Below are 57,671 nucleotides of genomic sequence, written 5' to 3'. Positions count from 1 at the left end.
TGACCACTGATATTCCGTTTTTTTCCGAAAATCATACCGATATATTTGGTTTGCATATTTTTTGCAACAAAACATGCGTTTCAAACATAAGAATTAAAAAATTAAATTTCAGCTGCTCCTTTAATTTATTCATGAGAAGTTTTTCGGTTTGCAGATCGATCTACAAAACCCTATATTAGGCTAATTAATCTGTAAAAATGAAACGAATATTGTCACTATTACCAATGCTGCTATTGGCATTCTTGTCCAATGCACAAGTCCAAAAAGACGCATTTAATGCAAAAAACATTGCAATTAATTGGCAAATAATAGAAAATAGTCATGCTGGTGCAGGACAATTTCTCTCTGTTCTGAACATTCAAAACAATAGCCCGATTCCTTTAATGAACAAAAACTGGAAGTTATATTTCAATTTTGCCAGAAGGATTATCACAAAAACTGTCAGCCCTGAAGTAGATATTGTACACGTAAATGGTGATCTATATTATATCCGACCTACGGATAAATTCGTTCCGATCAGCAATGGTGCCTCCCTGAATATTGAGTTTGCTTCTAGTGACTGGGCGGTAAATCGTACTGATGCTCCTGAGGGTTTCTACCTCATATTAGACCAAGATCCACTAAAACCTATTCCAATAAACAATGTGAAGGCTATTCCTTCTACCAGTCCTGCACAATTTGCCAGAAACAAACAGGATCGCGTCCCTGCCATTACCCCACAACTCATTTATGAAGAGAACAATAGCATTGTTAACCTTCCAGAAAAAGAACTGCAAAAAGTTTTCCCTACTCCTGTTGCCTATGAAAAGAAACCAGGCACATTTATTCTTGACAGGACAGTTAAAATATCGGCAGATCCATTATTCCCTACCGAAGCTGCTTTTCTAAACGAAAAATTAGGAAATTTACTCCTTCCGAAGAAAGCGGGAATGGCTGTTCCTGCAACAGCCAAATCTATCCATTTAAAACTGGATAAGTCACTGGCTCATGAGGAGTATCAGCTGGAAATCAATTCAAATCAGCTGATGATTAGTGCTGCAGACCCTACAGGTATATTTTATGGAATTCAATCCCTACTCAGTATTTTACCCCCACAAAAAAGAGGAACTAAAGTACCCGCTGTCACTATTCAGAATGCATTAATTAAAGATCGTCCACGTTTCCCTTTCCGTGGCTTAATGATTGATGTGGCCAGAAATTTCCAGAGCAAAGAAGAAATCATCAAGTTACTGGACCTAATGGGCATGTATAAATTAAATGTCCTTCACTTTCATTTAATTGATGACGAGGGCTGGCGACTGGAGATCAAGGGACTGCCTGAGTTAACTGAGATCGGTTCAAGAAGAGGACATCCTTTGGACAGCAATGCCAGGCACCTGATTCCATCATTTGGTTCGGGTCCATTTATCAGTAATCCTTATGGTACTGGTCACTATAGTACGACTGATTTTATCGATATTTTAAAACATGCCAATGCCCGTCATATCAGGGTAATTCCAGAGATTGAAGCACCTGGACATGCCAGAGCTTCCATTCGTGCTATGGAGGCACGTTACCATAAATTTATGAAAGCCGGCCAGCCGGAAGCAGCAAAAGAATACCTTTTACAAGATCTGAACGACCGATCTACTTACCGTTCCGTTCAGAACTGGAACGACAATGTAATGGATCCTTCACTCCCTTCGGTCTATAATTTCATGGAAAAAGTGAGTGATGAGATTATAGCCATGTATAAGGCCGCAAATGCGCCTTTACAAACCATACACTTTGGTGGAGATGAAGTACCTGATGGCGCCTGGGAGGGTTCTCCCTCGAGTTTAGCTTTTGTAAAAACACATCCCGAATTAAAAGATGTAAATGGATTATGGGCCTATTTTTACACCAAACTTGATCACATGTTAAAGCAAAGAAATTTGTATTTATCTGGCTGGGAAGAAGTAGGAATGCAACCTGTAGTGACTGCTGGAAAAAAATCATATGTCATCAACCCAGCGTTAGCCGATAAAAACATCCATTTGAATGTATGGAACAATATTATCGGCTGGGGAGCTGAAGATCTGGCTTACCGACTGGCAAATGTAGGTTATAAAGTGATATTAGGTGGTGTAAGTAATTTCTACTTTGACATGGCCTATAAAAAATCATTTGACGAGCCTGGTTATTATTGGGGCGAATATGCAGACATCGACAAGGCCTTCAATTTTATCCCCTTCAATTCTTTCCTAAATACGAATAAGGACAAATTTGGTAATACTTTAAAAGAAGGCTTTTATGATTCTAAAGAGCGTTTAACCGAAAAAGGAAAAGCAAATATCATTGGTTTACAAGGCTTATTGTGGAGTGAAACTATCAAAGGAGCTAAAGATCTGGAATATATGATCATGCCTAAATTACTGGGATTAGCTGAAAGAGCCTGGGCTACTGATCCAGTATGGGCAAACGAACCCGATTCTGTCAAAAGAAAAAAGCTGTACAACCGTGCCTGGTCTGAATTTGTAAATGTAGTGGGTAAGAAAGAATTGCCAAGAATTGATGCAGCGTTTGATTCCATGAATTACAGACTGCCACCTGCTGGTGCAATTGTTAAAGATGGCCTCCTATACCTGAACATTCAGTTTCCTGGATTAACAGTTAGATATACTACAGACCATACGGAACCCAAAGCTGACAGTCCGGTTTACACGAAACCTATTCCAATAAAAGGATTGATCAGGTTCCGCACATTTGACAGCAAAGGAAGAGGCGGAAAAACAAGCGATATCCTTCCTGATGAGCATTGGACAACAAGTCCGAAACAATTACAGTAAGCATAAAATTGTTTTTTTTTTATAATTAAGACGTATTATTGTAATTATATCATCAGTAATGACTACCGACCAACAACCTGCTCCATTAACAAAAGCACAGCGTAAGCAGCTTATTGTTAAAGAAATCAACATCCATACCCGCGCTACATTTGAACATTTGGCATTGATCGTTAATGTCTCAGAAGACACCATTCGAAGAGACATTAATGAGCTGGAAAAAGAGAATTTAGTGATTAAAGTAAAAGGTGGAGCAATGGCCAGTGCATATCACCATACTTCAGAGCAAAAAGCTTACTCGCAGGACGATAAAATTACCATTGCCCAGAAGCTCCTACCCTTACTAAAGAAAGATATGTTGCTGCTGCTTGGTGGAGGTACCACCATCCGAGAATTCATTAAACTGATTCCTGGGAATCTCAGAATCACGATTCTAACTGCCAGTGTTTTATCAGCGGTAGAATTACTGGATAAACCTAATGTAAGGACAATTATGCTTGGAGGTCAGATTTCTACCTATAGTCAAATGTGTTTTAGCGGAGATGTATTCAATCAGCTTTCACACCTTAAAACGGATCTTTGTATTCTTGGTACAAATGCACTGGATATTGAAGGTGGATTTTCAGACTCCGACTGGGATACGGTACAGGTAAAAAAGGCGATGTTAGCTTCTTCTGACAAGGTAGCCATCGTATCCATATCCGAGAAACTGAATTCTACAATGAAAATCAAAATTGCCAACTTATCAGAAGTAGATTATATAGTAACGGAGCTTCAACCCGACGCTCCGTTACTTGATCCATATAAAAGATCAAATCCAAATCTGACTTTTCTATAGGCTAGATAGAAATCTTCTTATCTCTGGCTTTAATTCTCCAGCTTTTTTCAATCTGATGATCATTTACCACCTGTGCTTCCTCATATAGGGCACAGGAAGGACACACATGGTAAGGGAGACCATAAATACGGTCTCCAACCTTATATTCTCTTGGACCAATATGCTTCAATGTCAGGTGTTCCTCCGAATGCCCAATTGGGCTTAGGTCTAAATTCCATGGAAAGACCACTCGTTTATCTATAGGGTTTTCCGAAGAAACCGATTTATACCCCAAATCAACACAGATGAGACCTGGTGCTGGTAAGGATATTACACTACACACGAGTACCGCAGCATTTTTAAAGTCCAATTCTGGCAATAACCTGGTATAGTTTTCATCCCAAAACACAAAAGTCCCCGGGCTACACTCCAATCTTTCGATTCCGGAGTAATAAGTAAAAGTATTAGAACCTCCGGCTATGATGCTCAGGTCCTGAAAACCCTGCCTGATGAGTTCATCTGCATCGTCCAACACCTTATCCATTGCAGGTTTGGCACGCGCCGCCCGGACTGCCGGGTCAGGATCATGAATATGGCCATCATAAATGTGTAAACCCATAAATTTTAAGCCATCAACAGCTTTTAAAGCAGCTACAAACTGAACTACATTTTCTGTAATTGGAAAACCAGTTCTATTCATACCTGTATTGAGATCCAGATATACCTTTATTTCCTGTAATTTTTTGAAAGCTGGCCCCTGATGATTTTCTTCAGCATTTGCTTTCCCTTTTGCCACATCAGCAATTGCTCTTGCATTTTCCAAATTGTCTACCAGACAGGAAAATGTACAATTCGGAAAAGCACTGATCAGGTTCATCATTCTATGGATTTTAAATCCCACTGGCTGATAAGCAATCATCACATCCCTCATCCCATTTAAAGCGGCTAATTCTGCTTCGGCAATGGTAGCGCATTTAACTTTATCAATTCCGTAATGGGAAAAAAGCCCGAGTATTTCCCCCATTTTATGGGTTTTAATATGAGGTCTGAACCTGGAAACATTTCCAGAAAGCAAGGCAATTGCTTTTTCAATATTCTGCTTTATACGGTCTTCATATACCACAAATAATGGGGTATCATACTGATCCAGATTAGAGATTTCCTGCCATTTTTCCATATATAAATTTTTCTTATTGTCTTTATTGGCACCCTAAGGCTCAATGCAATAACTTCAAACAAAACCTGCTTTTTTACAGGTAATTATATAAAAATAAAATTCCAACAAAACAGCTGTCGCCTTCATGATACTTAAATTCACTTAAACCAATTCAAATAATGCTTCTATTTCTACAGGAATATGGTCAGGCAAAGAGCCCATCCCTACAGCACTTCTTACACCAATTCCATTTTCAGCACCCCATACGGATTCAAAGAGTTCACTACAACCATTGATCACATAAGGATGGCTGCCGAAATCCGGCGTACAACCTACCATTCCCAGCACTTTGATCACGCGTTTTATAGAGTTAAGACTTCCAAGATTGGTCACAATCGTGGATAACATTGTTAATCCAACCTGTCGGGCAGCTAATTTTCCCTGATCTTTATCCATATCGTCGCCAACACGTCCAATAATTAAAGTGCCATCATCCTGAACGGGTCCATGCCCGGAAAGGTAGAGGTATTTACCATCTATGAGATAAGGTTTATAGATTCCCAATGGTTTTGGTGCAGGTGGCAATGATAAGCCTAAATTTAAAAAGCGATCCTGAGCAGATGTCTTCATGTGATTTTGATTAGAGTATACTAATTTATCAAATATATCAATCCAACACCAATCTGCATAAATTTTGCAAAAATAAGCCCATTGAATTTGAAGAACTCCAAATCTCGGCTTTAAAAACAAGCGTTATTATGCAAATATTTTGCACAATAACGCTTAAATATTATTTTATCAAGAACAACAGCAGTTGTAAAATTCGATTTCCCTGCTAAAAACAGCAAGGTTTAAAACCTGTTACCAAACCGGAAAGCATAAACAATCACTTTATAAGGGGATGGAGAACAATGGTATTTCTAACCCTGAGGCCATTACCCTTGTTTTACTGCGATGAACCAATGAAGCCCAGAAACCATATTTATTAGGAATCATGATCAAAAGATCTGCATTGAATGCTTTGATTTCCTTTTCGATTTCCTTAATTACTGCATTAGATTTCACATTTTTATAATAATAACTTACGCCAGCCAGACCATTTCCAATGGCATCCTTTTCAGGTAACTCCCCATCTCCGGATTGTAGTCCTTCAATTGCCTCGTTCACATGAAATACTTCAACTTCTGCATTTAGACTAATGGCCAGATCCTGAATCCTCTTCAAAATCTGTGCAGGCACTCCACGCAACACATCACAAGCGAACAAGATCTTTTTCAATCCTTCAAATTTAGCACCAAGCGGAACGGCTATGACAGGAAACTTCAATTGCTTGATGGCTGCAGTGGTGGTATTTCCCATTAAGTCCTGTTCCAATGTTTTTGCCCCCATTCCAAGAATGAGCAGGTCAGCCTCATACTTTTGGATGAGATCACTCAATTCATCACCTACAAAAGAAAACCGGGTTTCAAAACCTACTTCTATTCCATAGTCTTTTGCAATTGCCAATGCACGTTCCTGCAATCGGTCATTATTCTGATCTATTAATTTTTGTACACTGGCAGCTGGCAAAATGGTGTTGGATGCATGGTGAGGAAGTGCATAGGAATTAAATAAAATCAGTCTTGCTTTACCATGTTTTGCGGCAGCGGCAGCATAAGTTACTGCGTTCTCTGCGACATCTGAAAAATCTGTTGCGACAATGATTGTAATCATAAGATATTATAAATAGGTTAGGCGTAAATTAACCAATAGTTTCTACGAAAACATACCTTAAAACCATTTAAAAAACTAATTTGACAATAAACAAACTGTAAACTTAATTTACAATGACAATCCTGATGTTTTAAGTAAAAGAACGATATTTGAGGCGTTTTAATTGAATATCATGAACAATATAGAAGTCATTGCTTTTGATGCAGACGATACCCTTTGGGTAAATGAGCCGTACTTTTTAGAAGCAGAACAAAAATTCTGCGCCTTATTGGAAGACTATCTACCACACCACAGTGTTTCTCAGGAACTTTTCAAAACAGAAATGCAAAATTTGTCATTATATGGTTATGGGGTAAAGAGTTTTATGCTTTGTATGATAGAAACAGTGCTTCGGGTTACCAATAATACCGCAAACCCGGAGATTCTACATAAAACCATTCAATATGGGCAAGAGTTACTCCAAAAACCAATTGAATTGTTGGATGAGGTGCAACAGGTATTGGAAGCTTTGAAGGGTAAATTCAGATTAGTAGTTGCCACCAAAGGAGATCTTTTAGACCAGGAGCGAAAACTAGAAAAATCTGGCCTGGCCTCTTATTTCCATCATATTGAAATTATGAGTGATAAAAAGGAAAAGGACTATCTGAAACTCTTGAAACACCTGGATTGCAAACCAGAAAACTTCCTCATGCTTGGAAATTCTTTAAAATCTGATGTCATGCCAGTATTGGAGATTGGTGGTCATGCGGTACATATTCCATATCATACCACATGGGCACATGAACAGATCGACCACACTCTGGAGCACGACAACTTTCATCAGGTTGGTTCTTTGGTAGAAATTTTACCAAAACTACTGTAATCATTCCAATTTTAACACAGAAAGCTATGACACAAATATTAGATATAAATACCTGGTCAAGAAAAGACCACTTTCACTTTTTCAGTCAATTTGATGAACCTTTTTTTGGTGTAACCATTAATGTAGATTGTACCATCGCCTATGCCACAGCAAAAGCAAAAGGCATTTCTTTTTTCCTTCATTACTTACATAAATCATTGCAAGCGGCAAATCAAAGCCCATCCTTTCGCTATCGCATTGTAGAAGACCAGGTATGGATCTTTGATCAGGTCGATGCTTCCACTACCGTAGATCGGGCAGATGGCACTTTTGGTTTCTCTCATATTGATTACCATGAAGATTTTTCCAAATTCAAAATCAACGCGGAAAAAGAAATCGAAACGGTAAGAAAAAGCAACTCACTTTTCCCTGAGGTTTCCAGATCATGTGAAGTTCATTATTCAGCGCTTCCATGGATTGATTTCAGCTCCCTATCTCATGCACGAACCTTCAATATTGCAGATAGCAGCCCCAAGATCACCTTTGGTAAAATGACTGAATCTGAAGGAAAAAGAACCATGCCTGTATCGATCCATGTGCATCATGCTTTAATGGATGGCTATCATCTGGGTCAGTATATTGAATGCTTCCAGAAACTATTAAATGAAGCCTAAAGCAGATGGAAGAATTCTGGAAATTTATTAAGCAATATGCAGTAATTTCCACTGCTGCTCAGGAGGCCTGGCAAGGTTTACTCAAAACACAAAAGCTCGCCAAACAAGAGTACCTCCTACAGGAAGGAAGTACCCCTAAGCATGTTTCTTTTGTAGAAAAGGGATTATTATCCTACTATTATACCAACAAAGAAGGAGACACTGTCATTAAAAAATTCTTTCCGGAACAAACACTGGTGGCTTCCACCAGTGCTTTGCTTTTACAGGAACCGAGCAAATTTACCATTCAGGCCTTGGAAGAAACTAACCTCATTAGCTATCCTTTTGAGCAGTTTCGTTTACTAAGCCTGGAATTTCCCGACATCTCCAGGTTTTACATCCAATATCTGGAAAGGCATTGGGTGATTGAAAAAGAAATAGGCGAAATCAGTCTCAAATATGAAACTGCCGGACAACGCTATGCGGATTTCAAAAAAGAACAGCCCCAACTTTTACAGCGTCTAAAATTGCACCACATTGCTTCTTACCTCGGTATCAGCCCTACACAGCTGAGTAGAATAAGAGCAGAATTATAATTTATCAACTTATGTAAAGAGTTCCTGCTTAAAAAAGCGTTTTCTTTGCGTCAGATTTAACATAAAGTCTGATGAGAAACAACGTCATAAAGGGTAGTATATTAGTAGGCTTGGGTTCTGCCAGTTATGGCATGCTCGCTACTTTTGTTAAAATGGCCTATAAACAAGGGTATAGCACAGCTGAAGTGACTACTTCACAATTCACTATAGGCGTTATTGGTTTACTGTTCCTCAGTATGTTTAGTAAAAGACAAAATACCAATATTAAGGCCACAGCAACAAAACCATTAAATCAAAATGCCAGCAATTGGAAAAGTATTTTGAAACTAATCTTCGCCGGAACAGCGATGGGGCTAACCAGTACATTTTATTATCTGTCGGTTCAATACATCCCGGTAAGTGTCGGTATCGTATTGCTCATGCAAACCGTATGGATGGGTGTAATACTTGAAATGATCTTGCATAAAAAGCGCCCAGGAAACCGAAAGATACTATCAGTTTTTATCATCCTTGCCGGAACCATGTTAGCCACCAACCTCATACAATCATCAGTTACCATCGACTGGCGTGGGCTTGCCTGGGGTTTATTAGCTGCAATAGCTTATACCATTACCGTATATGCTTCTAATGAAATAGCCCTTCATCTACCTATAGTCAGAAGAAGTTTGTATTTAGTATTAGGAGGTTTGGTTATCATTATGCTCATCTTCCATTCTGCATTGAACATGGATTATTCCTTTGACATCTTTTGGCGATGGGGAATCGCACTTTCTCTTTTCGGAACCATCCTCCCACCATTGCTCTTTACGATGGGTATGCCCCTAACAGGAGTTGGATTAGGAACCATAATTGCTGCGGTAGAAATACCTGTTTCGGTCCTCATGGCACATTTTCTCTTGAAAGAACCGGTTAATGTTCTTCAGTGGACTGGAATTATCCTGATTCTGGCTGCAGTAGTTTTAATGAATATAGCAAAACCAAAGCGGGCTTAACACCCGCTTTTGATTCCTATTTATTCTTCTTTAATTCATCAAGTCGTGTTTTTTGTTCCTTGATTCTATTTTCCAATCGTGTTTTTTTCTCAGCATCTTCCAATTGCGGATCAGTTGGAGACTGATTGATCCACTCTTCGTATTGTTTTTCCTGATGTATATTATGGGTTTTTAATTTATCTTCCAATGCCACTCGTTTAGCCATTAAATTCGCCAAGGTATTTTCCCATTCGGCTCTTTCTTCAGCTGGCACATCCTTCAGTTTGTTTTCAACCTCTTCAATATCCGATTGTAGTTTATCCAATTCCGTTTTTACAGGAACAAAAACTTTCTCATTCAGGTTAAATCGTTTCAATTCAATACTCAATGGGCCAAGCAGTGCATCCACAGGCGTTTCCCAATTTTCCCATACATGGGCAATCAGCACAGATTTACCATCTGGGATATTTGCAGAAATCTGATCCAGATAATCGGATACGCCCTCTGCTTTTAAGGTTTCACCTGCAGAACCAGCAATCATACCACCTGCCAGACCAACAATAAATCCAAGCGGACCAGCCAGCAATCCAATTAAACCACCAATCACTCCACCAGTTAGGGCACCATTACCTACTGATTCATTTTTTGCGGAACGAATGTTAACTTTTCCATCTTCATCACGTGTTAATATATAGGTTTCACCAACTGAAATGTCGTTTGTCAGGTTAAGTTCCTGCAATGCTTTTAAACCTTTGAATGCCTCAACTTCAGTATTGAATAAGGCTTGAATCATTTTTTCCATGGAAATGCTATTTGTTCTTAATTATGTGATATAAATACAAATCAGCAGATATTTTGTTTTAAGGCTGGGGCCGAATAAGATTAAACTTAGCCCAAGCTAGCGTCCTATGATTTCCAGATATTTTCTATGATCCGCAATCCGTGTGAATATTTTTTTAAAACTCTTACAATTTCTTCCCCTGGTCAGATTTAAACCAAATTATTTTCTACTGATGCGTCTATTTATTTTTGACACAAAACAACATCATTAGGAAAAAAGCAAAAATTAACAAGAGGAAATGGCTGAAGCCAGCCAAAAAGATAAGGTTTTGTAGCCTGAGCAACAATACTTCAAAAAATCTATTATAAAAACACAGGGAATAAAGCTAAAAGCTGCGCATTTATCCTGAAAAACAATGAAAAAAACAGGAGTATATTTTTTTAATGTAAAGGGTAAATATTTTTTTAAAGGATTTTATAAATAGACTGAAAACCATATATTTAAACAAAATAAAGCTAAAAAAACGCCTCAAATGAACATAGATCCGGTAGACAACATTATAAATTACAAAATGGGATTCATCTATTGGAATCCACAAGACTCAAGATTATTTGTACCGAAACGTGAAAGATCCATGGGATACACTCTGAATTTCGCACATAAAATGAACATCCTTATTTTACTGTTGATCAGTGCGCTCTTTATCTGTACCCTTATTTACATTCCAGCACCTCGTGCTGGAAAATAAATAAGGATTATAGGTATTACATTAAGATTTTACTTCTTCAAAAAAATAGAGGATCAACATGATGGCTTTATCCTTTCCTATATTGCTTGGCGTATGAGATAAACGCCCATCAAAAAGTAAGGAATCTCCGGCAGACAACTCAATTTCCTGATTTTCGAAATGGTACTTCACATTTCCGGACAGGATATATTTGTATTCAAAAGCCTCCGTTCTTACCATGGGCCTTGAGGCATTCGGTTCCAGCTCCAATAACACGATATCAACCGTAGAGTTTTTAATAGATTTGGTAAGGATTCGCTGGTAAAGAAAGCCAAGGGCCTGCTCTTTCTCAAATGGCTCATAGTCTGATTTTCTTTTGACTACTACCGGGGCCTTATTTGCACTATCGGAAATGTCTTTAAAAAACTGATTTAAGTCTACATCAAGTGATTTAATGATATCAATTAGCACCATTAAAGAAGGAACCGTACGGTTATTTTCAATTTGGGAGATCAGACCTTTACTTACTCCTGCCCGATCTGCCAACTCCTGAATCGTGATGCCTCTTTCTTTTCTTATTTCTTTTATCCGATAACTGATCTTCAGAATTACATCCTCTTCCATAGTAAATTTATTGTCCAAAAATAATCAAATTCCAGTCGTATCACTAGCGAATGCCTTTAATTCATGGAACGATCAATCTCCTTTTGCTTGGTCAGGTAATACACCGGAATTCCAGCCAGCATGATCAATACCCCCCAACCACAAGTACTCATCTTTGTGATCAGTAAAGACACACAAAAAACTATCGCAAAAATGATGTATAATATCGGTAATACCGGATAACCAAATGCACGGTATGGACGCTCCGCATTAGGCATCTTTCTTCTTAAAATAAAAATACCGAAGATCGTAAGGATGTAAAAAATCATGACAATGATCATCACAAAATCAAGTAGGGCACCATACTTTCCCGTCAGACATAAAGCGGAAGCCCAAAAACACTGAATCCATAATGCCCAGGCAGGTACACTTGCTTTGTTCAGCTGGGCTGCCTTTTTAAAAAAAAGACCATCTTTAGCCATGGTATAATAGACCCTTGCACCAGCCATAATCAGGCCATTGTTACAGGCAAAAGTAGAGATCATGATCATTACGGCGATAATAATCGTTCCCGCATTTCCAAAAATATGTTGAGCCGCAACTACCGCCACCCGATCCGACTTAGCCGTTGCAATTTCATTCATCGGTATTACCGCCACATACATCAGGTTGGCTAAAACATAAATTACACTCACGATAAAAGTTCCCAGAAACAAACTTAGACCTACGTTTCTTTCTGGTTTTTTGATCTCGGCAGCAATAAAGGTAACTCCATTCCATGCATCACTGGAAAATAAAGAACCTACCAATGAAGCAGAGATTGCTGCAAAAAGTACCGAACCACCAATGCTCATCCAGGATCCGGTTTCCACATTTAAGGATTTCAGACTCCAGGCATCAGCCCAATTGGCATTCCAGACTTCTACTTTTGCACCTAGTGTAAAACCAAAAACAATTAAACCAAATAGCGATAAAATTTTAATGATCGTTAAAAAAGTCTGCAAAGTTTTACTATCCTTGACCCCCCTGCTATTCAGATAGGTAAGGAAAACGATGGTGACGATAGAAACCAGCTGAGCAGCACTCAAAGAGAAATATTCTGCAGACCCATCTGCCGCAGTTCCCGTTTGCAGCTGCCAAAGTATATTGGTTTCACTTAAAGGTTCATATAAATATGCGGCAAATTTAGAAAAAGCAACCCCTACAGCTGCGATAGTTCCCGTTTGAATAACGGCGAAAAAGCTCCAACCATATAGAAAAGCAATCAGTTTATTGTAAGCTTCTTTCAGATAAACATATTGTCCACCTGCCTTAGGAAACATCGCACTCAGCTCCCCATAACTCACCGCAGCAATTACAGTGACCAGGCCGGTTAACACCCAGATCACGATAAGCCAACCTGCTGAGCCTACTTGTCGGGCAATATCTGCACTCACAATAAAAATACCAGAGCCAATCATTGATCCTACGACCAGCATAGTCCCATCTAATAATCCAAGTTCTCTTTTGAAAGAGCCATCTTGACTTTCTTTTTCCATTTAGTTAGTTTGTTTTTTTAATGATGGATGTCATTTCCGAAGTATCCATCAGTTTTGGTTGTTGGTTTTCAAAATGCGGGCAAGTGTATTGATCGAATAAAGCAGGCGATTCTATCTTTCTGAACAGATGGATCTAAAGGCATACAATTAATTGTGGTTCAATTTGATGCTTTCATTTTGTTTGGTTAGTTTGTGCTAAGATATTTAAAAAAATAAAAAAACGGAGCTGAAAAGACATTCCAAACATTAAATAGTTTTTTCTAAAAAAAACCTTAACAATCAGTTCCTTAAAAATTTGCTTTTTAAAAGAACACTATTAATTTTACGTAGCTCTATCTGATCTGTGAACGCGGTACTCCCAATTGAAGGAGTAAATCTATACCAAGTGAATCAACTAAATAACCAAATAAACTTAAACTAAGTATGGAGTTCTTACAAAAAAATCTAATTTACTTTATCCCCTTGCTGGGTTTAATTGGCATTATTGTCATGGCCATAAAAAGCGCCTGGGTGAACAAACAAGATGCTGGTGAGGCTAAAATGCAGGAACTTGCAGGTTATATCGCCGACGGAGCCATGGCATTTCTAAAAGCAGAATGGAAGGTCCTCAGTATATTCGTAATATTTACCGCAGCTTTACTCGCCTATTCAGGCAGCATTCACGAGATCAATGGCATGGCCTTACATTCCAGCTGGATCATCGCCGTTGCTTTCATCATCGGTGCTGTTTTTTCCGCCACTGCCGGATATATCGGTATGAAAGCCGCAACTAAAGCCAATGTACGAACCACTCAAGCCGCAAGAACCAGCCTGGCGAAGGCTTTAAAAGTGTCTTTTACAGGTGGTACGGTAATGGGTTTAGGCGTAGCCGGTTTAGCAATTTTAGGTTTAGGAGGTTTATTCATTGTATTCTTACAGGTATTTAATGTAGTAACTGCTAACAGTTCCGAAATGAAAACCGCAATAGAAGTACTCACAGGTTTCTCTTTAGGGGCCGAGTCTATTGCCTTATTTGCCCGTGTTGGTGGAGGTATTTATACGAAAGCGGCTGATGTTGGTGCAGATTTAGTGGGTAAAGTGGAAGCCGGCATTCCGGAAGATGATGTAAGAAATCCCGCTACTATTGCCGATAATGTGGGTGATAATGTTGGAGATGTAGCTGGTATGGGTGCCGATTTGTTTGGCTCTTATGTGGCGACCATTCTTGCCACCATGGTTTTGGGACAGGAGATTGTAGTAGAAAAACTAAACGGGGTTGCCATAGATCAGTTGAATGGCTTTTCACCTGTATTACTTCCAATGGTCATTTGCGGCCTTGGAATTCTATTTTCTATTGTAGGAACCTGGTTTGTGCGTATAAAGGCTGAAGATTCTAATGTCCAAACTGCCTTAAATCTGGGTAACTGGAGCTCTATTGTCTTAACTGCAATTGCATGCTACTTTATTGTGATGTTCATGTTACCACCACATTTACATCTCCGTGGCGTAAGCTTTACTAAACTGGATGTGTATTTTGCCATTTTGGTAGGTCTTGTAGTAGGCACATTAATGAGCATCATTACAGAATATTATACTGCAATGGGTAAAAGACCTGTCAAATCAATCATACAACAGTCTGGAACGGGCCATGCTACAAATATCATCGCCGGATTATCCGTAGGAATGAAATCTACTGTAGCCCCTATTTTGGTACTTGCAGGAGGAATTATTTTCTCTTATGCTTTTGCTGGTTTGTATGGAGTAGCCATTGCTGCTGCTGGTATGATGGCCACCACTGCCATGCAACTTGCAATTGATGCCTTTGGCCCAATTGCAGATAATGCCGGGGGAATTGCAGAAATGAGTCAATTGCCACCAGAAGTCCGCGAGCGTACAGACAACCTCGATGCGGTAGGAAACACCACTGCCGCAACCGGAAAAGGATTTGCCATTGCTTCAGCAGCCCTAACCTCATTAGCCTTATTTGCTGCATTCGTAGGCGTTGCAGGGATTGATGCCATCGATATTTACAAAGCACCGGTGTTGGCAGGCCTGTTTGTTGGTGCAATGATTCCATTTATCTTTTCTGCCTTGTGTATAGCAGCAGTTGGTAAAGCAGCGATGGAAATGGTGCAGGAAGTCCGCCGCCAGTTCCGGGAAATTCCTGGAATTATGGAATACAAAGCCAAACCTGAATATGAAAAATGTGTCGCCATTTCAACCAAAGCCTCTATCCGTGAAATGATGTTACCGGGTGCTATTGCACTCTTGGTACCAATTATTGTAGGATTTGGCTTTAAAGGAGTCTTTCCTTCCGTGAGTTCAGCAGAAATGCTGGGCGGACTATTGGCTGGAGTTACCGTATCTGGCGTACTTATGGGGATTTTCCAAAGCAATGCAGGGGGTGCCTGGGATAATGCCAAGAAATCATTTGAAAAAGGTGTGGACATCAATGGTGAGATGTTTTATAAAAAATCAGATCCTCATAAAGCCTCCGTTACAGGTGATACCGTAGGTGATCCTTTTAAGGATACTTCTGGTCCTTCTATGAATATTTTAATCAAACTCATGTCTATTGTCTCGCTTGTAATCGCACCATACATCGCTATAGGCGTAATTCCTGAAAGCAAGGTCGAAAAGGAGATCAGAAAAGAAATCAGGGTGATGAAAACCATTGATGCCAACGGAGTGGTGCAGATAGATACGGTCAGGAATTTAATAGACACCGTCACAGTCAAACGGTAATATTACGATTGTTATTAATAAAAGGGATTTTGAATAAAAATCCCTTTTATTTTTAAACATCTTTATTTAGGTTTGACAATCTGATTACAAACCAAATAGACTATAACCAACCTTTTACTAAACTTTAAACTATGAATTTTAGAAAGTCGATTGACTTACTTACAAAAGAAGCTTCCGAAAGCGGAGAAGGGGCATTGAAGAGAACCCTGGGTCCTGTGAATCTGGTTGCTTTGGGTATTGGAGCCATTATTGGTGCTGGATTATTTTCCATCACCGGTTCAGCGGCAGCCAATAATGCCGGCCCGGCCATCACCATTTCCTTTATTATTGCAGCAATAGGTTGCGGATTTGCAGGATTATGTTACGCTGAATTTGCATCCATGATTCCTGTTGCGGGAAGTGCATACACCTATTCCTATGCCACCATGGGCGAATTAGTTGCCTGGATCATTGGTTGGGATTTGGTTCTGGAATATGCAGTAGGTGCGGCTACGGTCTCCATTAGCTGGAGCCGATACCTGGTCAAGTTTCTCGAATATTACGATCTTCACCTCCCTGCTCAGGTGGTCATGTCACCATTTGATACCGCTACACTTGCCGATGGCACTGTAGTTAACGGTATGTTCAACCTCCCAGCTGTATTTATCATTGTATTGATGTCTCTGGTACTAATTAGAGGTACAAAAGAATCAGCCATCATCAATGGTATTATTGTAGCTGTTAAAGTGGTAATTGTATTCATTTTTATCTTCTTAGGATGGAAATACATTAACGCAGATAACTATTCTCCATACTTTATCCCTGCAGATAAGCCAGGTCATGCCAGCTTCTTTGAAAATGGATGGGGTGGTGTGATTAGAGCTGCAGGTATCGTATTCTTCGCTTATATTGGTTTTGATGCGGTATCTACTGCTGCACAGGAAGCTAAAAATCCGAAAAAAGACATGCCGATTGGTATCCTTGTTTCCTTATTTATCTGTACGGTTCTTTATATTTTATTTGCACACGTAATGACAGGCGTTGCCAACTACGACATGTTTAAAGGTCAGGATGGTATTGCTCCTGTTGCTGTTGCAATTGACAATATGGGTATTAATGCAGCAGGAGTGGTTACTCCAGCTTATCCATGGTTAAATAAAGCCATTATTCTGGCAATTCTGGGCGGCTATGCTTCTGTAATCCTGGTGATGTTATTAGGACAGTCGAGAGTTTTCTTCTCAATGAGTAAAGACGGTTTATTACCTGGTGTATTCTCTAAAGTTCACCCTAAATTCAGTACACCGGCGAAGAGTAATATCCTGTTCATGCTATTTGTAAGTTTATTTGCAGCCTTTGTTCCGGCAAGAGTTGTAGGTGAAATGACTAGTATCGGTACTTTATTCGCCTTTATCCTGGTTTGTATTGGTATCATTATCCTAAGGAAACGCATGCCTGATCTTCCAAGAGCATTCAAAGTTCCAATGGTACCACTTATCCCGATCCTGGGTGTAGCGGTATGTTTGGGTATGATGGTATTCCTTCCATTAGATACCTGGGTTCGTTTACTGGTATGGATGATTATTGGTGTAAACGTATATTTATTCTATGGAATCAAAAACAGTTTGTTATCTGATAACAACCCGATCACACTTGCAAGAAGCAATAAAGTAGTTTCTTACATCGGTTTGGTTCTGGCTGTATTGTTGATTATTGTGGCGATCATTCATCACCACACAACAAACGGAACTGATACCGGATTGTATTATTTCTCTCTGGTATTTGCCATCGTCCATGTGATCCTTTATATCTATCGGGCATCCACAGCTAAAAACGTGAAAGCCAAACTTTAAGTCTTCATGACCAAAAGATAGCTTATTTTATAAATTGAAAGGCCTGAGGTTCATAAGAACTCAGGCCTTTTTTGTTTGCCTCACTGTCACCTTTCTATTACAAAATAATATACCTTTGCAGCATAAAACAGCTGCTATGGAATTTAATTTCAGTCAAATCCTCTCTTGTTCAATGATCATGTTCGCGATTATTGATATCCTGGGTGCCATCCCTGTCGTGATCGAACTTAGAAAAAAAGCCGGTCATATTCAATCTGAAAAAGCAACTATTGTGGCTACAGCATTGATGATCATCTTTCTTTTCGCAGGAGAGTCCTTATTAAAAGTAATCGGCCTGGATGTGGAATCCTTTGCGATTGCTGGTTCTTTTGTAATTTTCGTAATTGCGATGGAAATGATCCTTGGTCTGACCATCTTCAATGAAGATGTTCCAGAAACGGTGTCTATTGTGCCATTGGCCTTTCCATTAATTGCAGGAGCAGGAACCATGACGACCCTTTTGTCATTAAAGACAGAATATGCAACGCAAAACATCATTGCGGGTATTCTGATCAATATGATGTTTGTCTATTTTGTATTGAAAAACACCAATCGCTTAGAGCGTCTTCTTGGTAAAGCCGGACTAAATGTATTAAGAAAAGCGTTTGGTATTATCCTACTGGCTATTGCCATTAAGCTATTCCGAAACAATACGGGTTTATAGTTGGATGGCATCTTGCCATTTCCAATAAATCATCAAAAAAGAAATGCCCCCAAAAAGTCAGACAGTCCTGACACTTTATGGGGGCATTTCTTTTTGATTTCTGTTTTAAATTTCCTGACGTTAGTTTAAGCTGGTTCCGTTTTAATCAGGCGGGCCACAAACATTGTATCTGCGGCATCCTTATACCCTTTTATCACTTCCATTTTCTCCAATTTCAAAGGAAAGTTTTCTTCCAGAAAACGAACAGCTTCTTCATTCTCCTGTTTAAATACCGAACAGGTAATATAAATCAATGGTTTTCCAACTTTCAGGTATTTGACTACATTACCAGCAATTCCCTTCTGTAAACGACTGTACATACTAATTTTATGTTCATCAAAGTAATACAGCATTTCTGGTGTACGTCCCCAGGTACCAGAGCCTGAACAAGGCGCATCCAGAATGATGCCATCAAATTCATAATCATGCAGATCCTGATCATTATTTTGCAGCAGATCCAGGACCTTTTTTTGATATTTTTTGATTCCTGCTTCATGGAAACGATCATCAAGGTTGTTTAAGCTTGTTTCTCTAACGTCACTCACTACGAGCTGCACCGTAGGCTCAAGATCGTGTAGCAACAGGGATTTGCCCCCAGAAGCCGCACAACAATCCCACCAGCGATCGTAGGTTTTAGGTTCAAAGAATAAACCTGTCTTTTGAGAAGAAAGATCCTGTACCTGATAAAACTTCTGATTCGGAAATATGTTTTCCAGTTTAGTCCCATTTGGTAACATCAGGGTGGTCTCTGAAATCTCTTTTACAGGCACCTCATGTGCTTTCAAATCAGCAAGCAGTGCTTTCAGATGCCCTTTCGTGATCCTCAGAAATAAATCTGGCTGAATAAAAAAGGATTTAAAGAAATCTTCCTTTTCTACAGCTGCACTTAAATTTTGATGGAAAGAGAAAACATCGGCAAGCTGAAATTCGGGAAAAGCAGTTTGAATCAAAGTCAACTTGGCCTCCAATGGTAACTCAATCTGATCGGCAAGACTGGGCAAATGCGTTTCCACGACCAAGCTTGGGCTGAAATTACATAAGAAATCCGCAACGGCTAGGCGCAGCACTTGTTGTTCTTTAATCAGGGCCTTTCCCAATCTAAAAAAACTATAGATATAACGACTGGACCATCTCCTATCCGAGGAGCCCATCTTTTTATTTTGCTTGAAATACAGATGCAAAAACCTATGCAAAGGCAAAAGCCCATCATAGCTTTTAAAAATCTGCTCAAATGCCCGGATCTGGTGTTCTATTCTCATTCTACAATATTTATAGCAAAGTTCTTATAACGTAAAAGCATTAAACTGGTATTGATATAACCCAGTTTATCATCGTGATAAAAATCAAAAGAATTATGTAATCCTTCGTACTTCTCTTTGCTCAGGTATTTTAAATAGTTGGCCCCATGCTCTGAAAATAATTTACCGAAATAAAACCCAATATCAAAGCCTTTAAATGAATACTCGGAAGGCTCAAATTTGAATGCTTCCCTATATTTTTTTATGAATTGAATAACAGCCGGACTGCGATAATTTACATAGTAAGAAGCGGTAATGCTGGTATTTAAAGCTTGTAATTTATCTACATTATAATTTTGCTTGATCCAGTCCGGATGCCCAAATAAATTAAGGTCATAGCCCTTATTTTTAATTTTCAGCAGCTTATCTAAAGTAGGTACCACAAACTTGCGATCGGCGGAAGTAACGATCACTACGTAATTTTTTCCTTTCTGCATTTTTGTTTCCATACTAAAGACTGAAGGATATTCCTGTAGAATAAAAGTCTTTTTATTGGCTTTAAAGTGCTGACGCAAAGGTGCGGCTACGACCTCATCACTACTTGTTTTCGGATTGATCAACACCACTATCGTGTTTTCAGGAACATATTTTTTAGCCACATAGTCTACAATTTTTGCAGCATGCAAGTCAATATTATTCACAACCGAAATCAGATTAGGATTGTTAAACTCCGAAGGATGAGTAGCTGCAAGTGGTGAGACCAGGGGAATATTTCTGGCAATAGAATAAGTAGTCATGTGCTTAATACCCTGAGGAAATATAGGGCCTACCACGAGATTACTATAGGTAAGTGTACCTTTACTCAGCAACGCATCAATTTGTGCATTCGAATCACGGGTATCATAAACGTTCAATTTGAAATTTAAGCCCAAACTTGCTGCCGAATCTATTCCCAGTTTAAAACCCTGGTAAAAGTCTATGGCCATTACCGCTTTATCGACCTCGGCTTTGGTAGCCGTTTTCAGGTTAATTTCATTCAGTCGGAAAGGGATCAGCAAGGAAATATTAGCCTGCGTAAACCGCTCTGCAGGTTTTTCTACTATTTTCTCTTTACCCTGGCCTTCTGGTTTTTGATTTGCAGGCTTTCTTATTTTCGGCGAACAAGCCGAAAATAAGAAAGCAATACAAATGATCAGCCAATATTTATTCCCACTCAATTGTAGCGGGTGGTTTTGAACTGATATCATATACTACGCGGTTTATTCCTTTTACTTTGTTAATAATTTCATTAGAAATTTTGGCGAGTACGTTATATGGAAGATGACACCAATCAGCAGTCATACCGTCTACAGATTCAACTGCACGTAAACAAATGGCGTTCTCGTAAGTACGTTCATCACCCATTACACCTACAGATTGTACCGGAAGGAAGATTGCTCCTGCCTGCCATACTTTATCGTAAAGACCTGCTTCTTTTAAGTTATTGATATAGATCGCATCTGCCTCCTGAAGAATAGCCACCTTCTCTGGAGTAACCTCACCAAGAATTCTGATTGCTAATCCCGGACCTGGGAAAGGGTGACGGCCAATAATGAAATGCTCTAAGCCCAATGAAGTACCTACTCTTCTTACTTCATCTTTAAATAAAGTTTTCAGAGGCTCTACAACTTTCAGTTTCATGAAATCAGGCAATCCACCTACATTATGGTGAGATTTAATGGTTGCAGAAGGACCACCATTTACAGAGATCGACTCAATTACGTCTGGGTAAATGGTACCTTGTGCCAGCCATTTTACGTCTTCAACCAGGTGTGCTTCTGTATCGAAAACTTCGATAAATACACGTCCGATTGCTTTACGCTTTAGCTCCGGATCAGTTACCCCAGCCAATTGACTTAAGAAACGATCCTTAGCATCTACACCTTTGATGTTTAAACCAAGGTGTTTATATTGCTCTAGAACACTTTCAAATTCATCTTTACGAAGTAATCCGTTGTCTACAAAAATACAGTGTAAATTCGTACCGATTGCTTTATGTAGTAAAACGGCAGCAACACTGGAATCTACCCCGCCTGAAAGACCAAGTACAACTTTATCATTGCCTAAAGTCTCTTTTAAATCTGCAATAATGGTTTCTACAAAAGCTTCAGAAGTCCATTCCTGGTGACATCCGCAGATATCAACAAGGAAATTTTCCAACAATTGCTTTCCGTCTGTGCTATGCGTCACTTCCGGGTGGAACTGAATCGCATAAGTTTCACTATCTTTAATCTGATAAGCTGCAACTTTTACGCTGTCTGTACTTGCAATCAGTTCAAAGTTTTCAGGGATCTTAGTGATGGTATCTCCATGAGACATCCATACCTGAGAATCCAGATTGATGTGCTTAAATAATTTATTTCCGCTAGCAACGAAATTCAGGTTAGCCCTGCCGTATTCACGAGTGGATGAAGGCTGAACTTCACCACCAAGTTGTTGCGCCATATATTGCGCACCATAGCAAACGCCCAGTACTGGGAATTTAAGGTGAAATTTAGTCAGGTCAATCTGTGGAGCGTCTGCTTGACGAACTGAGGATGGACTACCTGAAAAGATGATACCTTTTACGTCTGATGTGATTTCAGGAATATTGTTGAATGGATGAATTTCGCAATACACATTTAGTTCGCGTACCCTGCGGGCAATTAGCTGCGTGTATTGGGAACCAAAATCGAGAATAATGATTTTTTCTAGCATGGCCAAAGTTAAGAAAACTTACCTGCTGGTACAAGACAGAATGTCAATTAACCTCGATTTGGTACTTATTTACTTCTACACCGAACCTTCTTAGAAAGTCTACACCTTCATCACTAGGTAATCCTTTGTATTCTGCATAGGAATCCTGATACAAAACCTTCTTGATTCCGGACGACAAGATCAATCTCGCACAGGCGATACAGGGAGAAAGTGTGGTGTACAAAGTAGCACCTTCTATCTTGGCCCCATTCTTTGAAGCATATAATATGGCATTTTCTTCAGCATGAAGTGCAAGAGAACAACTGCCTTTGGAATCTCTATCGCAACCGGTCTCCGGCCATTCTTCATCACAATTGTGCGTTTCTGGTGGTGGCCCGTTATAGCCGATAGAAATTATTCTGGTGTCTTTGGTCAGCACCGCACCAACATGCGCCCTAACACAGTGTGAACGCGCAGCAAGGTCTACTGCCAGGTTCATATAAATATGATCGAAACTCTTTTTACTCATATAGGTATAAATAAAAAGCTTCCCATTAAAGAAATGGGAAGCCTTTCCTGTTTAATATCATTAGTGACCGCCTTCGGCTTCAATATTTTCTACATTAATGCCCTGGCTTTTCAGGATTGCACTTACCCTCCATGCAAAGAAAATCAGGTAAGCAAAGCCAATTGCAGGAACAATGTAAGAGCTATGGATACCAATGGCATCCGCAAGTTCACCCTGGATTGGCGGAATGATCGCACCACCCAGGATCATCATGATCAGGAAGGAAGAACCCTGACTGGTGTATTTGTTTAATCCGGTAATGGATAATGCAAAAATGGATGGCCACATAATCGAGCAGCATAATCCACCACTTACAAAAGCAAAGATCGCCACATGACCAGTGGTCAATAAACCAATCAGCATGGATATCGCGCCTAAAGTCCCGAAAATAGCCAATGTTTTAGCTGGTTTTTCCTGTCCAAGATAAAAGGCCACAATCATGATTGCAATGCAGATTCCATATACATATAAGTTACCTACATCAGTTCCTGTAAAATGATTTACGAATAAAATTACACCAAAAGCAATAAAAGGAACAATAACCGTCAATACATTTCTCATCATTTTTGACATGTTGAAAGCTGAAATTGCACCTGTCCAACGTCCAATCATCATACTTCCCCAATATAGAGAGATGTATTGTTTGATTTCAGACTCTGCCAAACCACCAAATTCCTGCAGGTTCAACAAAGCGCCCAGGTTACTCTGAATGGTTACCTCAGTACCTACGTACATAAAGATGGCCAACATTCCCAGCACCAATTGTGGATATTGCATCGCTCCCCATTTTTCAGGGCGATCCTTTTTCACTGTGTATGCAAAGAATAATGCGGCCAGGATAATGGCCAATGAAGAATAAACAAATACAGAAGCAGAAATTCCGGTAGCCTGAGCCAGAGGACCTGCTGCCGCAACCATTAAGAAACCAAGAATCATCACAACTAACGGTCCGTTAGGTTTTGGACTGGCCTCTACTTTCTCATCACTGGTTACTTTTGGTAATTTAGAAATCCCAAAGAAAATGGCTACTGCGATAAACAGACCTGCAAGAATTAAGTACAGGTTATTAATAGAGCTAATTTCCACGGCTTTAGGAATGGCATCATTTGCAGTGCCAAATAAAACCACACTCACGATTACCGGTCCCATTAAACCACCCAGGTTATTGATTCCACCGGCAAGGTTTAAACGGTGCGTACCACTCTCCGGTGCTCCTAAAGCCACCACAAAAGGGTTAGCTGCAGTTTGCTGAAGGGAGAATCCAAGCGCAATCACAAAAAAGGTAAATAAGATAAAGATAAAAGATCCGGAATGAACTGCAGGAATCATGATCAATGCACCTACTGCGGAGATCAATAGACCGGCAATAATTCCTTTTTTGTAACCGATTTTATTCAGAATATCTACTTTACTGGCTTGAGAGGCGAAATACAACAACAGCGACCCAATAAAGTATCCACCGTAAAATGTAAAGTCAATAAGTTGAGACTCGAATTGAGTCAGATTAAAGTGCGCTTTACAGAATGGAATAAAAATACCATTCGAAGCAGCAACAAAGCCCCAGAAAAAGAACACAGTAATAATTGTGTACAAAGCGGTGCCATAATTTTTTTTAGATTGTTGTTCCATATAATCGTTAGTAACTTATTTTGGTGCGCTAAACATAAATAAAAAAAACTGTTTGCTAAAGTGTAATGTTTACACACTGGCAATTCGGATAGCGGGTGATGGTAAGGGTAATACGGGGACTCTATTAAAATAATAAGGGTGATTTTATTCATAAAATCGCATATTAGCATAATTTTAGAAGTTAGGTGAATGTTTGAAGCAATATTACAGGGGATTGGTGCAGGTATATTATTTTCGTTTTTGACGGGTCCTGTTTTCTTTTCCATGATTAAAACGAGCATTGAGAAAGGCTTCAAAGCCGGTTTTTCTCTTGCTGTAGGCGTGATTTTTAGTGACATTATATTTATCACACTTACCATTTTCAGCGCTCAATTTGTAAACTATAAATCAGAGTATTTTCAATATATAGGCATCATAGGAGGCCTCTTTTTATTTGGCATTGGCTTATACTACCTTTTCAATAAGGTAAAAGTAAGCTATGACGTAGGTGAAATTGCGAAGATCAAAAAGCGTGGTTACATCCTCAAAGGATTTTTAATGTGCCTTTTATCTCCTACTACATTAATGTTCTGGATAATGGTGGGTGGGATTATTTCGGTACAACTCCATTTAACGATGTCTGAAAAAGTCGTATTCTTTATTGTTGCTATGGCTACACAACTGACTGTAGATGGTGTAAAGACCTACTATGCTGCAAAGCTTCGTTACCGGATCAAGGAGAAGACCATACAGAACCTCAACAGAATTGCAGGAGCCGTCATCATCATCTTTGCCATCCGATTATTTATCGAAGTATTGTTAAAACACTATAAATAAAAAATCCCCGTCTGGTCTAAACCGAACGGGGATTGTATTTTATGAAGTCGCTCAATTAATAAGCTCTTTGGTTGTTTCCTTCTTTCCAGTTTACGAAAGCTTTAATCACCACTTTATTTCCACCAGCTGTTGGGTAATTTCCTGAGAAATACCAATCTCCCGTATGATCAGGACAAGCTACGTGTAAATTATCCAAAGTCTGATAAATCACTTCTACTTCTGCATTAATGTTTTCAGGAGTAATGATTTTCGTAATTTGAGCCGAGATCTCTTCCTGCGTAAAAGGTCTGTAAATGTCTTTCACATGGTTCACAATCTCTTCTTTCGGTAACAACAATGAAGCTTTACATTTCTGATAAACTTCTTCGATGATGTGTTCCATACCACGTGCTTTCAACAATTGAATGGCCGCTTCAAAAGCAACGAATTGTCCCATTTTAGACATATCGATACCATAGCAATCCGGGTAACGGATTTGTGGAGCAGAAGAAACAATAATGATCTTCTTAGGATGTAACCTGTCGATGATCTTGATGATACTTTGTTTCAGGGTTGTTCCACGAACGATGGAATCATCAATCGCCACTAAAGTATCAGTACCATTTTTGATCACACCATAGGTCGTATCATAAACATGGGCAACCATATCACTTCTGTCGGCATCCTGCGTAATGAATGTTCTTAGTTTTACATCCTTAATTGCCAGCTTCTCCACTCTTGGGCTAAGCGATAGCAATTCAGTCAGCTCTTCATCGTTCAGTTGTTCTTTACGATTCACCAGAGTATCCAGCTGTACTTTTCTGATGAAGTCATGTAAACCTTCTACCATTCCGTAGAAAGAAACTTCAGCAGTATTAGGGATAAATGAGAATACTGTATTTTTAAGGTCAGCGCCTACTGCTTTCAGAATCTGATCACACAATAATGCACCTAAATGTTTTCTTTCTTTATAGATTTCTGCATCAGAACCTCTTGAGAAATAAATACGTTCAAATGAACATGCTCTTTTTTCCTGAGGCTCTCTGAAAACTTCCTCTGTTACTTTACCATTTTTCTTAACGATTAAGGCATGTCCAGGTTGGATTTCTTTCACATCTTTAAATGGGATGTTGAAAGCAGTCTGAATCGCTGGTCTTTCAGAAGCAGCCACTACGATCTCATCATCTGCATAGTAGAATGCAGGACGAATACCTGAAGGATCACGAAGAATAAAAGCATCACCATTACCAACGATACCAGAGATCGCGTATCCACCATCCCAGTTCTTTGCAGAACGACGAAGGATTTTAGCGATATCTAAACCTTCTGAGATTTTGTGAGTGATTTCTACGTTATCCAGACCTTCCTTTTTATAGGCATCAAAAAGTTCCTGATTTTCATCGTCAAGAAAATGACCGATTTTTTCAAGTACTGTTACCGTATCCGCTTTTTCTTTCGGATGTTGTCCCAGCTCATAAAGTTGTTCTAATAACTCTTCCACATTCGTCATGTTGAAGTTACCTGCAATCACAAGATTACGGGTCATCCAGTTGTTCTGACGTAGGAAGGGGTGACAATTTTCTATGCTATTCTGACCATGGGTACCATAGCGAAGGTGACCTAGTAGAACTTCTCCGATAAAACTAACATTGGTTTTCAACCATTCTGCATCTTGCATCAGCTCTGGCGTTTCATTTTGGATGTCTACAAATTTACTTTGCACATATCCGAAAATATCTGAAACCGCATTTTGAGCCATAGACCTGTACCTGCTGATGTAGCGGTGACCTGGTTTAACATCAAGTTTAATGGTTGCAATACCGGCGCCATCTTGTCCACGGTTGTGTTGCTTTTCCATTAAAAGATAAAGCTTGTTAAGGCCGTAAAGGGTGGTACCGTATTTTTCCTGGTAGTATGAGAGAGGTTTTAAAAGGCGGATAAAGGCAATACCGCATTCGTGCTTGATCGAGTCGCTCATTGATGTGTGATTTGAGCCGCAAATTTACCGTTAATAATTATCAGAACCTAGAAAGAAATAGAATCTTTCATTAAGATTATAATCAGATAGTTAAACCTGGTTTAAAGCATTTAGCAATAGGTACAAAGCAGTCAGATTGCAAAAAAAAACCGCTCTGGAAGGAGCGGTTTCTAATAAAAATGATGGAAATATTTTAGGGTAGTATCTGGTTCATTAGAGCTTTGCAATTACAAGATCCTTAAGATTCAACTTGGAAACGTCATTTTTAACCAGTGAATGGTCTTTTGTTGAACCGCTCAATTTCAGATCTGAAGCACCACTGATATCGGTATAAAGACTTTCCACATTTGCATTTACATTTGCTTTGGCCTCATCTTTCAGGAAGATCTGAAGTACTGCCAAATCAAAATTGCCTTTGGTTTTAACGCTTGCAGTGTTGGCTACATCAATTCTTTGCAAGTCTTTTACGTTTACATAAATTGTGTTTTTATCAGTAGAGTTGATGTACAAAGTATATCCTTTTTGTTTTACGCTATAGTTACTTTCATTCATCTCCTCATAGCTATTTACCTCTTCTCTGTTTCCCTGTACCAGTATCACATTGGCATTTCCGGTAACCACCACTTTATTGAATTTTACAGCAGCAGGCTTGTTGGCCGGTGATTTATCTTTAGCGATCGTTGTAAAGGCTGAAGTAGTTAAAACGATAGCGGTTAAAGTTGAAGCGATTAGTGTTTTGATTGCAGTTTTCATATCTTTTAGTTTTTAAGTTTTTAAGGTTGTTTTGTAATTAAGACGCCCTCAAAGGGGAAACGTTTCAGGCATTTTTGCTGCTTTAGACCACAGCAGTGTAGCCCTCGACGAAAGAGCATAACTTCTCGACCAATCGACGAAAATATTTTCGTCGATTGCTTAAAAACCAACATAAAAAGAATGGAAATGAAAAAGGCGGTCAACTGACCGCCTCGAATAAATGACTTAGCATTTAAGGTGCATCTGCTCCGACTGAACCTCTTCTCCAAAGAAAATATTGGCATGTTGATCAAATGCTTGCCTATCGCCGGAGGTAAAGAACTGGCGCTTCCCCTGCAGGCCCAGCCGGACTACCATTTCGGGATGATTTTCCAGGTATAACTCAAGACTGTTGGCTACTATATCCGCCTGACCTAACAACTCAATCCCTGAAGGTAATATGGCTTGAAGTTTAGGAATCAACAAAGGATAATGTGTACAAGCCAAAAGAATACAATCAATATCAGCATCCTTTTCCAACAATTCATCCAGGTATTTTTGCACGAAATAATCCGCGCCAGGATTGAGGTGCTCATTGTTTTCGATCAGGGGAACCCACATCGGACAAGCTTGTTGTACTACCTTAAGCTCCGGAAAGAACTTATTAATTTCCATAGGATAAGAAAGGGAGTTGACTGTCCCACGGGTTCCCATTACTCCTACAGTCTTCTTATTGGTAAATTGCCCCAGTACTTCCGCCGTAGGCCTGATGACCCCAAGTACACGATGATTAGGATATTTTAGCGGAAGTACCTTCTGCTGAATACTCCGTAACGCCTTAGCGGAGGCAGTATTGCAGGCAAGAATAACCAAAGGACATCCCTGCTCAAATAACCACTCTACGCATTCCAAAGTGTATTGGTAAATGGTTTCAAAAGAATGATCTCCATAAGGAGAACGGGCATTATCGCCCAGATAAATATAATTGTATTGTGGCAGTTGTCTGGCTATAGATTTAAACACAGTCAAACCACCATACCCAGAATCAAAAACGCCTATAGATTGTCCAGTATTCATTGTAAAAAAAAGCGGGATGGAGTTTTATCACCCCATCCCGCAATTTATATATTTTAATTTTAATTATTTCTTTGGTGCTGCAGTTGCAGTAATCCCTAATTTAGCTTTAACTGCATTAGTGATATCATCACCACCATCCCAGTAAACTAAAGCCTGGTTAGCAGTATCAAATACATAAGCATAACCTTTTTCTTTAGAAACAGCTTTGATTGCTGCATCAGCTTTCACCTGAATTGGGTTAAACAATTCTGCATTTTTAGTTTCCATTTCTTGTTGTGCTTTAGCTCTTGCATCTTCGATACGTTTTTGAAGATCTTGTAATTCAGCACCCATAGCTTGTAATTCTTTACCAACAGTTTCTTTGTTGGCTTCGCTCATTGTTTTTTGTTTTGCTTCAGCTGCAGTAAGTTTACCTTGGTATTCAGTAATCATCTTCTCTACATCTGCTTGCTTAGTTTTACCAAACGCTTCTAATTTAGTTCTTGCGTCTTTAACCTCTGGCATAGCTTCAATGATCAATGCCGAGTTCAAATGCGCTAATTTTTGTTGTGCATTTGCTACGTTAGCAGTAAACAATAATCCCGCTGCGATAAAAAATGCGTTAATTGACTTTCTCATTTCTATTTGTCTTAATAAATTGTTTTTACTTGTTTATCTATTTGTGTTGTTTATTTAAGGATGGTACCTGGTTTAAAACCTAGCAACCTGATCACATCATTGCTCACATCATAATTGCTGCTGGCATAAATCATCATGGTAGCCTCACTGCTTTTATCAAAGATAAAATCCAGTTGTTTACCTTTAGCCACTTCAGTAATCGTCCTGGTTACCTTGTCCTGAATCGGACCTAATAACTTCCCACGTTTTTGAAAAAGTTCACCATCCGGTCCGAAAATTCTACGTTGAAAATCTTTGGCTTCTTTCTCCTTTTCGATGATATCGTTCTCTCTTCTCTTACGCATATCTGCAGTAAGCAATACCTGATCCGCCTGATATGCCTTGTACATTTTATCGATCTCTACAAAGTTCTGATCCACTTGTGCCTGCCATTGTTGTGAAGCCACATTCAGTTCATTCAATGAAGACTTGTACTCTGGAAGATGCTTTAAAATATATTCCGTATCTACATAAGCGAACTTCTGTGCAAAAGCTCCCATACAGGTAAAGCTTAAGAAGCATATTAATAGGTATTTTTTCATAGCCTGTTTTTTATTATTCCTAACGTTAATTAAATCCACCTAATTGTTGAGCAATACTAAATGTAAATGATTGCTTTCCTCCATTCTCCACTCCAGGAATCTTATCGAAAGGAATACCATAATCAATACCCAACAATCCAAATATCGGTAAAAATATCTTCGCACCAAAACCTGCAGAACGTCTAACGTTAAAAGGATTGAAGTCTGCGAACTTGTTCCAGGTGTTACCACCCTCAGCAAAAGCCACAAGGAATGCGGTAGCTGAAGAACTTTTAATTACCGGATATCTTACTTCCAACACATATTTAGTAAAAATAGGGCTACCAGATTGCTGTGCAATGGCAACTGCATTTCCCGTAGATCCAACAGGAATCACAGCAGAGTTTGCATAACCACGCATCGCGATCAACTCAGAACCCTGAAGGAAGTCAAATCCCTGCATACCGTCACCACCTAATTTGAAACGCTCAAAAGCAGGATCTCCAACAGCTTTGTTATACGAACCAAGGAAACCAAATTGAGCCTGTGCTTTCACTACAAATTTACCGGCAAGCTTATGGAACCATTGAGATTCAAATTTCCATTTGTGGTACTCAGTGAATTTATAGAATTCCTTATCAGGAGCAGTCGCATAATTCAATTTATTGATCAATGAATAAGGAGGTGTCGCCTGAATGGTAAACTTGAAATAAGAACCACCTTCCGGGAAGATAGGCGAATCACGTGAATCCCTGCTCAGTTCCTGTGCTAAACTGATGTTATAAGAAGTACCTGTACTAAATTTATAACCACCATAATTGTTCAGGATATACTGTTGGAAACTCAAGGCATGACTCAACTGGAAATAGTTGTCCGGGAATTTCAACCTTCTACCTAAACTCACAGTTACCCCGTTCAATCTGATACGTTGCTGGGACTGACCATTACGTACTTCGAATTCTTTTAAGCCGTTAGACTGTAAAGAGGTGAAGGCACTTACCCCAAAACTCACTGGTTTCTTACCACCTAACCATGGCTCGGAGAACGAGAAGCTATAAGACTGGTAATATTTACCATTCGTTTGTCCACGCAAACTAAGTTTCTGACCATCACCTTTTGGCAGAGGTTTATAAGCACTTGGGTTGAAAAGGTTTCTTAAGGAGAAGTTATTGAAAGTTAATCCTAAAGTACCGATGATGTTACCACCACCAAAACCACCAGACAATTCAATCTGATCAGAAGGTTTTTCTTCAACTGCATATTCGATATCTACCGTTCCATCAGCCGGATTTGGCTTAGGTGTAGGTACTGTTTTAGATTCATCAAAATTACCCAACTGACCAATCTGACGAACTGTACGGATCAATAGATCTTTAGAGAATTTATCACCTGGCTTAGTGTGCACCTCACGAAGCACTACCCTATCATTGGTGATCGTGTTACCTTTTACCGTAATGCGATTGTTTGTATACTGAGGACCTTCATAAATGCGGATTTCCACATCTACTGTATCGCCATAGATTTTAGTCTGAACAGGATCAACATTGAAAGTTAAGTAACCATCATTTAGATATAAACTAGAAACATCATCGCTGTTGGCACTACCTCTTAATTTAGTTTCCAATTTCTCTTCACTGAAAACCTCACCTTTTTCGATTCCTAAAATACGTTCCAGGTCTTTTCCTGCATATTTTGCATTTCCTACCCAGCTGATATTCCCGAAATAGTATTTTGGACCTTCAAATAAATCGATCTTAATTCCGATAGATTTGTCATTATATTTGTAAATGCTATCTTTCAAAATTACCGCATCACGGTAACCTTTATCCTGCATTTTAGCAATCAGTGTTTTCTTGTCTTCGTCGTATTTTTCTTTATTGAATTTACCCGAACCGAATACTTTATAGAAAGCCTGTTGCTTCGTTTTCTTTAGGAATTTACGCAGTTTCGCATCAGAAAACACTTTATTTCCTGTAAAGTTAATCTCATGAACTTTTACCTTACGGCCTTTATCCACAATCACTTCCAAAATCACATGGTTATCCTGATTTGGATCCGGTTTAGTCTTATAACTTACCGTCGTAAAGAAATAACCTTTCTCCAACAAGTATTTTTTAATGATACTGGTAGTAGAATTGTATAAGTTCTCGTTGATAATAGATTTTGTAGATTTTGCATTTAATTTCTCCAGAATATCCGTTTTTTGAGATTTACTCACCCCTTGAATATCGAAAGAAGACAATCTTGGACGTTCTACCACTTCAATATCGAAGTAAACAGAATCACCTTCAATTTTAGTAATGTCTAATTGTACATCATCAAATAATCCTTGTTCCCAAAGGATTTTAATTGCGTTTGCTGTGGCTTCACCAGGAAGGACAATGCGTTCCCCTTTAATTAATTTTGAAAGGGTAATGATCACATCTTTGTCTAAGAATTTTGTTCCTGACAGGGTTACATCTGCAATAGTGTATTCCTTAGGGTTAAAATAATCCAGATCCAGGCCATTAACTTTTAATGTAGGAGTTGCAGGATTGGACTGAGGACGGATCTGTGCCATTGTTGGTAAACCAATCAATAACAATAGTATAAGTTGATATATTCTTTTCATTTACAATCTAAAAATCGATGCTAAGTTAATTTAAACACATGTTAAAAAGTGTTAAAAGTAAAATTAGTTCAATTGTTCACTAATTTTACCGAAACGACGTTCGCGCTTTTGGTAGTCTACAATTGCCTCAAAAAGGTCTTCCCTTCTAAAGTCTGGCCAAAGCGTATCGGTAAAATACAGTTCAGTATAAGCCATCTGCCATAAGAGAAAATTACTAACCCTGTGTTCCCCACTGGTTCTGATCATCAGCTCCGGATCAGGAATATCAGTAGTGGTTAGTTCGGCAGAAAAAAGTTCTTCATTAATCGCATCGATTTCAATCTCTTGATCTTTAGCTTTTTGGGCTAATTTTTTCGCTGCTTCCAATATTTCCCATTTCGCGCTGTAGCTCAATGCAAGCGTCAGTGTACAACGGGTATTTTTCGAAGTATTGTCCATCGCACTCTTCAAATCATCAATACATTTTTGAGGCAGAGAAGCAATATCACCAATCGCATTTAAGCGGATATTATTTTTGTTAAGCGTAGCGGTTTCCTGGTTAATGGTAGAGATTAATAACTCCATTAAAGCATTTACTTCTTCAATAGGTCTGTTCCAGTTTTCAGTAGAAAAGGCATATACAGTCAGGTATTTAATACCAATATCGGCACAACCTTCCACTATATCTTTCACCGACAGCACGCCACTTTCGTGACCAAAATGCCTGAATTTGCCTTGATTTTTTGCCCATCTCCCGTTTCCATCCATGATAATTGCGATGTGTTCAGGCAGGCGTGTAACGTCAATTTGTTCTTTAAATCCCATTTATGATTGCAAATATGCTTAAAATGTATAACATTTTTGGGACACAAAGGTATAAGATATGCCAATACCTACAAACATATAAGTATCTCTTTTTCTTAAGTCTCCTCTTTGGGTCCCGTATAGATTACTAACTGATCCTGAAGGGTCAGGACGGAAACCTGAGAGGTATTCACGAACCGGCCTCAGCTCCATTGGATCATTCGCTGTATAATCTGCAGCAGGGTATCTGCCACTCACATCATCCAGCTGATCCGTAAAAGCCGTCCGATAACCAATCTGGGAGAATAAACCCCAGTTGTCCTTTAACCTAACCTTAAATCCTACGCCATAAGGCACAGCAAGTGCCGAATTCCGGTAGGCTTCCTTTTGTCCCTCCGTACGATAAAACCGAAGCTGGTATTCCCGGGCTTCGGTGTCGCTACCAATTTTATATTTTCCTATTGGATTAAACCAGATCCCAGCTACCCCGGCAAATATATAGGGTGTGAAATTCTTTGTTCCTCCACCTGCAAAGTACTCAAAAAAGTTAAAATCCACTTGTAAACTTACCTCATTTAAAGCAGTCTCGAAGTTAAGTCCTCTTTCCCTGAACTGCGCATTACTGGATTTCAAGTCGTCTGCTTTAATCTTTCCGTAGGTATAATGCAGACCAACAGCCCAGTATGGATCGAAATTCAATTTGACATTCGCTCCGGCAGACAAACCGCTTATTTTTAGTGGATTGGTTTGGTTCAGATCTCCCATATACCCGGCAGCTCCTCCAACAACACCTAATTCCAGGTTCTGGGCAAAGGCAGATGTTCCGAGGAAAAGCAGGACAAAAAAACAGAAAATTCGGCTGCGCTGCTGCATTTTAATAATTTCGGGTATCTATCCCCCAAAGTAGTTTATTTCTTAGCGTTTTCAAATAGCTTTCGTCATTTAACCTGATCAGATTGACATGAAAAGCTGCTTTGTTAAGGGTTAACTTCACCGAGCGGTCTACCGTTTCTGTTCTGGAATCACAAGAAACCAGGAATTTCGCACTTCTCGCTTCCACCTCAAAAGTCAGCGTTACATCATCAGGAATGATGACTGGCCTCACATTCAGGTTATGTGGCGCAATAGGTGTAATGACAAAATTCTGTGAGCTTGGGTAAATGATCGGGCCACCGCAGCTTAATGAATAAGCAGTGGAACCCGTAGGTGTTGCTATAATTAAGCCATCTGCCCAATAGGAATTGACAAACTCATCATTCATATAGGCATGGATGATCATCATCGCAGACTTATCTCTTCTATGGATGGTGATGTCATTTAAAGCGAAATTCTCTTCCCCAAACAATTCAAACTTAGAATCCAGGCTAAGCAAGGTTCTTTTATCCAGGGCATAAGCCTGATTGCGTAAAGCTTCAATCGCAACACGGATTTCATCTTTGTTGATACTGGCCAGAAAGCCCAATCTTCCGAAATTGATTCCGATCACTGGAATTCCAGAATCACGGATCAGCGACAAGGTATCTAGTAATGTACCATCGCCACCTAGGCTGATCAGCACATCAGTCTGACCTACCAATTCCATATGTGAACTAAAAGCCACAATGCCTTCTGGCAGCTTTATTTTGTCTTTAATAAAGTCAAGGTAATCTTTGTAAACAAGAATGGGTGTTTTCAACTCCCCCAGCACATTGAATACTTCCTGTACGTATGGTAGAACACTATTATTGAACTCTCTACCGTATATTGCAGTTCTCATTTATGAGGTTTATACGTTTAAATAATTCATGAATGAATTATATCTGTCTTCGGTACCATTATCTGAAATGGTGCTGTTAAACACAGCTTTTACCTGGTAATTATATCGCTCAAAGGAAGCGATAATTCCCGACAACTCAGTTTTATTGATCTTTAAAGTCACCTCTAATCTTGTAGAATCGGGAAAAGATTGCACATAAGAAGAAAGGATCTGCGCATTGTCTGCTTCTACTATTTGTGCCATATGGGAAAGGGAGTTATTGCGGTTACTGATTTCCAGCACAATAATCCCCCCTGGCTCTTTCACTGCGTAAATATCTGCGGTATAATCCAACAGATTATGAATGGAAATGAGCCCCAAATAGTTCTTTTTATAATCCAGCACTGGAATCACTGATAAATGCAACTGATGGAAAAGCCTGATGATATCGTAGATATGTGCATCTTCATACACAAAAGGGTTTAAAATAGACAAAGGCAAACTTCCGATTGCCTGAGTGGTATCCCTTACTTCTATCAACTCTTCCTCTGCGATTAATCCCAGAAACTGTGTTTCATTGACAATGGGTAAATGGTAGAGCTTGAACTCAGTCATCCTTTCCAAAGCTTTCTGAACCGGGTCAGATGTCTTTAGCGGGGGAATAGAATTCGATATGAGTTCAGCTGCAAACATTTTTATTTTAATAATATTCTATTCAAAAACTTCTCCAAATATTCATTAAATACTTCCGGACGTTCCATCATCGGTGCATGTCCACATTTATCTACCCAGTTTAACTCTGAATTCGGCAACAGTTCATGGAACTCTTCTGCCACTTCAGGAGGGGTAATCTTATCCTGTTTCCCCCAGATTAAGGAAACCGGGATCGTAATCCTCGACAGTTCCTTAGCCATGTTATGACGGATTGCAGATTTTGCTAAAGCCAAAATCCTGATCACTCTGGAACGGTCATTTACACTTTTATAAACCTCATCTACCAACTCGTCTGTTGCTGTTGCAGGATCATAAAAAGTAAACTGTACTTTTTCTTTAATATAATCACGGTTCTCTCTTTTCGGGAAAGATCCGCCAAAAGCATTTTCATATAAGCCCGAACTTCCGGTCAATACCAGTGCTTTTACGTATTCCTGATGAGCAGCGGTGAATACCAGCCCAACATGCCCTCCTAAGGAGTTACCGATTAAAACTACCTGACTAAGCTTCTTATATTTTAAAAATTTGTGAATATATTTTGATAAACTTTTTACACCTAAAGTAAGAATAGGCAATTCATAAATTGGCAGAATGGGTACAATAACGTGGTACTTTTCCTTGAAATAATCGATCGCTGGTTCCCAGTTGCTCAACTCTCCCATTAAACCATGAAGTAATACCAGGGGTTCTCCTTTTCCAGCTTCAATATATTTAAACCCGTCTTCTTCTATTACTTCGTATTTCATATTTTGTGTTAATAAGGTAATGCTACTAAGTTAGTGCAGTAAATTAAAATAAATGGATTTTAAGACATTAATTTTGAAAAAAGTTTAAACACATAAAAATCAAGCATAATCTATGCCAATTGCGTTTTAACGATTTCTGCGATCAGTTTACCATCTGCTTTACCTGCAAGTTCTTTATTGGCAAGGCCAATTACTTTACCCATTTCTTTCACTGAAGTCGCACCCGCATCCTTAATGATCTGAGCAATAATACTTTCGATTTCAGCCTGCTCCAATTGCTTAGGTAAAAACTTACTGATCACTTCAATTTCTTCTTCCTCGATCAGACTTAAATCTTCACGACCTTGTGATTTATAAATATCTGAAGACTCCTTGCGTTGTTTAACCAGCTTCTGAAGAATCTTCACTTCAGTTTCTTCTGTAATTTCTTCTGCAGAACCTTTTTCTGTTTTTGCCAATAAGATCGCTGCTTTAATTGCTCTTAAACCTCTTAATGCGGCCTGATCTTTAGCCAACATCGCTTTTTTTATTTCCTGATCTATAGTATTTGATATCATATGCTTGAGTTGAATTTTAATCTCTTTTAATAATGGCTCCTGTTGCCTGTGCGGTTGGCATAATCAACATATCGTTAATATTGACATGAGCCGGTCTGCTCACCACAAACCAGATGGCCTCTGCAATGTCGTTCGCCACTAATGGCTCCAAACCATCGTACACTTTTTTGGCGCGTCCTTCATCCCCTTTGAAACGAACCTTAGAAAACTCCGTTTCTACCATTCCAGGGTTGATGGCTGTTACTTTAATGCCATGAGGTAATAGATCTATGCGCATTCCTTTATTCAGGGCATCTACCGCATGCTTGGTCGCACAATATACGTTTCCATTCGGATAAACTTCTTTTCCTGCAATAGAACCAATATTTATGATGTGTCCGGATTTCCTGACAATCATCCAGTTAGATACAATTTTGGTCACATAAAGCAATCCCTTTACATTCGTATCAATCATGGTATCCCAGTCGGAAATACTTCCTTTATCAATGGGATCCAAACCCTGGCTTAATCCTGCATTATTGATCAATACATCCACCTGTTTCCAGGCAGCGGGCAATGTCTCCAGGGCATAGGAAAGATCGTCATGATTCCTGACATCTGCAACCAGTGTTTTAGTCTCAATTCCATATTTTGCCTCCAGGCGCTTCGCCCCTTCTTTCAACAACTCTTCTCTTCTTGCAACAAGAATCAAATGATAACCTTGTGCAGCAAATAAGTCAGCGCAGGCAGCTCCAATTCCCGAAGTTGCTCCTGTAATTAATGCATTTTTCATTGGTATATTGTTTTTTAATGCTAATAATTAAAAAATGGGTTTCTATTATAGGTCTTGCGCCTTTAAGCGAAGTTCATAGTCAGAACAAAACTAAAAAAAATCTGACAAATCACTCAAAAAACAAACTGAAGGTCACATGACGCAACATCAACTTGTCGATTGGATTGGAAAACACATGAGGCATTTCCCTTTTCATGACACTATCAAAAGAATAAGATAATTTCAATTCTGGCGACATCTTGAAGTATTCGAAATACAAATCCATCCCCAATCCTGCTTCATAAGAAAGGTAGTTTCTTTTGTTGTTCAAAAACATTTCCATGGGATTATCTACCTTGGTATTGTCGCTTTTTTTCCTGGAGGAAATGTCCATAGAATATTTAAGCCCTCCAATCATATAGGCTCTGAAATTGTTTCTTCTGTTCGACTTTATTTTCAGTCCTAAAGGAAATTCGACCAGGGTAGATTGCACTTTCTTTTCGACCTCCAGGAATTCCTGACCAGGACTGACCGGTATATTTTCAAAGCGGTAATTCAGCACCCGATCATTGAACACCAATATCGGTGTTAAACGCAGATCTACATTTTCTAACACCTTTTGATTGACCACAAAGCCAATTCCGAATCCTGGTGTTGGTTTTGCGGCAATAGCACTTAAACCTCTCGGCACATAATCCGGAAGATCTGCAATACCCCCAGGACTTTCCTTCCAATCTGTTTTCTTTAAAAGCTTATATTCAGAAGAAATATATTGAAAAGTAAAACCAAAATGCAGATCGGTATCGTCTATCCCTCCGCCCCAATTCTGCGCATTTGCGATACCCGCAACCAGCATGAAAAGAGAAAAAAGGAAAGATTTAATTTTCATCTGAATTCTTTAATTGGAAGATCGTAATTTTATACACAAGAACCTACGTTCAGGAATCACATTATTTTACACCAGTATAAATGGCACATACTCCAAACGTCAATCGGTTATCCTTTGCCTCTTTAAATCCAACCTTAGTCATCATTTGATTGAAAGCTTCCCCATCTGGAAATGCAGCCACCGATTCCGGCAGGTAGGTATAAGCCTGATTGTCCTTTGAAAAAATCTTTCCAAAAAGCGGAGTAATGTGGTTAAAATAAAAATTATACCCCTGCTTAATAGGGAATTTTCTTGGTTTCGAGAATTCAAGGATCACGATTTTACCTCCTGGTTTTAATACCCGGTACATATCGGCTAATCCTTTTTCCAGATTTTCGTAATTTCTTACACCAAAGGCTACCGTTACTGCATCAAAGTGATTGTCTTCGAAATGTAAACCTTCAGAATCCCCCATCTGAACAGAGAAAATACTGCCCAAATTACGGTCTTTTATCTTTTTTCTGGCTACTTCCAACATGCCATCAGAAATATCTACGCCAATTACTTTTTCTGGTTTAAGAATTTTTATCGACTCAAAAGCAAAATCTCCGGTACCTGTTGCGACATCAAGAATCAGGCGCGGCTGTAGAGCTTTCAGTTCTGCAATCGCCTTTTTACGCCATAGAATGTCAATTCCGAGCGACATAAAGTGATTTAAAAAATCATAAGTTTCAGATATGTTATCAAACATAGAGGCTACTTGTTCCTTTTTAGTAGCGGTTGCAGACTGGTATGGTGTGATCTTTTCGTTCATGGTAAGGCGCAAAGATAAGTATTGTTGAAAACTAATTTTCTACCTTTGTCAAATGATTATAAAATCAGCAACATTTATTTGTAGTAATACAAAGGTTTCAGCTTTGCCTGTAGCCAATATGCCCGAGTATGCATTTATCGGACGTTCCAACGTAGGAAAGTCTTCATTGATCAATATGCTGGTTAACCAGCATGGTTTAGCAAAAACCTCCCAGAAGCCTGGTAAAACCCAGTTAATTAACCACTTTCTCATCAATGAGAAATGGTATATTGTAGATTTACCTGGATATGGTTATGCCAAGGTTTCTAAAAACAGCAGAGAGAGCTGGGAGAAATTCATCCGCAACTACATCACTAAGAGAGAAAGTCTGCAATGTGTTTTCGTTTTGATTGACAGCAGGTTGGAGCCTCAAAAAATCGATCTTGAGTTTTGCTGCTGGATGGGAGAAATACAGATTCCATTTGTATTGGCCTTCACTAAAGCGGATAAACAATCTGCTGGAAAAACAGAGAAGAACGTGGCCGCATTCAAAAAAGCATTAGGTGGATGGTTTGAAGAAATCCCTCCTTATTTCGTGACTTCCTCTGAGAAAAATCAGGGTAGAGAAGAAATTCTGGATTTTATTGAGCAAACCAATCTTGATTTTGCCATGCCAATTTTAACTCCTAAAGAAGATTAAACTGGTATTGCCAATATGAAGAAATACTTTTCCCTGGTCTTGTTTGCCCATTCCGTTTTCGCACTTCCTTTTGCAATGATCGGTTTTTTCCTGGGTGTAACCACGACCTCCAACCCTTTTAACTGGATGTTATTGGTGATGGTATTGCTGTGTATGGTTTTTGCCCGCAATGCGGCAATGGCCTTTAACAGGTACCTGGATAGAAATATTGATGCTAAAAATCCAAGAACACAAATGCGTGATATCCCTGCTGGAAGGGTATCAGCGAATGAAGCATTGATCTTTGTAATCGTCAACTGTATCCTTTTTATAGTGAGCACTGCATTCATCAACCCACTTTGTTTTTACTTATCACCGGTAGCTTTATTTGTGGTATTGTTCTATAGCTATACCAAAAGGTTTACAGCACTTTGCCATATGGTACTTGGTTTAGGGCTTTCATTGGCTCCCATTGGTGCTTATATTGCCGTAACCGGACAATTCGCAGTCATCCCTGTATTGTATTCCTTTGCCGTACTCTTTTGGGTAAGTGGATTTGACATCATTTATGCATTGCAGGATGAAGGTTTCGATCGTGATGAAAAATTACATTCGATTCCGGCGGCTTTGGGAATTAAAAACGCCTTGAAACTTTCCGAAGGACTTCATGTTCTTTCGGCCTTATGTGTCATCACACCAATTGTTTTAGCTCCGGATAACTTTAGCTGGTTTTATTATCTTGGTGTGGCCTTTTTCTGTGCCATGTTGATCTATCAGCATTTACTGGTAAAACCAAACGATATTAGCAAAGTTGACAAAGCTTTCATGACCACCAACGGTTTTGCTTCTGTAATTTTTGCAGCCTGCTTTCTTGCGGATACCTTAATGAGGACCTTGTTCTATTAATTATACCAGATATTTACAAAAGCCTTTTTTCGAGCCTTGCTGGAAAAAAGGCTTTTTTGCTTAAGCTTCTTTTTATCCTGTGTTCAGTATATTTGCCTTAGTAATTTTAAAAAACTATGATCAATCTTAATATACCGGCAAAACAAAGAACTTATATCCCGCAACAACTAGAGATGAAATGGGACAACCTGGCTCCTATTTTAGACGAACTTCTGCAACGTCCAATTGAAAATGTTCAGGAACTTGAAAAATGGTTGAAAGACAAAAGTGAACTGGAAGCTGCATTGGAAGAAGATTTTGCATGGAGATACATTCGCATGAGCTGTGATACCGCAAATGAGCAGCTAGTAGAAGCCTTTCAGTATTTCGCAACAGAAATCGAACCAAAGATCTCTCCAATTGCCAATCAACTGAACCAAAAATTCAATGACAGCCCATTCATCGACGAGCTGGATCAGCAGAAATATTTTGTTTACATCAGGGCGATCAGAAAAGCCATCGAAATCTACCGCGAAGAGAATGTGGAGCTACTGACTAAATTACAGGTTGCTCAACAGCGATATCAGGGAATTACCGGTGCCATGACGGTACAAATCAATGGCCAGGAATACACTTTGGAACAGGCTTCCAACTTCATTAAAGATACAGACAGAGCCATCAGACAGCAAGCATGGGAAACCATTCAGCAACGCCGTTTGGTAGACAAAGATGATTTAAACACCTTGTTCGATGAACTGTTAGTGATGCGCCATCAGGTGGCTTTAAATGCAGGTTTCGAAAATTACAGAGATTACATGTTCCAGGCCCTGGGCAGATTCGACTATACCCCAAAGGATTGCTATCACTTCCATGAAGCGATAGAAAAACAAGTGGTACCTATCTTAAAAGACCAGGCACATCAACGCGCTGAGGCTTTAGGTTTAGCAACCTTAAAACCATGGGATATGGAAGTGAGCACCAGCGGAAAACCGGCATTAAAGCCTTTCAAAAATGGCACTGAACTCATTGATAAAAGCATCGAGTGTTTTAATGCAATTGACCCTAAGCTGGGACAAATGCTCGCCACCATGAAGGCAAATAACCTCTTTGATGTGGAGAGCAGAAAAGGTAAAGCACCAGGGGGATACAATTATCCATTAGCAGAAACTGGCGCACCATTCATTTTCATGAATTCTGCAGGTTCATTAAGAGACCTGACCACTATGGTTCATGAAGGAGGACATGCGATCCATACCTTTATGACCGCCAGACTGGAACTGAATGATTTCAAACATTGCCCTTCTGAAGTTGCGGAATTAGCTTCTATGAGTATGGAGCTGATTTCTATGGATTACTGGAATGTGTATTTCGACAATGAAGAAGATTTATTACGCGCAAAAAAGGAACAACTGGCGGATGTACTGAAAACCCTTCCATGGGTGGCGGTGATCGATCAGTTCCAACATTGGATTTATACCAATCCAGGTCATCATGCAGCAGATAGAGAGGAAACCTTCAAACAGATTTATACACGTTTTGGAGCAGGTTTTGCAAACTGGGAAGGCCAGGAAGCGGAATTTGGTAACCTATGGCAAAAACAATTACATTTATTTGAAGTTCCTTTCTATTACATAGAATATGCAATTGCACAATTGGGTGCCATTGCCATCTGGAAAAATTACAAGGAGAATCCACAAAAAGCATTGGAGCAATATCTCGCTGCATTGTCGCTGGGTTATACCAAACCAATCAACGAAATTTATGAGACTGCAGGCATTAAATTTGATTTCAGTCTGAGCTATATTCAGGAACTGGCTTCCTTTGTAAAAGACGAATTACAGAAATTAGGTTAATTGTTTAGAAGTAATTTATAAGTTTGGATCATACAAACTAAACTAACCACCATTCAATGTTTGAAAAACTCTTCAGAAAGAAGTCAATATCCAAGATATTAGAAGATGCAGCAAAGGGCCATGGCGATCATGGTGATGCCTTGCAAAAAACCTTAGGCGTAAGAGACCTGACGGCCTTTGGGATAGCGGCCATTATCGGCGCTGGTATCTTCAGTACCATTGGTAAAGCAAGTGCGGATGGCGGTCCGGCGGTCATATTTTTATTCATATTCACGGCCATTGCCTGTAGTTTTGCGGCTTTTGCTTATGCCGAATTTGCTTCTATGGTGCCCGTTTCAGGCAGCGCCTATACCTATTCTTATGTTGCCTTTGGCGAATTGGTGGCCTGGATCATCGGCTGGTCGCTGATCATGGAATACTCAATAGGGAACATTACCGTTGCCATTTCCTGGTCTGATTACTTTACAGGACTCCTCTCCTCCATTAATATCCCCGCCCTGGGCATCAAAGGGATTCATGTGCCTGATTGGGCTACTATGGACTACCTTTCCGCTTATAACGGGCATAAACATGCAGAAGCATTGGTTAACGCAGGAAAATCTTTTGCAAACCTGGATGAAGCGACTAAACTCGCCAACAATGCCTGGATTACCGCTCCAAAAATCGGCAATTTTCACATTGTAGCAGACCTTCCGGCATTGGGGATCATCATCCTCATTACCTGGCTGATCTACAGAGGAATGAAAGAATCCAGAAATGCCAGCAACGCCATGGTTGTCGTTAAGCTTGCCGTCATTTTATTGGTGCTTTCCGTAGGTATATTTTATGTAGATACTGCCAACTGGGATCCTTTTGCTCCGAATGGAATATCAGGGGTACTAAAGGGGGTATCGGCAGTATTTTTTGCCTATATCGGTTTTGATGCCATCTCCACAACAGCTGAAGAATGTAAAAACCCGCAGCGGGACCTTCCAAGAGGAATGATGTGGGCCATCATCATCTGTACGATTTTATATGTTGCCATTGCCCTGGTGCTAACCGGAATTGTTAATTACAGTTTGTTAGCAGTTGGAGATCCTCTGGCCTTTGTATTTGACCACATCAACCTGAAGCTCATGAGCGGAATTATTGCGGTAAGTGCGGTATTTGCGATGGCCAGTGTACTCTTGGTTTTTCAAATGGGACAACCTAGAATCTGGATGAGCATGAGTCGTGACGGCTTATTACCTAAATCCTTTTCGAGGATTCATCCGGTTTATAAAACACCATCATTTGCCACAATTGTAGTAGGCTTTGTAGTGGCTATACCTTCCCTGTTTATGAACCTGACCATCGTAACAGATCTTTGTTCGATAGGTACCTTATTTGCGTTTGTACTCGTTTGTGCAGGTGTACTGGTACTCCAGAACAAGCCAAACATTCAGCGTGGTAAATTTAAAACTCCTTATGTCAACTCGAAGTATATTATCCCGCTTGCATTAATCGGCGGATTAATCTTCGGTTTCACGAGCTTTAAAGAGCAAACCAATGCCTTCATTTTCAATACGCCAAAGATCAATGAACCGGTTCAGTTCATCACTTCACTAAATGAAAGGGAGTTAGCCTCTGTAAAAGAACAAATAAAAAATGGCCCCCTTAAAGTGGCTCCAGGAGAAACGCTGGATGCAGCAGCTTACCTTAGCGAATTATCTGAAATCCAATACCAACAATTTGTAAATCAATCTGCGGTAAGTGTAGAGAAAAAGTATGAAGAAGGATGGGCTTTGTTTAAACACAAAATACCAATGTGGATCTTCTTCGCCATTTGCCTGGTGATCACTTATTTCTGTATCACAAAAAACCTATCATTGATTCCTGTTTTAGGACTGATCAGTTGTTTGTATATGATGTGTGAGCTTGGGATCTCCAATTGGATCGGTTTTGGCATTTGGCTTGCCGTTGGATTGGTATTGTACTTCCTTTATGGTTACAGACATAGTAAATTAGGTAAAGAAAGTCAGGTGATTTCTTAACCTTGCCAATTGAAGATATGAAAAAGGCTGCCTTTCCAGGCAGCCTTTTTTTTGACTAAAAAATTGTATCGTAGTAGCGCACTTAACTAATAATTAAGCAGACTGGACTGCGGTTTAACGCTGATTTTTTTTCTTTCCTGTTTTTGTCACCGCTTTGCTAGGCTATTGCTCAAGTGGTACAATAGCAAAATGACTGCATAAGAATAGCAAAACAGGAGCAAAACAGATAGCGAATTCCTGGCCTATTCTGAACAGCCAATGTTGATTGGATCGCATAGAAATCCAGAGGCAAATTGCTAAGCAAAAAAAAATCCTGATTGAATTTCCGCTTTTTTTGCAAAAATCCAATCAGGAAATATTAATTTCCAATATACATAATTATTTCCTTAAAAAATGAAACAGAAAAATATGAATTAATACAGACTCTAGATCTTGTTCACAGATTTCGTTATTTTTATTAAAAATAATTACGTATATTAGTTCAGGTATTTATACCAAATGAACTTGCCCTCCTATAATTATCCCTATAGTTGATTGGTCAGAAGGCCAACACCAAAGGCTCCTCCCCGGAGCCTTTTTTTATTTAAAAACTTTTATAATTCGGTTAATGAAGCCACGATTTTACCTTGTTTGATGACAACAGCAGGTTGATCAAAAGCGTCCAGAGATTTCAATGGATCGGCATTTAGAATCAATAAATCTGCTCTTTTTCCAACGCGCAACAGGCCTCTGTCTTTTAGACCAGTGACTAATGCCCCATTGATTGTGGCCGCTTCGATGACCTGTAATGGAGACAAACCACATTTGTTTTGCAATAATTTCATCTCATCGAGCAAAGGAACACTTTCATTTTTCGTTGGGTAAATCCAATCGGTTCCCGTCACGATTTTGAGCCCCAACTCATTTGCCCGGCGAGTAATCAGTGCGGCATTTGACATCTTATTATTCTCGGCATGAAAAACGGTTGGATCTAGAAACGTACCTCTTTTTTTCATTTCCAGGAGCATTTGATCACGGACATGATCATCCAGTTTCAATCCTTTATACAACTGCGCCCAGGCCGCACCGATTTCTATGGTATCACCTTTGATTTGCTGAAAAACCAGGTCATTGGCATGCGACATACTATTCACGTTAGACTGAGCTACATCCATAGGTTTCGAGGGAAAAATGGCCCCATGTGCCCAGGCCATTAGGCCTTGCTGATGTGCTTCATGAGTAATCTCTGCAATCAGCTCCTTGCTAAGGTCAGCATAAATTTTTATCCCAGTCACCCCAGCTTTCTTCGCATCCGCAATGGCAGGCTTTACATCCGCTTTGCTACTGATCGCCCGATACCAGGCTGTATTTCCCAAATCTACACCAGCATCACGCCCGTTACCCATCATTCTAAAATAACCCGGGCCAGCGAATTGAGCAGCATAGAATATTTCCGGACCAGCCACTTCTCCTTTCTGCACCCTACTTTTACTTTCTGCTAAAAATGGGGAGTTGCCAGCCATGTCTCTTACCGTAGTAATGCCATGGACCAGGAGGTTTCCCATAATACTATCAGTCAGAAGATGTGCAGCCTTAAGATCTTTTAAGTCGCCGGTACCCAAATGCACGTGTGAGTCCATCAAACCCGGAGTGATAAATTTACCGGTACAATCGATCACTTTAGCCTCGGTTCCCAGACTTTTCAGTGGACTATAAACGATGGACTTCAGAAGTCCATTTTCAATCAGTACTGATCCAACACGTGGTTTCACTTTTGAATCTCCGTCAATAATTGTTGCATTTTTCAATAAGATGCGATTCGGATTTTGGGCATATAATGCAGCTTGCCACAACAATAGTGACATCAATAATTTTAATTTATTCATTTGATTTTTTTTATGAATGCCAGTCTTTACTTACTTTATGAATTTTTCCAGTGCTTTTTCTAGTTCAGCACCTCTGAGATGTGTTGCGATGATTTTCCCCTGTGGATCAATGAGAAAATTTGAAGGGATTGCTTTAACTTCATACAAGCCAGCCACATTGCTATTTCTATCGTTTATCACTTGTACCCAGGGCATGCCATCTTCTTTAACGGCTTTTCTCCAGTCCGCCTCCTTCGAATCCAGAGATACACCAAGAACGGTGAATCCTTTGGCCTTATAACCATCATAAGCCTTTACGACATTCGGATTTTCCTTGCGACAAGGGCCACACCAGCTGGCCCAGAAATCAAGCAACAGGTATTTACCTCTAAAATCATTCAGGCTCACAGCTTTTCCATCCAGATCTTTCAACTCAAAATCCGGAGCCTTCTGCCCTATGGCGATAGAGTTCAGGCGGTTAATTTTCTGCTGAATCTGTTTCAGGTAATAGCAGTTTCGGATAGAAGGATCAAACTGTTTCAGGAAAGCTTCCATTACCGGGACATCATCGGTAGAAATCGTATACAGGCTGGCCATCACCGCCACAGGCATACTTTTTGGATGTTTTGGAATGAGCGCCCTGATTTCTTCCTCTTTCTGCCTGAACAACTTGTCCAGTTCTTTACCCGCAGCGGATAATTTTTCCTTATTTTCTGGTGTCTGTGCGACAGTATTATACAAATGAAATGCTTCATTATAAGGCTTAGAGGCTGCTTCGATGGCCATATTTGCTGCCAGACCTTTATACAATTTATCGTATGTTTCATTACATGGGGAGCCTTTGACAGAAGAGATTGACATATTCTTCTCTTTAACCGAAGCCTCAACCTGAACTTGAGTTCCACAAACAAAGAAGGAAATAACCGGAATGTTCATCGATGGGCCTAGTGGGCCCAGAGAAGGAGCATACAAATAATAATAACGCATATCACCAATCTCCATATCGGCAATAATCTTAAATTTCCCCTCCCTGGTCTGCGTCTTTTCAATGACACGCTGATCCACATTCAACAACATCAGCTCCTGATTTCCCAAACCCTTTATCTCTCCCTCTATACTTACCTTTTTAACCTGTGCTTTAGCTGCTACAGCTAAAAGAAGACACAATCCTATCCATAATTTTCTCATAATTTCTCCAGATCAGCAATTTCTACCTGCTGTTTAATGATAATTCCTTGTTTGTTTAATAAGAAAGTGCCAGGCAAACTCTTCACCTGGTAATCGGCTACAAAACGTCCCTTCATGGCATTGTCACTCAGCAATTGTATCCATGGGATTTGATCCGCCTGTACCGCGTTTTTCCAGGCAGTTTGGTTTTCATCCACCGAAATGGAAACAAACTCGATTCCTTTCTTTTTTAATCTTGCATATACCGGAGCAAGTTTGCGGTTGGCCACCCTACAGGGGGTACACCAGGAAGCCCAGACATCAATCAGTAGGTATTCATTTTTTTGTAAAATATCCGCCAATGATACAGAATCGCCCTTTATGGAAGGAAGTGTAAAGCCGGCGGCTTTTTTCCCTGTCATTTGCAGCGCCTTGTGTTCGGCCAGTTTTGCAGCCAATTCCTGATAGGTATGAGAAGCCCAGGTCTGGTTTTGAAAAAGAGAGGTTAAGATTTGTAATGCTTCCGGCGACCAGGCAAAGGCATAACTGCTGGCCATATAGGCACCAGCTGCATTTTTGCTATTTTCTTTTACAAAACGTAATCTTTCCTCAGCAACTTTTTCCGCTATAATCTTAATTCTTTTCTCCAGGAGGATCTTCTTTTCCATATCCGTTTCCTGCCCATATTGATTCCCTAAATCCTGCCACTCTTTTTCATCGGGCGCTAAAGATGCACGGTGCAGTTGTAACATCCTTTCCAATTTCCCAGCCTTGACCGCAACGTTCTCTCCGTTAAAACTGATCGAGGCATCAGCGCCATCCAGTAAAACACTGGTACTCGCATAAGGCTTTCTTGTGCTTAGGGAATAGCTAGCGGGTAAACTATCTGCGATCACCAGTTCTTGTATTCCCTCCTTTAGCCGCAAAGTATCCATCAGTTTTCTTATCGGCCATTCCCTGTAAACGCTCAGTTTAACATTGTTAAACTTTGGGGAAGCATTAATGTATAATTTTGTATGGCCCATCTTACGATGTTGTGCAAGAGAAGGCAGGGCCATGCTGATCAAAAGCATGGCCAAACTTAGTTTCTTCATCATATTATTGTGGTTAATTCATCTCCTTATAAGCAATATCTACGATCGTATCGAAGCCATCATTCCTAGTGGCATACCTTCCTGTCTTTAATGCACCAGTTGCAGATAAATCGAACGTATAAAATATACCTTCGCTTCCTTTATTTACCGCAACTACCAGGCGGTTGTTTACGAATGGATTTTTGGCTTCAGTAAGTGACATTCCTTCCCTAAACATCTGAAATGCGGCAATTTGCTCTCCGGCAGGGAAAGTATAAAGTGCCAGTGAAGATTTATTTTCACCTATTTTATACAAATACAGGGTATTATCTATGACATAATAAAGTAATGGTAATTTCCCTGAAAGGGCATAGAACGAAGGATTTGCGTTTGCAGGGATGTCCAGTTTCAGCATAGCAGTTGCAGGATATACATCCAGTGCATTGTCCAGTTCCATCGTATATAAATGATGTTCGCCTTTGACATTTTTGCCAACTACATAGGTTTTACTACTTGCACCTAAGGCGGCAAATTTAATTTCATCTGTAAAATTGTTCATGTTAAATGGAGCATTTACAGGTTTAGCCTGGAAAGGCAGCAACTGGTTTGTACCGTAAGGCTGATAAATGAATCCTTTAGACAGTTCATCATAGAAAACGGCTGGTACCGGATAGCCGGATCCTACAGGTAGAATGAATTTTGAAGCTTTATAATTCCCTGTCATAGGCAGATCAAAACCGGATGGATAATTCAAATCAGGTTTACCTTCAGACTTATACAGCAATCCCTCATCATCCCACATAAAAAAATTCATGAAATACATATCCGCAGCAAAATGGGTGATTTTTGGACTTAGGCCCGACAAAAAAGCGGTATTTTCATCATTGTGTACCTCAAAAGTATTGCGATCGAGGAACAACAGTTTTGATGGATTTGTTTGAATGACTATAGGCTGATTTTCCGCATTATAAGTACTCAAACAGAATAATTTTTCAGGTCTGTTCGAGATCGGATACTGAGCAGATGGAAGGAGGAAATTCTTCAACACGTCGTTCTCTGAATTCACAATAGAGAGGTTTGCCTTATTGTCTTTCCAGCTCAACAACAACCAGCCTTCAGAGGTCAGTCTCTTTACGGTTAGTTTCATCTTTTTATACCCTTTAACACCCGTTTTAGTATCTGTAGACTCCGCAACCAATATATAGGCGCCTGTGGCCATATCAATCTTAAGTACTAAATCGGCGGTATTACTCACCACTACCCTTCCCGTATCTAAATCCTTATTGGCTCCATAATAATACCACTGGTAACTTAAATCACCATCCCCCTTACTTTGCTCGACCTTGGCACTGAGCTTCAATACATCATCTATATTTACTAAATAACTATCCTTCAGATCGCCATTTATGTTGAGATTGTTTACTTTGCCCGGAGCATAATCCTCCAGGTTTTTCTTTAAGCAGGAACTGAGCACCATCAGCAATAGCAATGCTATGCAATAACTGGTTTTATATATTTTATTCATGTTGAACCTTTTTAAAAAGTGATTAAATTTCCATTCTCATCTTTCAATTTTTCAGGATGAGCTGCATTGTATTTGTTGAGTGCTGTTCTCAACTTTGATCTGTTGCTACTCATTACAGAGGGCTGAAGATTACTTGGAAAGCTTGTTTTAGCCAATACGTCGATAATAAACCGATACCTGACTTCAGTATAAGGACCGAAATATGGAGCGATAAAGGTATCCCAATTGGACTCTTTAATGGCAATATCCTTCGCCAGAAAATTAATAGCAAGCAAACTCATCACTGATTGATTAGAACTGAAACTAGTGGTATCCGCTTTTGGTCCAAGTTCAAAATGTTCATTCGATTTTAAAAGATAACTAAAAGACACTTCCCTTTTTGTCATATTTAGGCTGCGTTTGATCACTAACCGAAGACTTTTTTTATACTCGCCGGCTGGGATCACCGGGTCCTTATCCAACCATTCAAAGTCTACTCCTTCTACACCATTACCTACATTTTCAGTCCGCTCAAAACTGAATGGCCTCGGGCTACTGGAGGCAGGGCCACTTACTTGAAATGTTAAGGCCAGTGTATCTGTTTTCTTACTGCTGTTTTGTGGCAGGTAATCTACCCTTAGGTTTCCAGGGCTTGCCAATGGAAACAGGCTGTAGAATGCTTGTTTTTCTAACCTTAGATAGATTCTTGGCTTTTCAGTATATTGTTGCAGCTGTTCTTTTTTACAGGCTGCAAATAATCCACATACGATTAATATGAATAGTAATTTCTTCATTTTCAATTCAATTAATTATTAAAAATTAACTCATCTTCAGGCACAGGCAATACATATACCTTACTATTGGCCACTACAGTACTCCCTGGGATGCTGGTAAATTTGTTCCTTTTATAGTAATAGAATAGTTGTCCTTCGCTAAAAAACTCTTTTTGATATTCTTTGGTCAAAGCCAATTGTAAATCAGCTTTGTTATTGATGCCAATCAAGGGATCGAGGCCACGGTGACTCAGCACCTCATTGAGCAGGTCTGCTGATTCATTGATATCAGGCGAAGTTTCCGCAGCGATGTAATAGATTTCACTCAGCCGAACGATGGGCACTACATTTTTTGGCCAGACGCAAAAGCCAGGGCGCTCATCCAATTGCAGAAACTTAGTACTGATTAACTTTCCTGCTAATGTTGACCATAGGTATTGTCGCCTGTAATCTGTACTGGAATTTTCAAATAAAGCTTCGATGACCGGGTTGTCATTATTGAGTGAAACCTCTTCATAAGTTGTAGGATTCGAATTAAAATAATCATCCGTATACTTTTTCATGTTATTAATCTGCAGGGCAAACAATTGCTCATTTCTAAACGTCCGATCACGGCAAACTCCATCTTCACTGATATCCTTACTGGTTACAAAGCTGAATTTCCCGGAGCCGATTACTTTTTTCGCGTAAGCATAGGCTTCATTAGGTTGATTATTGTATTGATAAACCCTTGCTAAAGTACCCTGTACCGCCAGATAATTCATTCTAAATTTTCTGTTGGCTACACTAAAATCTGTGTAATCATTAGCTGCTCCGGATACTATGGGATCCTTCTCCAACAAAGACTCCGCTTCCAGAAGATCCTTAATGATCAATTTTACCACTTCATTTGCGGGTAATAAGGGTTGTGCTTCTCTAGTCAGTACGGTACGATAAGGGATGGATTTTGCAGTTGAATTGTCCATCATTGGACCATACATCCGTAATAGATCAAAATGAAGAAAAGCCCTGATTCCTAAAGCTTCCCCTTTAATCAGGTTATAATTATTACCGGTAAATACAGACTTCTTCGCGTCCATGTTGCTGAGTATATTATTGGCATTGGCAATGCCATTATAGGCGGAAAGCCATATGGTACGAATGGTCGTTTTTACAGGCAATGATTTACCATTATCGCTATTATCTGTTTCATAATTATAATGGATCGCATTCCAGTAAGGACTGGTTCTGGTCTCTCCTTTATAGCGCTGGGCCAACAGATCCAAAAATGACATCGTTAAATTATCGCCATAAAGTTCCCTTCTGGCCATCAGGGTATAAACACCCGACAAGGCATCAATAAATCCTCTTTCTTTTTCAAAAAGGAATTCTTCTTTAATTTGTGACTTAGGCCTTACGTCCAGGTATTTTTTACAGGAGTAGCAGCAGCCTATGATCAAGAGAAATAATAGGATATAATGTTTTTTCATGACTTTAAATTGATGGCCTTAAAAGCCGGTTTGAATAGAAAAAGAAAAACTTCTGGCAAAAGGATAATCAATCCCACGTTCCATCTGAATAGAACTTAAACGGAACAAATTGTTCATATAAACACCAAAATTCAGGCTACTCAATTTTAATGATTTCAATTTTGAAGGCTCAATGCGATACAGCAAAGAAAGCGAGGTCATTTCTAAGGTATTGTCGTTTTGTACAAACCTGGACGAAGCTTTGGATTTTGCACCATCACCAGCAATTGCCTTAAAATAAGCGATATCACCCGCTTGTTTCCAACGTTGGGTAAGTACCCGTACATCTGCATTATCCACCAGGTTTACATTTTCAATTCTATCCAGTAAGGTCTGGTTAAATTGCTGTCCACCGAAACGGTAGGAGAAATAAGAAGTCAACTGAAGCCCTTTATATGCCATCGTTGCTCCAAAACTTCCCCGATATTTAGGATTAGATATACCTACAGAAACCATATCCCTTGCATCCCAGATAAAGGTAGAAGAACCATCCTTTTTTCTGAACAACTCTTGCCCTGTAGCAGGATCAATACCAAGGGATGGCACTACCCAGATCGCATCAATAGATTGACCTTCTTCATATCTTTGGAAAGGTGCGGTAGTCAATGTAGAACTTAATAACTTTTCATTCTGTGCTTTCAGCTCATTACTGATCTTTTTAACGGAGGTTTTATTACTACCCACATTCCCCATTAACATTAAGCTAAAATCCTTAAAATTAGCCGCTTTAATCACCTGAAAACTGGCTCTGGCTTCCCAACCCCTGCTCCCTAATGAACCTAAGTTTCCTTTATAGGTTTCGAAACCGGTAGACAAAGGGAGGTTAAAATCAGCAATAAACTTATCGGTATAGTCGTAATAGTAATCTGCATTAATTTGCAGACGGTCTTTAAACAAAGTGATGTCTGTTCCTACATTGTACTTCATCGTACTTTGCCAGGTCAGGTTTTGGTTTCCAATACTGAGTAAACTGGCGCCGATACTGGTTCCATATGCCTCGTTCAGAAAATAATTGTAAGTTCTGTAGGCCATGTAAGGATCAAATTGTTGTGCTCCGGTTAGCCCTACTGAACCTCTTAATTTCAATTGAGAGATCGTACCATTTTCCCTTAACTCCTTTAAAAAAGCTTCATTATGGATGTTCCAGCCTGCACCTACAGACCAGAATGGAGCGAATAATTTATCCGATCCCAATCCTGATGAGCCATCTAAACGATAAGAGAAATCACCGAAATACCGGTTATCATAGCTGTAGTTCACATTTCCTAAAAATCCCAGACTTTTCAGGGTTGACTCTGAGCCGGAAGGGCGGTCGTTCACATATCTCCGTCCATAAAAGATATAATCGGTCAATGCACTTGGTAATCCATTTACCTCCACCATCACATTTTCATTGCTACTCTGGTTTGCTCTGGCACTGAAAGTAGAATAGATTTGATGCTTTCCTATTTTACGATTGTAATTCAGGTCGATATTGGCATCATAAGAAAATAGCTTTCCATAACCGGAAGTATAAGAACCCCGCTCAAAAATATTGGTATTCAAGGCCCTGAAAGTCGTATGATCTGCCGGCAAAAAGATTTCACTATTGTCGTTTTGCGAAGTAAGTGATAATCGCCCTCTTAAGCTTAGGTCTCTGGAAAAGTTATAAGTAGCTGCAGTATTATTGGTAATGTTTCCTGTTTTTCTAAAGTCTTTACCGTTTAGTGTAGTATTATAAACAGGATTATAAATGTCTCCATATACTACCCCCTGAATGCCTGTATTTTTTCGTTGAAGATACAATGTCACATTTCCATTTTCATCATAAGGACTGAAGTAAGGATTCATTGCTACATATTGTGCAAAAGAACCCCATGGGGAGTTGTTGGCATTGGTATATTGCAGACTTAACCTATTACTCAACAAAAACTTATCTCCCCGATAGTTCAGGTAAACTCCTCCATTATAGGAAGTACGGTCTGAACCTTTCATTACCCCGTTGTTGAGGTTATAAGTAAAATCCAATCCATAGGTCATACGCTCAGTACCTCCATCCATAGTTAAACCATGTCTTTGGCTCAGGGTATTTCTTAGGGGTTCTGCTGGCCAATAGGTATCCCTGCCACGCAACATTTCCTTATATCGTTCATTGTATAAAATCTTAAGGTCCTGATCCGTGTTACTGACATTGTAATTGTAAATTCCTGCCAGATTTTCCACCTCCAGTTTTTGGCGGGAGTTGAGGAGTTTATAGTCGTGTAAATCGGGAAGTTCTACAGTCAGATCCAGCTTATAATTGAACCTCAGCTCTCCTCCTTTTGGTTTGATTCTTTCCACTACAATGACACCACTGGCCCCTCTGGAACCATAAATGGCAGTCGCGGAAGCATCCTTTAAAATGGTGATACTTTGAATCATCGTGACATCCAGATCATTGATTTGATTAATAGGTACTTCAAAACCATCCAGTATAAACAATGGAAGATTGGGGTTTACCGTATAGGTATTTTTGATCTCATCAACTCTTTTTCCATAGGCACTATAATAGCTTTTATTATTTCTATCTGTTTTTGTGCTTAAAGGATCTACTACAGTGTTGGTGGGTAAACTAGAGGTTCCACGCAGTTTTATCTGGGAGATTTTATTGGGGTCAGAACCATTTAAAATATCCTGTGGAATCTGAACTGCCGGGTCTAAAACGGACAATATTCCAAGTATATTCTGGTTCCCGACCTTACGGATATCATTGGCAGTAATGGTATTTGCAGATCCTGTATAGGTTTTCGCATTACGCTCAAAGATACCAGTCACCACCACATCATTTAAGGCCATAGCGCTGACTTTCATTCGAATCAGCACCTTAGCGTTCTTTTCTTTGACTGTGTATTCAGCGGGCTCGTAACCGATAAAAGTGACCAGGAGAACATCACCCGGAACTGCTTCAATGGTAAATGCACCATTTTGATCTGTCCGGGCAATTTTCTTTGTGCCTTTCACAACAATTCCTGCACTGGGCATGGGTTGGCCGTTTTCATCTAGAACGCGTCCTTTTACCTCTTCAGCAGCGAGATATTCATACATTTTATCCAACAAGTCTTTTTCCTTTGGTTTAATGGAAATCGCTTTGTCTTCAATAGCGAATGCCAGGCCTTGTTCATCCAGAATTTCATTTAAAACATCCTTTAAAGGAACATTTTTAAAATTAACAGTGACTGGTGTGGTCTGATCCAGCTGTTTGGTTTCGTACAGCACGGTAAAGCCAGTTTGTTTTCTGATCTCAGAAAGGATGTGTTTTAAACTGACACGATCTCCTTTAAGTGTGATGTTCTGAGCATTGGTTTTGGCACTCACTTGTAATAAAAAAACAGTCATTATTACAATGATCAATTTCATAATACGGAGTAATTGGTTAGGTATAACTAAAGGCAAACCATGCCTGATTAGTTGATTAAAATTCATAAATTTGGTTGTTTTGGTTAGTTGCGGAAGCCTCGAAACCTCGAAAATTAACAGGCTCCCGTAATTGTAAAACTTATTATGGTTGGTTCTTTTTTAAGAATTGACAAATCAAAACAGTTTAACCGGGGGTGGTTCCAAGCACCTCCGGTTTTTTCTGATCTGGCCCTTAGCTTAGGTATTCAAAAGACCTGCACAGTTGTTTTTTTTGAGCAAAGTTGGTTGCGTTCTTTGCTTGATTTGTATTCCAATGAATGTAGAATTATTTCATTGCGATGATCCTCCCTTCTTCAATTTTAAAATGAACCCCGCCGGTGAGTTCAAGTTGCCTTAACACTTTTGATACATGATCGAAACGGGAAACGCTTCCCCCGAACAATTTATTTTTATCCAGACCGGGTTCATACACGACCTCCAGCCCGTACCACCTTGCCACTCTTCTCATGATGTGTTCCAAAGGTTCATCATTAAATACAAAGAGCCCATTTTTCCAGGCCAGTACCTCTTCTAAATCTGCTTTATTGATTTTAATTTTTCCCTGAGCCAGCACCAACTGCTGTCCAGGTTTAAGGATCACCTGAGTACCATTTTCGCGCAGACTGCTGACCTTTACAGCTCCTTCCAGCAATGTGGTTCTCACATCCGCATCATCAGCATAACTACTGATGTTGAAATGGGTCCCCAAGACTTCTACTTCCTGATGAGCAGTATGAACCTTAAATGGATGCTTTGCGTCTTTACTAACCTCAAAATAAGCCTCGCCAATGAGTTCGATCTTTCTGTCTTTAAGTGATACAAAACTCGTTGGGAATCTGATACTGGAGGCTGCATTCAACCAAACATTCGTCCCATCAGCTAATTTAACCTGATAAGTCCCGCCTTTTGGTGTAGTGATCGTGTTGTAGGTACCGCTTTGCTTTCCTGAAATTTCATAGACCAATTGTCCATCACCAATTTTGCGAATCACCATTC

50 protein-coding genes (2 of these 50 running past the window's edge) are annotated in these 57,671 nt (G+C 39.6%); 15 read left to right on the top strand and 35 right to left on the bottom strand.

The genetic code is table 11. The annotated features are described in order from the left end of the window. Positions 1-56: the beginning of a family 20 glycosylhydrolase gene (locus tag R2Q94_RS15880; RefSeq protein WP_316822447.1), read on the bottom strand. It extends 2,320 nt beyond the left edge of the window; 56 of the gene's 2,376 nt are visible here — the first part of the coding sequence; the start codon lies at positions 54-56; its stop codon lies off the left edge, out of view. A gap of 141 nt (positions 57-197) precedes the next feature. On the opposite strand from R2Q94_RS15880, the gene R2Q94_RS15875 reads away from it, so the two are divergent. Then, positions 198-2,807 carry a family 20 glycosylhydrolase gene (locus tag R2Q94_RS15875; protein ID WP_316822446.1) on the top strand — a complete coding sequence of 870 codons (2,610 nt, stop codon included), beginning with the start codon at positions 198-200 and terminating at the stop codon, positions 2,805-2,807. A gap of 58 nt (positions 2,808-2,865) precedes the next feature. After that, on the top strand, positions 2,866-3,642 hold the full coding sequence (locus R2Q94_RS15870; RefSeq protein WP_316822445.1) for a DeoR/GlpR family DNA-binding transcription regulator: 777 nt from the start codon (positions 2,866-2,868) through the stop codon (positions 3,640-3,642). Between the two features lies 1 nt (position 3,643). On the opposite strand, the gene R2Q94_RS15865 is transcribed toward R2Q94_RS15870, so the two are convergent. The 3 genes from R2Q94_RS15865 to R2Q94_RS15855 form a co-directional block, all read right to left on the bottom strand. Continuing rightward, entirely contained in the window at positions 3,644-4,798 is a 1,155-nt protein-coding gene (locus R2Q94_RS15865; protein ID WP_316822444.1) for a D-TA family PLP-dependent enzyme, read from the bottom strand. Positions 4,799-4,939: 141 nt separating this feature from the next. Beyond that, a complete protein-coding gene (locus R2Q94_RS15860) occupies positions 4,940-5,407 on the bottom strand; it encodes a RidA family protein (RefSeq protein ID WP_316822443.1) in 468 nt (155 codons plus the stop codon). 261 nt (positions 5,408-5,668) lie between these two features. Further along, positions 5,669-6,490 (bottom strand): universal stress protein, encoded by an 822-nt coding sequence (locus tag R2Q94_RS15855; RefSeq protein WP_316822442.1) that lies wholly within the window; start codon positions 6,488-6,490, stop codon positions 5,669-5,671. Positions 6,491-6,662: 172 nt separating this feature from the next. On the opposite strand from R2Q94_RS15855, the gene R2Q94_RS15850 reads away from it, so the two are divergent. From R2Q94_RS15850 to R2Q94_RS15835, 4 genes are all read left to right on the top strand, one after another. Next, positions 6,663-7,352 (top strand): HAD family hydrolase, encoded by a 690-nt coding sequence (locus tag R2Q94_RS15850; RefSeq protein WP_316822441.1) that lies wholly within the window; start codon positions 6,663-6,665, stop codon positions 7,350-7,352. Positions 7,353-7,378: 26 nt separating this feature from the next. After that, complete coding sequence (locus R2Q94_RS15845) at positions 7,379-8,005, top strand: chloramphenicol acetyltransferase (protein WP_316822440.1); 627 nt, start codon at positions 7,379-7,381, stop codon at positions 8,003-8,005. Between the two features lie 5 nt (positions 8,006-8,010). Next, entirely contained in the window at positions 8,011-8,580 is a 570-nt protein-coding gene (locus R2Q94_RS15840) for a Crp/Fnr family transcriptional regulator (RefSeq protein WP_316822439.1), read from the top strand. A 71-nt stretch (positions 8,581-8,651) separates the two neighbouring features. Further along, positions 8,652-9,572 (top strand): DMT family transporter, encoded by a 921-nt coding sequence (locus tag R2Q94_RS15835; RefSeq protein WP_316822438.1) that lies wholly within the window; start codon positions 8,652-8,654, stop codon positions 9,570-9,572. A gap of 16 nt (positions 9,573-9,588) precedes the next feature. On the opposite strand, the gene R2Q94_RS15830 is transcribed toward R2Q94_RS15835, so the two are convergent. Continuing rightward, the gene (locus R2Q94_RS15830; RefSeq protein ID WP_316822437.1) at positions 9,589-10,353 is read right to left on the bottom strand and encodes a DUF1269 domain-containing protein; all 765 of its coding nucleotides are present in this window, start codon (positions 10,351-10,353) and stop codon (positions 9,589-9,591) included. Positions 10,354-10,864: 511 nt separating this feature from the next. Here R2Q94_RS15830 and R2Q94_RS15825 point away from each other — a divergent pair. Further along, the gene (locus R2Q94_RS15825) at positions 10,865-11,080 is read left to right on the top strand and encodes a DUF5808 domain-containing protein (RefSeq protein ID WP_316822436.1); all 216 of its coding nucleotides are present in this window, start codon (positions 10,865-10,867) and stop codon (positions 11,078-11,080) included. Between the two features lie 21 nt (positions 11,081-11,101). Here R2Q94_RS15825 and R2Q94_RS15820 read toward each other — a convergent pair whose 3' ends face one another. Next, entirely contained in the window at positions 11,102-11,683 is a 582-nt protein-coding gene (locus R2Q94_RS15820; protein ID WP_316822435.1) for an XRE family transcriptional regulator, read from the bottom strand. A gap of 56 nt (positions 11,684-11,739) precedes the next feature. Then, positions 11,740-13,200, bottom strand: coding sequence for an APC family permease (locus R2Q94_RS15815; RefSeq protein ID WP_316822434.1), 1,461 nt, complete (start codon positions 13,198-13,200; stop codon positions 11,740-11,742). Positions 13,201-13,623: 423 nt separating this feature from the next. Between R2Q94_RS15815 and R2Q94_RS15810 the strand changes: the two genes are divergently transcribed. The 3 genes from R2Q94_RS15810 to R2Q94_RS15800 all read left to right on the top strand — a co-directional run bounded on the left by R2Q94_RS15810 (position 13,624) and on the right by R2Q94_RS15800 (position 18,456). Next, positions 13,624-15,924, top strand: coding sequence for a sodium-translocating pyrophosphatase (locus tag R2Q94_RS15810; RefSeq protein WP_316822433.1), 2,301 nt, complete (start codon positions 13,624-13,626; stop codon positions 15,922-15,924). A 131-nt stretch (positions 15,925-16,055) separates the two neighbouring features. Continuing rightward, positions 16,056-17,753 (top strand): amino acid permease, encoded by a 1,698-nt coding sequence (locus R2Q94_RS15805; protein WP_316822432.1) that lies wholly within the window; start codon positions 16,056-16,058, stop codon positions 17,751-17,753. Positions 17,754-17,889: 136 nt separating this feature from the next. Beyond that, positions 17,890-18,456: a MarC family protein gene (locus R2Q94_RS15800; RefSeq protein ID WP_316822431.1), complete on the top strand. Its 567-nt coding sequence runs from the start codon at positions 17,890-17,892 to the stop codon at positions 18,454-18,456. A gap of 125 nt (positions 18,457-18,581) precedes the next feature. On the opposite strand, the gene R2Q94_RS15795 is transcribed toward R2Q94_RS15800, so the two are convergent. The 5 genes from R2Q94_RS15795 to R2Q94_RS15775 are packed head-to-tail and all read right to left on the bottom strand — an operon-like array spanning position 18,582 to position 24,645. Continuing rightward, positions 18,582-19,754 (bottom strand): RsmB/NOP family class I SAM-dependent RNA methyltransferase, encoded by a 1,173-nt coding sequence (locus R2Q94_RS15795; RefSeq protein WP_316822430.1) that lies wholly within the window; start codon positions 19,752-19,754, stop codon positions 18,582-18,584. Continuing rightward, complete coding sequence (locus R2Q94_RS15790; RefSeq protein WP_316822429.1) at positions 19,751-20,980, bottom strand: ABC transporter substrate-binding protein; 1,230 nt, start codon at positions 20,978-20,980, stop codon at positions 19,751-19,753. Before R2Q94_RS15790 ends, R2Q94_RS15795 begins: the two co-directional genes overlap by 4 nt. Next, the gene (gene guaA / locus R2Q94_RS15785; protein ID WP_316822428.1) at positions 20,937-22,469 is read right to left on the bottom strand and encodes a glutamine-hydrolyzing GMP synthase; all 1,533 of its coding nucleotides are present in this window, start codon (positions 22,467-22,469) and stop codon (positions 20,937-20,939) included. The genes R2Q94_RS15790 and guaA overlap by 44 nt, the downstream gene beginning before the upstream one ends. A 43-nt stretch (positions 22,470-22,512) precedes the next feature. After that, a complete protein-coding gene (locus R2Q94_RS15780) occupies positions 22,513-22,977 on the bottom strand; it encodes a dCMP deaminase family protein (RefSeq protein WP_316822427.1) in 465 nt (154 codons plus the stop codon). Positions 22,978-23,037: 60 nt separating this feature from the next. Next, a complete protein-coding gene (locus R2Q94_RS15775; RefSeq protein WP_316822426.1) occupies positions 23,038-24,645 on the bottom strand; it encodes an MFS transporter in 1,608 nt (535 codons plus the stop codon). Positions 24,646-24,834: 189 nt separating this feature from the next. Here R2Q94_RS15775 and R2Q94_RS15770 point away from each other — a divergent pair, with 189 nt between their 5' ends. Further along, positions 24,835-25,461, top strand: a complete 627-nt coding sequence (locus tag R2Q94_RS15770) for a LysE family translocator (protein WP_316822425.1) — start codon at positions 24,835-24,837, stop codon at positions 25,459-25,461. Between the two features lie 55 nt (positions 25,462-25,516). Here R2Q94_RS15770 and R2Q94_RS15765 read toward each other — a convergent pair whose 3' ends face one another. From R2Q94_RS15765 to ubiE, 15 genes are all read right to left on the bottom strand, one after another. After that, positions 25,517-27,418, bottom strand: coding sequence for an amidophosphoribosyltransferase (locus tag R2Q94_RS15765; protein WP_316822424.1), 1,902 nt, complete (start codon positions 27,416-27,418; stop codon positions 25,517-25,519). A gap of 213 nt (positions 27,419-27,631) precedes the next feature. Continuing rightward, positions 27,632-28,171 (bottom strand): GIN domain-containing protein, encoded by a 540-nt coding sequence (locus R2Q94_RS15760; RefSeq protein ID WP_316822423.1) that lies wholly within the window; start codon positions 28,169-28,171, stop codon positions 27,632-27,634. A 225-nt stretch (positions 28,172-28,396) separates the two neighbouring features. Beyond that, positions 28,397-29,227, bottom strand: coding sequence for a glutamate racemase (murI, locus tag R2Q94_RS15755; RefSeq protein WP_316822422.1), 831 nt, complete (start codon positions 29,225-29,227; stop codon positions 28,397-28,399). Positions 29,228-29,290: 63 nt separating this feature from the next. Continuing rightward, entirely contained in the window at positions 29,291-29,845 is a 555-nt protein-coding gene (locus R2Q94_RS15750) for an OmpH family outer membrane protein (protein WP_316822421.1), read from the bottom strand. Positions 29,846-29,895: 50 nt separating this feature from the next. Next, a complete protein-coding gene (locus R2Q94_RS15745; protein WP_316822420.1) occupies positions 29,896-30,426 on the bottom strand; it encodes an OmpH family outer membrane protein in 531 nt (176 codons plus the stop codon). A gap of 25 nt (positions 30,427-30,451) precedes the next feature. Next, the gene (gene bamA, locus R2Q94_RS15740) at positions 30,452-33,016 is read right to left on the bottom strand and encodes an outer membrane protein assembly factor BamA (RefSeq protein ID WP_410478554.1); all 2,565 of its coding nucleotides are present in this window, start codon (positions 33,014-33,016) and stop codon (positions 30,452-30,454) included. Between the two features lie 63 nt (positions 33,017-33,079). Next, positions 33,080-33,820: an isoprenyl transferase gene (locus R2Q94_RS15735; RefSeq protein ID WP_316822419.1), complete on the bottom strand. Its 741-nt coding sequence runs from the start codon at positions 33,818-33,820 to the stop codon at positions 33,080-33,082. Positions 33,821-33,838: 18 nt separating this feature from the next. After that, the gene (locus R2Q94_RS15730) at positions 33,839-34,672 is read right to left on the bottom strand and encodes a DUF6089 family protein (protein WP_316822418.1); all 834 of its coding nucleotides are present in this window, start codon (positions 34,670-34,672) and stop codon (positions 33,839-33,841) included. 1 nt (position 34,673) lies between these two features. Continuing rightward, positions 34,674-35,555 (bottom strand): NAD kinase, encoded by an 882-nt coding sequence (locus R2Q94_RS15725; RefSeq protein WP_316822417.1) that lies wholly within the window; start codon positions 35,553-35,555, stop codon positions 34,674-34,676. 9 nt (positions 35,556-35,564) lie between these two features. After that, positions 35,565-36,227 carry a CBS domain-containing protein gene (locus tag R2Q94_RS15720; protein WP_316822416.1) on the bottom strand — a complete coding sequence of 221 codons (663 nt, stop codon included), beginning with the start codon at positions 36,225-36,227 and terminating at the stop codon, positions 35,565-35,567. 2 nt (positions 36,228-36,229) lie between these two features. Further along, complete coding sequence (locus tag R2Q94_RS15715) at positions 36,230-36,994, bottom strand: alpha/beta hydrolase (protein ID WP_316822415.1); 765 nt, start codon at positions 36,992-36,994, stop codon at positions 36,230-36,232. Positions 36,995-37,104: 110 nt separating this feature from the next. Beyond that, positions 37,105-37,551 (bottom strand): GatB/YqeY domain-containing protein, encoded by a 447-nt coding sequence (locus R2Q94_RS15710; RefSeq protein ID WP_316822414.1) that lies wholly within the window; start codon positions 37,549-37,551, stop codon positions 37,105-37,107. A gap of 16 nt (positions 37,552-37,567) precedes the next feature. After that, complete coding sequence (locus R2Q94_RS15705) at positions 37,568-38,323, bottom strand: SDR family NAD(P)-dependent oxidoreductase (protein ID WP_316822413.1); 756 nt, start codon at positions 38,321-38,323, stop codon at positions 37,568-37,570. A 109-nt stretch (positions 38,324-38,432) separates the two neighbouring features. Continuing rightward, complete coding sequence (locus tag R2Q94_RS15700) at positions 38,433-39,191, bottom strand: outer membrane beta-barrel protein (RefSeq protein WP_316822412.1); 759 nt, start codon at positions 39,189-39,191, stop codon at positions 38,433-38,435. Between the two features lie 61 nt (positions 39,192-39,252). Then, positions 39,253-39,984 carry a bifunctional demethylmenaquinone methyltransferase/2-methoxy-6-polyprenyl-1,4-benzoquinol methylase UbiE gene (ubiE, locus tag R2Q94_RS15695; RefSeq protein ID WP_316822411.1) on the bottom strand — a complete coding sequence of 244 codons (732 nt, stop codon included), beginning with the start codon at positions 39,982-39,984 and terminating at the stop codon, positions 39,253-39,255. Between the two features lie 52 nt (positions 39,985-40,036). Between ubiE and yihA the strand changes: the two genes are divergently transcribed. From yihA to R2Q94_RS15675, 4 genes are all read left to right on the top strand, one after another. Further along, complete coding sequence (gene yihA / locus R2Q94_RS15690) at positions 40,037-40,663, top strand: ribosome biogenesis GTP-binding protein YihA/YsxC (RefSeq protein WP_316822410.1); 627 nt, start codon at positions 40,037-40,039, stop codon at positions 40,661-40,663. Between the two features lie 15 nt (positions 40,664-40,678). After that, positions 40,679-41,548, top strand: coding sequence for a UbiA-like polyprenyltransferase (locus R2Q94_RS15685; protein WP_316822409.1), 870 nt, complete (start codon positions 40,679-40,681; stop codon positions 41,546-41,548). Between the two features lie 116 nt (positions 41,549-41,664). Next, positions 41,665-43,380: a M3 family oligoendopeptidase gene (locus R2Q94_RS15680; RefSeq protein ID WP_316822408.1), complete on the top strand. Its 1,716-nt coding sequence runs from the start codon at positions 41,665-41,667 to the stop codon at positions 43,378-43,380. Positions 43,381-43,436: 56 nt separating this feature from the next. After that, complete coding sequence (locus tag R2Q94_RS15675; RefSeq protein ID WP_316822407.1) at positions 43,437-45,392, top strand: amino acid permease; 1,956 nt, start codon at positions 43,437-43,439, stop codon at positions 45,390-45,392. A 593-nt stretch (positions 45,393-45,985) separates the two neighbouring features. Here R2Q94_RS15675 and R2Q94_RS15670 read toward each other — a convergent pair. From R2Q94_RS15670 to R2Q94_RS15635, 8 genes are all read right to left on the bottom strand, one after another. Then, positions 45,986-47,257 carry an amidohydrolase family protein gene (locus R2Q94_RS15670; protein WP_316822406.1) on the bottom strand — a complete coding sequence of 424 codons (1,272 nt, stop codon included), beginning with the start codon at positions 47,255-47,257 and terminating at the stop codon, positions 45,986-45,988. A gap of 30 nt (positions 47,258-47,287) precedes the next feature. Then, positions 47,288-48,424, bottom strand: coding sequence for a TlpA disulfide reductase family protein (locus R2Q94_RS15665; protein WP_316822405.1), 1,137 nt, complete (start codon positions 48,422-48,424; stop codon positions 47,288-47,290). Next, on the bottom strand, positions 48,421-49,500 hold the full coding sequence (locus R2Q94_RS15660; RefSeq protein ID WP_316822404.1) for a TlpA disulfide reductase family protein: 1,080 nt from the start codon (positions 49,498-49,500) through the stop codon (positions 48,421-48,423). The genes R2Q94_RS15665 and R2Q94_RS15660 overlap by 4 nt, the downstream gene beginning before the upstream one ends. A gap of 10 nt (positions 49,501-49,510) precedes the next feature. After that, complete coding sequence (locus R2Q94_RS15655) at positions 49,511-51,001, bottom strand: PKD-like family lipoprotein (protein WP_316822403.1); 1,491 nt, start codon at positions 50,999-51,001, stop codon at positions 49,511-49,513. An 11-nt stretch (positions 51,002-51,012) separates the two neighbouring features. Further along, positions 51,013-51,774, bottom strand: a complete 762-nt coding sequence (locus R2Q94_RS15650; RefSeq protein WP_316822402.1) for a DUF4843 domain-containing protein — start codon at positions 51,772-51,774, stop codon at positions 51,013-51,015. 11 nt (positions 51,775-51,785) lie between these two features. Next, on the bottom strand, positions 51,786-53,222 hold the full coding sequence (locus tag R2Q94_RS15645) for a RagB/SusD family nutrient uptake outer membrane protein (RefSeq protein ID WP_316822401.1): 1,437 nt from the start codon (positions 53,220-53,222) through the stop codon (positions 51,786-51,788). Positions 53,223-53,240: 18 nt separating this feature from the next. Beyond that, on the bottom strand, positions 53,241-56,615 hold the full coding sequence (locus R2Q94_RS15640) for a SusC/RagA family TonB-linked outer membrane protein (RefSeq protein WP_316822400.1): 3,375 nt from the start codon (positions 56,613-56,615) through the stop codon (positions 53,241-53,243). A gap of 346 nt (positions 56,616-56,961) precedes the next feature. Beyond that, positions 56,962-57,671, bottom strand: the 3' portion of a protein-coding gene (locus tag R2Q94_RS15635) for a FecR family protein (protein WP_316822399.1). The gene runs 496 nt beyond the window's last position; only the last 710 of its 1,206 coding nucleotides appear in the window; its start codon lies off the right edge, out of view; its stop codon occupies positions 56,962-56,964.

Origin of the sequence: Pedobacter gandavensis, assembly GCF_032678465.1 — a bacterium.
Classification (GTDB): domain Bacteria; phylum Bacteroidota; class Bacteroidia; order Sphingobacteriales; family Sphingobacteriaceae; genus Pedobacter; species Pedobacter gandavensis_B.
This window is presented reverse-complemented; position numbering and strand designations above follow the sequence as displayed.

Coding starts and splice junctions, on each gene's coding strand:
- R2Q94_RS15875 (WP_316822446.1), top strand. CDS start 198: ATGAAACGAATATTGTCACTATTACCAATGCTGCTATTGGCATTCTTG.
- R2Q94_RS15870 (WP_316822445.1), top strand. CDS start 2,866: ATGACTACCGACCAACAACCTGCTCCATTAACAAAAGCACAGCGTAAG.
- R2Q94_RS15865 (WP_316822444.1), bottom strand. CDS start 4,798: ATGGAAAAATGGCAGGAAATCTCTAATCTGGATCAGTATGATACCCCA.
- R2Q94_RS15860 (WP_316822443.1), bottom strand. CDS start 5,407: ATGAAGACATCTGCTCAGGATCGCTTTTTAAATTTAGGCTTATCATTG.
- R2Q94_RS15855 (WP_316822442.1), bottom strand. CDS start 6,490: ATGATTACAATCATTGTCGCAACAGATTTTTCAGATGTCGCAGAGAAC.
- R2Q94_RS15850 (WP_316822441.1), top strand. CDS start 6,663: ATGAACAATATAGAAGTCATTGCTTTTGATGCAGACGATACCCTTTGG.
- R2Q94_RS15845 (WP_316822440.1), top strand. CDS start 7,379: ATGACACAAATATTAGATATAAATACCTGGTCAAGAAAAGACCACTTT.
- R2Q94_RS15840 (WP_316822439.1), top strand. CDS start 8,011: ATGGAAGAATTCTGGAAATTTATTAAGCAATATGCAGTAATTTCCACT.
- R2Q94_RS15835 (WP_316822438.1), top strand. CDS start 8,652: ATGAGAAACAACGTCATAAAGGGTAGTATATTAGTAGGCTTGGGTTCT.
- R2Q94_RS15830 (WP_316822437.1), bottom strand. CDS start 10,353: ATGGAAAAAATGATTCAAGCCTTATTCAATACTGAAGTTGAGGCATTC.
- R2Q94_RS15825 (WP_316822436.1), top strand. CDS start 10,865: ATGAACATAGATCCGGTAGACAACATTATAAATTACAAAATGGGATTC.
- R2Q94_RS15820 (WP_316822435.1), bottom strand. CDS start 11,683: ATGGAAGAGGATGTAATTCTGAAGATCAGTTATCGGATAAAAGAAATA.
- R2Q94_RS15815 (WP_316822434.1), bottom strand. CDS start 13,200: ATGGAAAAAGAAAGTCAAGATGGCTCTTTCAAAAGAGAACTTGGATTA.
- R2Q94_RS15810 (WP_316822433.1), top strand. CDS start 13,624: ATGGAGTTCTTACAAAAAAATCTAATTTACTTTATCCCCTTGCTGGGT.
- R2Q94_RS15805 (WP_316822432.1), top strand. CDS start 16,056: ATGAATTTTAGAAAGTCGATTGACTTACTTACAAAAGAAGCTTCCGAA.
- R2Q94_RS15800 (WP_316822431.1), top strand. CDS start 17,890: ATGGAATTTAATTTCAGTCAAATCCTCTCTTGTTCAATGATCATGTTC.
- R2Q94_RS15795 (WP_316822430.1), bottom strand. CDS start 19,754: ATGAGAATAGAACACCAGATCCGGGCATTTGAGCAGATTTTTAAAAGC.
- R2Q94_RS15790 (WP_316822429.1), bottom strand. CDS start 20,980: ATGATATCAGTTCAAAACCACCCGCTACAATTGAGTGGGAATAAATAT.
- guaA (WP_316822428.1), bottom strand. CDS start 22,469: ATGCTAGAAAAAATCATTATTCTCGATTTTGGTTCCCAATACACGCAG.
- R2Q94_RS15780 (WP_316822427.1), bottom strand. CDS start 22,977: ATGAGTAAAAAGAGTTTCGATCATATTTATATGAACCTGGCAGTAGAC.
- R2Q94_RS15775 (WP_316822426.1), bottom strand. CDS start 24,645: ATGGAACAACAATCTAAAAAAAATTATGGCACCGCTTTGTACACAATT.
- R2Q94_RS15770 (WP_316822425.1), top strand. CDS start 24,835: ATGTTTGAAGCAATATTACAGGGGATTGGTGCAGGTATATTATTTTCG.
- R2Q94_RS15765 (WP_316822424.1), bottom strand. CDS start 27,418: ATGAGCGACTCGATCAAGCACGAATGCGGTATTGCCTTTATCCGCCTT.
- R2Q94_RS15760 (WP_316822423.1), bottom strand. CDS start 28,171: ATGAAAACTGCAATCAAAACACTAATCGCTTCAACTTTAACCGCTATC.
- murI (WP_316822422.1), bottom strand. CDS start 29,227: ATGAATACTGGACAATCTATAGGCGTTTTTGATTCTGGGTATGGTGGT.
- R2Q94_RS15750 (WP_316822421.1), bottom strand. CDS start 29,845: ATGAGAAAGTCAATTAACGCATTTTTTATCGCAGCGGGATTATTGTTT.
- R2Q94_RS15745 (WP_316822420.1), bottom strand. CDS start 30,426: ATGAAAAAATACCTATTAATATGCTTCTTAAGCTTTACCTGTATGGGA.
- bamA (WP_410478554.1), bottom strand. CDS start 33,016: ATGAAAAGAATATATCAACTTATACTATTGTTATTGATTGGTTTACCA.
- R2Q94_RS15735 (WP_316822419.1), bottom strand. CDS start 33,820: ATGGGATTTAAAGAACAAATTGACGTTACACGCCTGCCTGAACACATC.
- R2Q94_RS15730 (WP_316822418.1), bottom strand. CDS start 34,672: ATGCAGCAGCGCAGCCGAATTTTCTGTTTTTTTGTCCTGCTTTTCCTC.
- R2Q94_RS15725 (WP_316822417.1), bottom strand. CDS start 35,555: ATGAGAACTGCAATATACGGTAGAGAGTTCAATAATAGTGTTCTACCA.
- R2Q94_RS15720 (WP_316822416.1), bottom strand. CDS start 36,227: ATGTTTGCAGCTGAACTCATATCGAATTCTATTCCCCCGCTAAAGACA.
- R2Q94_RS15715 (WP_316822415.1), bottom strand. CDS start 36,994: ATGAAATACGAAGTAATAGAAGAAGACGGGTTTAAATATATTGAAGCT.
- R2Q94_RS15710 (WP_316822414.1), bottom strand. CDS start 37,551: ATGATATCAAATACTATAGATCAGGAAATAAAAAAAGCGATGTTGGCT.
- R2Q94_RS15705 (WP_316822413.1), bottom strand. CDS start 38,323: ATGAAAAATGCATTAATTACAGGAGCAACTTCGGGAATTGGAGCTGCC.
- R2Q94_RS15700 (WP_316822412.1), bottom strand. CDS start 39,191: ATGAAAATTAAATCTTTCCTTTTTTCTCTTTTCATGCTGGTTGCGGGT.
- ubiE (WP_316822411.1), bottom strand. CDS start 39,984: ATGAACGAAAAGATCACACCATACCAGTCTGCAACCGCTACTAAAAAG.
- yihA (WP_316822410.1), top strand. CDS start 40,037: ATGATTATAAAATCAGCAACATTTATTTGTAGTAATACAAAGGTTTCA.
- R2Q94_RS15685 (WP_316822409.1), top strand. CDS start 40,679: ATGAAGAAATACTTTTCCCTGGTCTTGTTTGCCCATTCCGTTTTCGCA.
- R2Q94_RS15680 (WP_316822408.1), top strand. CDS start 41,665: ATGATCAATCTTAATATACCGGCAAAACAAAGAACTTATATCCCGCAA.
- R2Q94_RS15675 (WP_316822407.1), top strand. CDS start 43,437: ATGTTTGAAAAACTCTTCAGAAAGAAGTCAATATCCAAGATATTAGAA.
- R2Q94_RS15670 (WP_316822406.1), bottom strand. CDS start 47,257: ATGAATAAATTAAAATTATTGATGTCACTATTGTTGTGGCAAGCTGCA.
- R2Q94_RS15665 (WP_316822405.1), bottom strand. CDS start 48,424: ATGAGAAAATTATGGATAGGATTGTGTCTTCTTTTAGCTGTAGCAGCT.
- R2Q94_RS15660 (WP_316822404.1), bottom strand. CDS start 49,500: ATGATGAAGAAACTAAGTTTGGCCATGCTTTTGATCAGCATGGCCCTG.
- R2Q94_RS15655 (WP_316822403.1), bottom strand. CDS start 51,001: ATGAATAAAATATATAAAACCAGTTATTGCATAGCATTGCTATTGCTG.
- R2Q94_RS15650 (WP_316822402.1), bottom strand. CDS start 51,774: ATGAAGAAATTACTATTCATATTAATCGTATGTGGATTATTTGCAGCC.
- R2Q94_RS15645 (WP_316822401.1), bottom strand. CDS start 53,222: ATGAAAAAACATTATATCCTATTATTTCTCTTGATCATAGGCTGCTGC.
- R2Q94_RS15640 (WP_316822400.1), bottom strand. CDS start 56,615: ATGACTGTTTTTTTATTACAAGTGAGTGCCAAAACCAATGCTCAGAAC.